We start from the raw sequence: 57671 nt of genomic DNA, 5'->3' as shown, positions 1-57671 counted from the left end.
ATATCCATCGCGGCGGCTCCGGGCCTGTTGGCCTGCTTCATATCCATGTGATCCATGTCCATGCCGCCGCTGGCAGGGGCATCACCGGGCTTCCCCGGCGGACTCCCCATCTCCATGCCTGCCATGCCGCCCTTCATGTCCATATTCCCCATGCCCATGTCGGTCATGGTGCGCAGCGGGCGCGGGTCCATGGGGGGAACCGGCCCGGCAAGGCCCGGACGGGTGGCGAGTGTGCCGCGCGCGTATCCGGTGCGATCCTCGGCCTGCGCAAAGACCGTGTACGGTCCATCGGCGGTGGGCTCGACAATCACATCGTAGGTTTCTGCAGGTCCGATGCGGAATTCATCGACAGGGATGGGCTCCACGTCATTGCCGTCGGCCTGAACGACGGTCATCGTCAGGCCGGGAACCCGCACGTCGAACAGCGTCATCGCCGACGCATTGATGAAGCGCAGGCGTATGCGCTCGCCCGGTCGGAACAGGCCAGTCCAGTTTGCCCCGGGAGACTGGCCGTTGATCAGGTAGGTGTAGATGATGCCCGACACATCCAGAATGTCGGTCGGTGCCATGTTCATGGCACCCCATTGCAGGCGATCCCGGATCGTCGCACCCAGCCCTTGCCGATGCGCGTCACGGAAGAACGTGCCCACCGTACGCTGGCGGAAATTGTAGTAATCGCTCTGGAATTTGAGATTTGAGACGATGTCCTCGGGATCGACGTCGGTCCAGTCGGACAATACCATCACATAATCGCGGTCGAAATGCTGCGCGTAACCGTCTCTCGGGTCGATGATCAGAGCCCCATACAGGCCCGTCTGCTCCTGGAAGCCGGAATGGCTGTGATACCAGTAAGTGCCGCTCTGATGCAGCGGGAAGCGATAGGTGAACGTGTCACCCGGCGCGATCCCGCCAAAGCTCAGACCGGGCACGCCATCCATGTGGGCCGGCACCCGGAGGCCGTGCCAGTGGATCGAACTGGGCTCATCCAACCGGTTGGTGACGTTCAGTTCGACCGTGTCATCCTGACGCCAGCGCAGGATCGGCGCGGGCGTGGAGCCGTTCACACCCACCGCGTGCATGCGCGCACCGGTGATATTGATCGGTACAGAACCGATCGTAAGGTCGAAACGGGTACCAGGCAGCGGGTCGGGCCGCCCCGACGCCGGTGTATAGACCGAAGCGTAGGCGCTCGCGCTGCCCTGCGGGAGGGCCAGCGCCGCTCCCCACAGGCCCGTCCCGACGACGAAACGGCGGCGCGTGATCGCGCTCCGTCCCGCAAGGGATCGTATTGACATGAATAATAGTCCGCAAAAGAGAGAAGGCGGAGCCGGTCATAGGTCCATGACCAGCCCTGAGACTGTCAGAACAGAATCAGGCCATCTCTCTGGGCGGTGGCAGGGCCGGCGCGAACCCATGACCGACGATGCGATCCGAACGAGACAGGCCGAAAGGTGCCGTAACACCTGAGTAATCAAACGCCCTGGTCACGGAGGGCGGCATCAGCCAATTGGCGACGCAGGCACCCTGGGCGCAGCAATCGCCGCAATGATGACATGGATGATGGTCGTGGCACGGTTCATGATTGCAATGTGCGGTCGTCGCATCCGTATGGGATGGCATCTGCATCCCTGGCATGTCAACCATCGGTTGGGTAACCAAAGCAACTGTAGAAGACAACGTGGCGGCATGACCCGGCATGACGGACGCCAGCATCAGTCCCACCTGCAGAAGCAGGCAGGCCAGCAACCGTCCCAACCGTGTCGCGCCGATTTCTTGCACATCTACCCCGTCATCTTGCTGACCGTTTCGATCAGTTCCCCGATCTTTTCCTGACGTTCCACCGGATCGCCGGATTCGATCGCCTCCACGACGCAGCCCGCGATATGTTCGCGCAGAACAAGCCCCTCGAGCCGATGCAACGCCGCCTTGGCGGCCCGAAGCTGAAGCAGAACATCCACGCAATAGCGGTCTTCGTCCACCATTTTCTGGATGCCACGCACCTGACCTTCGACCCGTTTCAGGCCCTGCGAAATCTTTACCCGTGACTGCCTCATTGCACTATACCCTACAGGGGCATACCATGGAGCGCAAGCGATTATGGCATGTCTGGCGCCGCGTGGCGGCCACAAACAAGGGGACCTCATGACGAACGACAATACAGCAGCTTGCGCGTCCCATCTCCATGGAGAGGGTCCCACCCCGGCAGCGACCGGAGTTAAGACGCGCCCGGTCAAGGATCCCGTGTGTGGCATGACAGTCGACCCCGCGACGGCGACGCATCATGCCGACCATGATGGCCAGACCTGGTATTTCTGCAGCGCGCACTGTCAGACAAAGTTCGAAGCCGACCCCTGTCATTACCTGCACAAGGCGGACACGACGCCCATCAAGTCTCAGCCCAAACGGGTCGGGGTGATCTGGACCTGCCCGATGCACCCTCAGATCCGACAGGATCACCCCGGCTCCTGCCCCATCTGCGGCATGGCGCTGGAACCGGAGGAGCCATCCGACGCCGACACGCCTAACCCGGAACTCGTGGATTTCAGCAAGCGCCTGTGGGGGGCGAGCATATTGGCGGTCCCGCTCGTTATCATCGCCATGGCGGCGGATATGGGAGGGCTGGCATTTCTCGATGGCGGCCTGACGAACTGGATTCAGTTGGCGCTCACGGCGCCAATCGTGCTGTGGGCCGGCTGGCCGTTCCTCGAACGCGGCTGGATGTCGCTCCGCACCCGGCATCTGAACATGTTTACGTTGATTATGCTGGGCGTCGGCGCAGGCTTTCTCTATAGCATCGCCGCGACAGTGGCCCCTGGCCTGTTCCCTGCTGCCTTCCGCATGCATGACGGGTCGGTCCCGGTCTATTACGAAGCCGCCGGTGTTATCGTGGCCCTGGTGTTGGCCGGGCAAGTCCTGGAACTGCGCGCCCGCGCCCGTACCAGTCGCGCCATTCGCGCGCTGCTGGATCTCGCACCGAAAATCGCACACCGGGTCGGCGCGCTGGATCGGGAGGACGACGTACCGCTGGCCCAGATCGTGCCCGGCAATCGGCTCCGCATCCGGCCGGGGGAAAGCATCCCGGTGGACGGCACCGTCATGGACGGGCGCTCCAGCGTGGACGAAGCCATGCTGACAGGAGAGCCAGCACCTGTCGCCAAGGGACCGGGTGACAAGGTGACGGGTGGAACCATCAACGGCACCGGCAGCCTGCTGATGACAGCCGAGGCCGTTGGCTCGGACACGATGCTGGCCCGGATCGTCAGCATGGTGGCGGCTGCCCAGCGTACGCGCGCACCGATCCAGGCGGTGGCGGACCGGGTCTCCGGCTGGTTCGTGCCGCTGGTCGTGCTTGTGTCCCTTCTGACCTTCGTCGTCTGGCTTCTGGTCGGTCCGCAACCGCGCTTCGGACACGCACTGCTGAACGCCATTGCGGTCCTGGTGATCGCCTGCCCGTGCGCGCTGGGCCTGGCCACTCCGATGTCGATCATGGTGGGCATGGGGCGCGGGGCGCGGGCCGGCGTGCTGGTTCGCAACGCCGAAGCCCTGCAGGCGCTGGATACGGTCGATACGCTGGTGATCGACAAGACCGGCACCGTAACCGAAGGCAAGCCCCGGCTGATCGCGACCGAAACATCAGGTGCATGGGATTCCAACGTCGTCCTGCGGCTGGCGGCATCACTGGAAACACAATCTGAGCATCCGCTGGCCCAGGCACTGGTCGCCGCGATGACGGCGCAGGGCCTTCAGGCCGCGCCGGTCGGGGATTTCGCGTCTCAGACCGGCCTGGGCGTGACCGGCACCGTCGACGGCCATGCCGTCGTCGTCGGAAACCAAGCCCAGATGCGGCAGCAGGGCATCGATGCGTCGGCATTGATCCCTGTCGCGGATTCCCACCGGGCGGAGGGCGCGGGCGTCATGTTCGTCGGCGTCGACGGACAGGCCGCTGGGCTGCTGGTCGTGGCCGATCCGCTGAAGACCGACGCGAAGGAGACCATCGCGGCACTGCACGCAGCCGGCATGCGGATCGTGATGCTGACGGGCGACAATGCCCGGACTGCGGAAGTCGTCGCCCGGCAGGCGGGAATCGACGAGGTACATGCCGACCTCAAGCCTGAGGACAAGGCCGCGATCATTCGTGACATGCAACAGAAGGGAGCCCGTGTCGCCATGGCGGGCGACGGAGTCAACGACGCGCCGGCCCTGGCCACCGCCGATATCGGAATCGCCATGGGCACAGGCACCGATGTCGCAATCGAAAGCGCCGGGATGACACTGGCACAAGGCAGCCTCGCCGGATTGGTACGCGCCCGCCGCCTGGCACAGGCGACGATGCGCAACATCCGGCAGAATCTGGCATTTTCTTTCCTGTTCAATGGGATCGGCATCCCACTTGCCGCAGGCGTACTGTATCCTGTCTTTGGCCTTACGCTGTCGCCCATGTTCGCGGGAGGCGCGATGGCCCTGTCCTCCCTGGCCGTCGTGACAAACGCACTGCGGCTCAATGCCCTGAGACTTCGGTGAAAGCAGATTGCCTATTTCGTTCGGAAGGTATGCCTATCCGCGACAGGAACCCACACGAAGCGAAGACCCGTTCATTACAGGAGCATAGATTTTCATGCAGGAGTCGCCAGATGGGATATAGCTTGAATTGGTTTTATACCCTGCCCAAAGCGCTCAATGGCCTTACGATCCTTCTCAAGCGCCCGTAAGGCAGATACCGGACTTTCAGGTCAGCAATCCTACTGAAAGCCGGCCGCCACAGTTGTTCCCGTACATCGGCTTCCCGCTTATCCGGCGCGACAAGGAGCAGTCCCTCCAAAGCCTGCGCCTCTGACCCGCGAGCAAGATCCAGCATCCGCACGATGCCGGAATAGATGGTCGTTGAATGCTCAACCTCGAAGGCTGCGACAACCCTGTGGCTTTCCCGATCAAGCCACAGAACATCGATCAGACGCACGGATTCCGCTCCCTGCGTTTCCGTCGTGAACCCAGGCAACACCGACAGGCAGCCACCCAGATCATTGGAAAGCCGCGAACGATAGGTCGCATTCAGTTTCAGGATGCCCTGCCGCATGGCAAGATATTCCTCCCATCGCCCCAGCTTCACCTTTGATCCGGTCAGGGCATTATATGGATGTTCGCGACGGCGGCCATTGCGCTGAACAACTCGCTCCGTTTTTCCTCAAGACGAAAGCAGGGCAGCAGGTGCGCCACGATACGTTTGAGCTTTGCATTAACGGGGACGCGAATCATCGCCGGCCGGTGGCCGCGTGCAATCTCATTGGGGATGACAAGGCGTCGTCCGACAAGGAGAGCCACCCGTAAAGAAAGACATCGGGAGAGACTGTCTAATCACCATTCAATGACTGGTCTGCTTTCTATTCTTGTAAACTCAAAGCCGATGCAATCTGCAACAGCCATGAATACGATGTCGTGCAGGAAGCCGTCACAGGATGGATAGACGATCGCACAGAGTGCATCGTGAATGATCGAAGCCCACGACGTGCGAGCACATATCGCGACCAATATGACATTTATTGAATTTCACCTCCCGGTCCTAATCAGGGTAACCGTCGACAGACCGCGACGCTGAATCTCATTATTTGGGCGGATAAGCTCTCGAACAGTCTAATTCGCGCGTCAATTAATTAGTTCACCTAATGAGAGTATTCACATTATAGCATCTAATCAATGTCGAGACGCGTGATGTAGGCTCCCGGGAGCTTAAAATTCTGTTTCGGCGCGGTGCTCGGAAGCCTGGCCATACAAGTCGGCTGTTTTCAGGATGATGAGACGCCCCATTGCGGTGCGGACTTCGGCGATGTCGATATGAAAATAGCCGACCGGATAAGTCTTGAACTTCGAGCGCCTGGGCTTGTCGCCCTTGGTGTCGGGCAGACGGCTGATTCCATGGCGCTGAAGACAACGATGCAATGAAGAGCGCGTCAGATGCGGGATCGTCGCCTGTAGCGCGTAAAGGCAGTCGTCCAGGGGCAATAATGTATGGCGGCGGAACGCCACGACGATGCCCTCCTCCTCGATCGACAGGACCGTCGAAAGAGGAGCCTTCGGGCCAGTGCGTCGATCCGCTGTATCGGGCCGTCCCTTCGATTTGGCGACTGTCTTCGGGTTGACCCCGTGGCGTTCCGCCAGAGCTCTCAGGCTCTCTTGACTATGCTGTATCGCTCGACGGACTGCCGTTGTCGTCGTGGCGCATCCGTGGTGAACCTGGCCCATAGCGCATCCTTCCACTCTCGTGAAAATAATGCACCATCAAAACCCGGGACTAAACATCTAGGAAACCGCCTGCCCTGTTCCCCCATCCGTCGGCTGCGCGTATGCTGGGTGTGTCCGCCCCTACCGTGTTGAAAGCCTGACGCTCATGAGCGGCCCTCTCCCTTTTCCCTCGCGCCAACCTAGCCAGAAAGCTCACCCCACCCGCGCCCGCGCGGGCAGGAGATGGCAGGGCGCGCTGGGCAAGGGGCTGGCAGGGCTGCTGGCGTGCGCGGGGCTCCCTCCCCTTGCTGCCGCCTGGGGGGCGGAAAGCGCGCCCGCCATCAGCGCGCACAGCACGGCCAGCCTGATAAGCGCGTCCGATACCGCCAGCCCCGGCTCGTCCCTCCATGTGGCCCTGCGCCTGCGGCTCAAGCCCGGCTGGCACACATACTGGCTCAACCCCGGTGATGCGGGAGACCCCGCGACCCTGCGCATAACCGCAACGGGCGCGTTAAGGGGCGAGGCGCAAACCATTGTCTGGCCCACGCCGCAGCGGATCAGGGACGCCTCCCTGATGTCCTATGCCTATACGGGCGATGTGGTGCTGCCAGTGGTGCTCCCAATGGTGCGCCCTGTGGAACCTTCAGCGGGACGTCCACCGGCGGCCCAGCCGGGGCAAACGCCCGACGGCCTGGGCGCGCAAGGGCTGACAACCCTTAGCGCCCACGCCAACTGGCTGGTGTGCGCACAGAGCTGTATTCCCGAGGAAGGAACATTCACGCTTACCCTGCCCGTGGGCGCGCCTCGCCCGTCCGCGCAGGTGGGGCTGTTTACACAGGCGGAGCAGCATACGCCCGTGCCCTCGCCCTACCCGGTGAGCATCAGCCCCACAGGGGTACTTGGCGTTCAGGGCAGGGAGTTGAACCGCCAGTCCGTCGCGCAAGCCTGGTTCATGCCGCAAGAGCGCGGGCGGATTGGGGAAGCCGCACCGCAAGCCCTGCTCTTTGGCCCCGAGGGCCTTGCCCTGCGCCTTGACCCCACGGCTGACTTTACGCCTGCAAAGCCGTTGTCGGGTATTCTGGTGCTCAAGGCCCCCGATGGGACGGAGCGCGCGCTGAGCGTGCGGGCCACCCCGCTGCCCCCCCCAATGGCCAGTGAGCCCTCCATTGCGCCATCGGCCCGGCCTGCCACCGAGCCCAACACAGGAACCACCTCCGGGACCGCTGCCGAAGCCGCCGCTGGAACCGCCACAGGAGGGACCACAGCGGGGACCGCAACGGGAACCGCCATGGGGGCGACCAGCCCAGACCCGGCAGGGGACTATCCGGCAGGGGAGCAGCCGATGGCGGGCCATCTGGCAGCGCTCGGCAATGGCGTGCCGGGGCCGCCCCATGGCGGGGGGGAAAGTGCGTCTGGCCTGTTCCGCCTTGTTGTACTGGGGTTCCTGGGTGGGCTGGTGCTGAACCTGATGCCCTGTGTTTTTCCCATTCTGGCCATGAAGGCGCTGGCCGTCGCCCGCATGGGCCAGAGTGAGCGCCTGCACCAAAAGCAAAGCGCCATCAGCTATGCCGCAGGGGTTATTCTGGGCTTTACCGCCCTTGGCGCGCTGGTCATGGCGCTGCGCCTGGGCGGGGCCGCCACTGGCTGGGGGTTCCAGTTCCAGTCCACGATGTTCGTGGGCATGATCACATGGCTGATCTTCGCCATGGCGCTTAACCTGCTGGGGGTGTTTGTCTTCCTGCCGCCCGCCTTCGCCCTATCCTCCTCCCCCCGGCACGGGCTGGTGCATGACCTGCTGACCGGGCTGCTGGCCGTGGCCGTGGCCTCGCCCTGCACCGCGCCGTTCATGGGGGTGGCCATTGCCGGGGCGCTGGCCGGTCCCCCGGCAACCGGACTGGTCATTTTCGCAGCACTTGGCATCGGGCTTGCCGCCCCTTACGTGCTGCTGGCCTTTTGCCCCGCGCTGGCCAAAAGCCTGCCCCGCCCCGGCGCATGGATGGACTACCTGCGCCAGTTTCTGGCTTTTCCGTTACTGGGCACCTGCGTGTGGCTGCTGTGGGTCGCAGCGGTGGAGGGTGGGGCCACAACGGTTTTGCTTGTATCATCGGGCATGGTGTTCCTGGCCTTTGCGGCATGGGTTTACGGCATTACCCAAAGGCGCCAGCTCCATGCGGGCCATGACCGGGACTGCACGGCCCTGTATGGCGTGGCCCTGCTGGGGCTTTTGGCGGCCATGGCGCTGCTGCCCGCCCTGCTAGAGCAGGCGCCGCAGGCTGGCGCCAACCCGCCCTCCGCCTCGGGTCCGGGCCTTTCAGCCCTCCCCTCCGGCACGGAGGCTTTTTCCGAGGAGCGACTGCGCGCCCTGCACAATGCGGGCAAACCCGTGTTTGTGGACATGACGGCGGCATGGTGCATCACCTGCCTTGTCAATGAGCGCATGGCGCTCAACACACAGGCGACACAGGCAGCCATGGCACGCTATGGCGTAATAACGCTCCGGGGGGACTGGACACAGCGCAACCCCGCCATAACCGCGTTTTTGCGCAAACATGGGCGCGATGGCGTGCCATTCTACCTGTTTGTGCCCGCACATGGCGCGGCAGTGGTGTTGCCACAGATACTGACGCCCGGACTGGTCATAGGCACCATAACGCCCCACGACAAATAACCGGGCGCTGGCTGTACCAGCCCCGGCTCGGCCCGGGCAGGGTGTAAACGGCCCCAAAAGCTCCGGGGCAGTTCAACCTGCTGCCCGTTAACGCGGATCAGCCCGTCCGGCTCGATCACGTCGAGCGGCGCAAATGCGGAGAGCGCGGGTCGGAATGGGAGGAGTGGATTTGCGTTCTGGCAAACAATTCGCGGCCCGGATAATCGGGGATGAAGGGCGCAGACCATGTGCCGGTGGCGCCGATGACCGCGCGGCTTAGGAAATCACCCACGCTGGTGCTGACATTCAGGAATTTCTGGTCAGTGCGTTCCACACGTCCGACCATTACGGGGCGGTGGATCGGCGGCGCATAGCGCGCCTCGTAGAGGCGCCATCAAGCAACCCCCGTGGGTGGAGCAATCGCTATTAGCGCTCCGTCCGGCAATGCCTGCTGCACCTGCAAGGCCTCAGGTGCCGGCGCTGTCATCCACAGATCCATATCTTCCTGCTGCGTCAGGATAACTGGCATGGCCCAAGGATGAATAGCACCGACCTCCCGGTTGGCTTCAGTGGTCAGGAATCCATACAGGTTATTTGTCGTCTCGCCGTCAGCCAGTTTCCTGACCGACGTCCACCGGCACCACAGACCGGCGAAGAAGGCCAGCGGCTCGCCATCCGCTCTGGCGAACCAGACCTGACGACTTCCACCTTCGGGCAGATGTTCGGGCTCGGCAAACGCCGTCAGCGGCACCAGGCAGCGATGTTCCACGCCTTCCCATCGCCGCCACCAGGACGATTCCATATGCCGGATATTGGTTATGCCCCGATCCACCTTCCTGCCCTTGAGCATGCCGGGTGGCGTCGGCATTCCCCAGCGGGCCATGACCAGTTCCCTGCCGCCCTCGGCATTGCGGATGATTGGGGCCATTGTATTCGGCCACACCTCGGGCAACGGTTGCAGGTTGCCGATATGATCGATCATGACCCTGGCGATCATCCTGATCGCCTCCTGGTTCGTCATTACGGAGTAGAGGTTGCACATCGGTGCCGTCCTTCCGTCGTCGGCCAGAAAAAATCCCTGAGACTCAAAGCTTTACAGATATCAGAGACATAGCTGGGCCTCAGCTATTCCCTGCACTGTGTCACACCTCCGGTAATCGTGCCTTGACTCTTATCGCGCGTTAGGAACAAACCATGAACATATAGCTACTGACGCCGCCAGCATCGGACGGATTCGAGATGACCACGAAAGGGAGCCCAGCCCGGAAGAAGCCCGCCCTGGAAGCGCTTCAGGCGACCATTGCCCGGCTCGAAGGACACAAAAGCCATAAACGCGCCGTCCTGCCATTCGGCGTGAAGGAGATCGACGCGAGGTTACCGGGTGGCGGCCTGGTCCTGGGCGCGCTTCATGAGGTGGCCGGTGGCGGGACTGACGCCCTCAACGCCACGGCTGCGGCCCTGTTCGCCGCAGGGATTGCCGGCCGGACCAGAGGCAAGGTGCTGTGGATCGTCACCCGGCAGGACATCTTCGCGCCGGCTCTCGATCAGGCCGGACTGGCCGCTCGCCGGGTCATCCACGTTGAAGCATCCTCGGACAACGACGCCCTGGCCTGCTTCGAGGAAGGTCTGCGACATGGCGGGCTGGGGTCCGTGGTCGCCGAGGTCGGGCGACTGACGATGACGGCCTCGCGGCGCTTGCAGATCGCGGCCGAGGGAACCGGGACCATCGGCCTGGCTGTCCGGAGATGGCGCCGCCAGACGGAAGCCGCCGATTTCGGACAGCCGACAGCCAGCACCACACGCTGGCGGGTCTCTGTCCTGCCATCCGCGCCGCTTCCCGTGCCCGGCGTGGAGCGGCCCCGGTGGATGCTGGAATTGCTGCGCGCGCGATCGGGGGAATGCGCGGATTTCGAGGTGGAGGGGTGCGATGCCAACGGGAGGATCGAATCGTGTGGTGTCGCTCTACCTGCCTCTGTGGCCGACGGAGCGCATCAGGAAGAAGCTGGGCAACGCCGCGCCTGAGACACCGCTGGCCCTGGCCGGCCGGGAAGGCAGCCGTCGCGTCGTCATGTCCGCCGACCTTGCCGCCCGCAAGATCGGGGTGACGCCCGGCATTCCGGTTGCCAAGGCCCAGGCGCTCTATCCCGATCTGACCATCATGGATGCCGACCCCGACGGCGACCGAGCCGGGCTGGAGGCTCTGGCTCTCTGGTTCCAGCGGCGGATCGCGCCGATCGTGGCCGTGGACGCATCCGGCGGACTGCCTGATGGCATCGTAATGGACACGACCGGCACGGATCATCTCCATGGTGGCGAGCCGGCGATGCTGGACGCCGTGGTCCGTCGCCTGGCTGACTCAGGCTTTACCGCCAAGGTCACGATCGCCGGAACCTGGGGTGCCGCTCATGCCCTGGCCAGATATGGACGTGGCCGGATCATCATCGTGCCCGACGGAGGCATCCCCGACACGCTCTCCAACCTGCCGATCGAGGCATTGCGGCTTCCGGCTGCCGTCATCGAAGGATTGCGGACGCTGGGTATCTCCCGGATCGGCAAGCTGGCCGCCATGCCGCGCGCGCCGCTGACCTTGCGGTTCGGGCCGGAACTGGAACGCCGTCTGGACCAGGCTTATGGGCGCATCGCCGAACCGATCCTGGCCGTGCGCCCGGTCGATCCGGTTTCTGTGGCGCGCAACTTCGCCGAACCCATCGGCGCGGCCGAGACCATTGCCCGCTATATCGGCAAGCTGGTTCCCGTCCTGTGTGAAGGGCTGGATGCCAGGGGCGACGGCATACGGCTGCTCGACCTCCTGTTGCACCGGTTGGACAGCCAAACCCAGACGATCCGGATCGCCACGGCCCGGCCGGCAAGGGACGCGAAGCATCTGACGCGCCTGCTGTGCGAGAAGATCGAGACGATCGATCCGGGCTATGGCATTGAGCGCATGGAACTGGTCGCCGTCCTGGCCGAGCCGATGGAGGTCAGGCAGCGGGTTTCCTCGCTGATCGAAGAGGAAGAAGCCGACATCTCCGGCCTGATCGACACGCTGGCCAATCGCGTCGGTGGGGAATCGCTCTACCGGTTTGCCCCTGTGGAGAGCGACATTCCCGAGCGGTCGGTCTGCCGGGTGCCGGCACTGGCTCCGGATGACGGCGCCACCTGGCCGGTCGGATGGCCACGACCGACCCGGCTGCTTTCCCGGCCGGAACCTGTCCAGGCCATGGCCGAATTGCCGGACCAGCCGCCGATCTTCTTTATCTGGCGCGGTATCCGGCATCGCGTGCGCTGCGCCGACGGGCCTGAGCGCGTCTTCGGCGAATGGTGGAAGGGTGATACGGAACTGACGATCGCGCGGGATTATTTCCGGATCGAGGACACGGCCGGCGACCGATTCTGGGTCTTCCGCGAGGGTGATGGCGAACATGGAGAAACCGGCTCGCAGAGATGGTTCATGCACGGGCTGTTCGCATGACCCGCTATGCCGAGCTTCAGGTCACCAGCTATTTCTCGTTCCTGCGGGGCGTGTCTGCGCCTGCCGAACTGTTTGCCCAGGCCAAACGTCTCGGACTTTCCGCCATCGGGATCACCGACCGCAACACACTGGCCGGCATCGTCCAGGCCCACATCGCCGCGAAAGATACCGGCATGCGGCTGGTGGTCGGATGCCGGCTCGACCTCGCCGACTTTCCGCCGGTCCTGGTCTATCCGATGGACCGCGCCGCCTATGGCCGCTTATGTCGGCTGCTGTCGATCGGCAAGGCGCGCGCCGGCAAGGGGAAATGCCTGCTGAACTGGGCCGATCTGGCCGAGTGGGGCGACGGACTTCAGGCCGTGCTGGTGCCGGATGTCGCCGGCGAGGACTGCGCCCTGCATCTGCGGAAGCTGCGGGATGCCTTCGGGGACCGGGCCTATATGGCACTGACCCTGCGCCGCCGGCCGAATGATCAGATGCGGCTCTATGAATTGGCGAATATGGCCCATGCGCGCCGGGTGAAGACCGTCGTCACCAATGACGTGCTGTTCGATATCCATGACCGCCGCATTCTCCAGGATGTCGTCACCTGTGTTCGGCATAATACGACCATAGACCGGGCTGGCTTCGTCCGTGAGCGTCATGCCGATCGCTATCTCAAGCCGCCCCAGGAAATCGCGCGCCTGTTCTCGCGATATCCCGAAGCGATCGACCGGAGCATGGAGATCGTCGAACGCTGCCGGTTCAGCCTCGACGATCTAGCGTATCAATATCCCGATGAAATCACGACGCCGGGCCAGACACCCCAGGAAGCACTGGAAGCCCTGACGTGGGAAGGTGCGAGAGCCTTCTATACGGATGGCATCCCCGAGGACGTGGCTGAAATTCTCCGCCATGAACTGGCGCTGATCGGGCGCATGTCCTACGCGCCCTACTTCCTGACGGTGAACAGCATCGTTCGCGAGTCGAGGCGGCGGGGCATTCTGTGCCAGGGTCGCGGATCGGCGGCCAATAGCGCTGTCTGTTTCGTGCTGGGCATCACGGCGATCGACCCGTCGCGGACGACATTGCTGTTCGAGCGGTTCATCTCGGAAGAGCGGGGCGAGCCGCCGGACATCGACGTGGATTTCGAGCATGCCCGTCGCGAGGAAATCATCCAGTGGATCTATGACCATTACGGTCGCACCCGCGCGGCACTGACCGCCGTGGTCACCCGGTATCGGGCCAAGGGGGCTCTCCGTGATGTGGGCAAGGTGATGGGGCTGCCGGAAGACCTGATCACCCTGCTGTCGAAACAGATATGGGGCTGGTCGCGCGAGGTCGATGCGGAGAAATTCGCCGAGACCGGAATCGACCTGACTGACCGGCGTATCCGTCTGACGCTCGATCTGGCGCGTGCCCTGATTGGCGTGCCGCGTCATCTGTCCCAGCATCCGGGCGGCTTCGTGCTGACCCATGACCGGCTGGACGAACTGGTGCCGATCGAACCGGCGGCGATGGAGAATCGCCAGACCATCGAGTGGGACAAGGACGACATCGACGCGCTGAAATTCATGAAGGTTGATGTGCTGGCGCTTGGCATGCTGACCTGCATGAAGAAGGGACTGGACCTGCTCGCCGAACACAAGGGGCAGCGCTTCACGCTCCAGACCATTCCGGCCGAAGACCCGCGGACCTACGCCATGATCCGCAAGGCAGACACGATCGGCGTGTTCCAGATCGAGAGCCGGGCGCAAATGTCGATGCTGCCGCGCCTGAAGCCCCGGACCTATTATGACCTGGTGATCGAGGTCGCCATCGTCCGTCCCGGACCGATCCAGGGCGATATGGTTCATCCGTATCTGCGCCGGCGGGAGGGCCTGGAGCAGCCCGATTACCCGACCCCGGAACTGGAGGAAGTCCTGAAGCGGACCCTCGGCGTGCCGCTTTTTCAGGAACAGGTCATGCAGGTGGCCATGGTATGTGCCGGGTTCACGGCGGCCGAGGCCGATCAACTCAGGCGTGCGATGGCGACCTTCAAGAACACCGGGACGGTCTCGAAATTCCAGACCCGCCTGCTCGAAGGCATGAGGGAGAACGGATATCCGGAGGAATTCGCCGAGCGTATCTACCAGCAGCTTGAGGGCTTCGGCTCCTATGGCTTCCCGGAGAGCCATGCCGCGTCATTCGCCATCCTGGCCTATTCGTCATCGTGGATGAAATGCCGCCATCCGGACGTGTTCCTGGCCTCATTGCTGAACAGCCAGCCGATGGGCTTCTACGCGCCGGCCCAACTCGTCCGCGACGCCCAGGCGCATGGGGTGGAAGTCCGGCCTATCTGTGTGAACCGGTCACGCTGGGAGGCCATCCTTGAAGGGCCGGAACGGGCGAACGGCCTGTTTGCGGTGCGGCTCGGGATGAACCTGGTGAAGGGACTGGCCAATGAGGATGCCGCGCGGATCGTGGCGGCCCGTGGGAATCGGCCCTTCGTGTCGATAGACGATCTGTGGCGACGATCCGGCGTGAAGGCCGCTGCCCTGACCCACCTGGCCGAGGCGGATGCGTTTCGTGCGGGGTTCGGGCTGGCACGGCGTGAGGCTCTGTGGGCGATCAAGGCGCTACGGGATGAACCGTTGCCCTTGTTCGCGGCTGCGGAGATCGTCCGGGAAGCAAAGGAACCGGATGTCCTGCTCCAGCCCATGCGGGCCGGCGCCGAGGTGGCACGGGACTATAACCGTATCGGCCTGACCCTGCGGGACCATCCGGTTGCCTTTCTGCGGGATGATCTGAGGCGCGATGACATCCTGTCGTGCCGGGACGCAATCAATGCCAGGGATGGCAAGCGGCTGACGGCAGCCGGAATCGTCCTGGTGCGTCAGCGTCCGGGTTCTTCAAAAGGCGTGGTTTTTATGACGCTGGAGGACGAGACGGCGACGCTGAATGTCATCATTTGGGCAGACACCTTCGAGAAATTCCGGCCGGTGGTCCTGTCCGCCAGCATGGTGGCTGTGAAGGGGAGGCTTCAGAAGGAGGGCGAGGTGATTCATCTGATCGCTCTGGAGATCATCGACCAGTCGGGACTACTCGCCGATGTTGGAAACCGCTCAAATGGTGGCACCCCAAGCGACAGACATCACCCGGATGACGTCATCATAGTTCGATCGCGGAATTTCCATTGATGTGCGATGTCCAGAGTGTTGTGCCGCATTTCCATGATTGTAAGAGGCGTGCATCGGTTATCGGAAATCTGCGTCATGGCCTCTCTGCTAGACCCTTGATCGCCCAGTGAAGCAGATCAAGCAGTCGTTCACCTTCCTCCTCCGAGAGATGCGTATGGCTCCGGGCGTTGATGACCGCCACGGCTGCCGCAACCTCCGGCAACCTGACAGACATTAATGGCGATAGCGATATCGTCGTGCTTCTGCGATCGTTCGGATCCGGCTTGCGTTCGATCAGCCCGTCCCGTTCCATTCGTGAAAGGGTCTTCGCCATCGTGGATTGCTCGACGGCCGCGAGGTTCACCAGTTCACGCTGGCTCCGTGTCTTGCCGTCCGCCAACGCGAAGATCACCGGTAGCTGACCGGACATGAGGCCAAAGGGCCGCAGTGCTTCATCCATCTCACGAGCAAAAAGCCGGGCGGCCCAGTTGACCATATAGCCAAGGGAGTCGGTTCGGGACGGCCATTTATATGGCTTGCTATCTTCTTTCATGGCTTGCTATGTAAAAGACCTTCTCTTCAGGAAGCAAGGATCATATCATGCCAACGCTTCTCCGCCGTCTCCATCGTGTGACAGGAAAGCCTGTCGATCCTTTGTATTGGCAGTTTCATGACTGCCTCGGTCGTCGCAGAACTCTATGGCGACGCCTCGATTATCAGCACAGTCAAGCGTGCGATCCTCTGGGGATTATTGGTCCTGGTCCCATGTCTCGCCACAACGGGGCTTTCGGGCTATCGCGCGACAAGTGGGGCTCCGCGTGGTCTGGCACTCGTGAAACTCCGCCGTATGCGGATCATCGGCCTCAACGGGATTTGCGTTCTCGTACCGTGTGCGCTGTTTCTGGCCGCCCGCGCGGCGGCATCACGATTCGGTTGGCCATTCTACAGTATACAGGCGCTCGAACTTCTGGCCGGCTCTATCAATCTTACTCTTCTGGTCCTGAATTTCAGGGATGGTCTGCGCCTTGCTCGACGGCAATAAGCGCAGAGTACCGATGTGAGCCGCGCACACCGACAATAACGATTGATACGAATTGACGGCGCGATCAGGACCGCAAAACAAGTGTGTGTCTCCGCTAAGGCCATCACAGATTCAGCCTCGCGGTGGACACCATGTGGACACCACACCCCAAAACGACGAAAGCCGCCTTGCGGCGGCTTCCTCGTATCCGTCTGATTTTCCTTGGAAAATCTGGAGCGGGCGATGGGATTCGAACCCACGACCCCAACCTTGGCAAGGTTGTGCTCTACCCCTGAGCTACGCCCGCATCCTCTGCGATGGACGTTCGTTTAGATTAGTCTTTCCGCCGACGCAAGGTACAAAATGTATTTTATCGCATGAAAAACATTAAGCCTCATCACGCGACTACGGTTTATGCTAACGAGCCTACCAAGCTCTCAGATTCCCGGCAATTCATTCACAGTTACAACACGCCACGCAACATTGTGGCATTCCAGAATCGTGAGTGAAAGATTCTGGATGGAGAAATGCAGTGCTGTATCTGGCAGAATTTTCAGTGCATGAGCCAGTGCAGCGCGTATCGCTCCGCCATGACTGATAAGGATCATGTCACGAGAAGTATTTTCTTTGGCCATTTTGTCCAGCGTCGCTCCGACCCGCGCACAGACATCCGCCATGCTTTCCCCTCCCGGAGGAGATTCATTCCCCGAAAGGGGCCAGAACTGATGCGGAGGCAACTGCAGTTTGTCAGGCAACTCTCCATGCCGCAGGCCCTGCCACTCGCCCAGACCCTGCTCGATCATACCAGCTTCTACGACTAGGCCACGCGCACCATAGCCGGCGCTCTGGATTGCCTCCGCAGTCCGTCGGGTGCGGCTAAGAGGCGTGATGAACCACCTGGCGTCTGACGGCAGACGGCGTGCCAGCGCTTCATACATCGGCTGCTGGACGATCAGGCTTTCCGGGCAAAGCGGCACGTCCATGGTTCCGTACAGCAAGGCACGGGCATTTTGCTCTACCAGTGCATGGCGAATAAGCCAGAACCGGGTGATGCCTGGCTGTAGTTTCGGTGCATCCAGAAAATTGCCATGATTCTGCTGTTCTTCCGGAGTCAGGGTCGGCGCCGCAGCCGTCATTCGAGTTCTCCGTTTTATTTCGTGATTACGCTTCGACCTCGTTTGATTCCGGGTGCGGCGCATAGGTTGGCAGCGGATTGACGACGAGAATTCTGTTCCAGTGCCGTCGAATAAGACTGATTTTGGCGATCACATCATGCGCGTCAGCAATTTCGCGTTCGAGACGCAATTCAGTGTTCATACCCTCATGGGACGGCTCACCTGAGACAAGGCGGGCTCCGGCGGAAATCCTTAACGCGCCAGCAGAAGCTCCGTCGAGAGCTGCAGACGGCATGGCAACAGGCTGTCCGATATGACACAGCCGCCGCACCAATCGACTGGAATACTCTGGTTCTTCCGGCGAAAATACAGCACTGAGATCGGCATTCAGCCAGCGATAAAGTCGACGCGCATCCTCAAGTCCGATGGGCAGGAAACTTTCATCACTACTTTGCACCCCAGCCGAAGCAGATTTCGGTGCCCTTACGAGAAAACAGAGAATTGTCGCTATATCGTCCCAGGCATCAGGTAATTCAGGCCTTGAAGGACTCGGTGTTTCCAGCAAGAGAATGTCGTTGCTATCCGCTAATGCCACCTTTACCGCGCTGAGAAACCTTTCAAGGCAAGCACGTGTTTCACTACTGGGAACGGCTCTCAGCGCCTTCATTTCGGCTATGGCCGCATGCCACCTGAGAATCAGACCATAATTCGCATTATCAGGCAGATGCCGGGTCGCAACGCAATCCGGCCATTCACTCCGGCCAGCGTAATCGCGCAGACCTTCCGGCAGGTGCCCCTGATTTAAGCGTTCACGCCACTGAACAGGAAGAAGCAATGCACCACAAAAAGGCGGACCGGTAATAAATTTAGATCCGGTAATCATTACGGCACGTCCATGCGCAATCCAGTTTTCAATACGTTCCGGTATTACACGATCCTGACAGGCATCGACGACAACGTCGACCTTCTGCTCAAAATCGGAAGCAAAATCTGCCAATGTTGTCTCGCCGGGCGCGAGAAGACCGGTTTTCGAAAGATCGAGTTGATGCAATAGCACATGCCGCCCCCTGGAAATCGCCTTAACAATTCTCTCCCGACACTGTCTCGCGATGCTTTCGGGAGGAATGGCCGTCCCGTCTGCATCGCGTATACTGACATAATCAACATCGATATCTGAATTCTGATCGTTCTTACCGCATCTTCCAAAACCATTAATTGGCTCACCACGAACAACCGCGGATCGGCGCGCAGTATCAGCAGAGAAGTGACGTCCCCCGGCAGCAAGAGGCACACCACTCCCGGTTTCATCAGGAGCAATGAGAATGTTGGTTAACCCTCTCCCACCACATCTGAGTAATGAGATAGCAAGAGCAGCAAGTTCACAATCTGTGCCTGATGGTGCAAGAACGACTCTGTCCTCATCCGGCAAACCGAAATACGATGCCAGAAACGCCCGGACTTCACGCGCCAGTATCGTAAGAACAGCTTTGCCGTCGTCAGAAATTACGGCCTGCTGTAATCGTTGGCGTGCCTTCTCAGCACCCGCGAACCCGCGTTCTGAGACAGAGGAGGCAGTTGAAGAAGCAAATGTCACAGCCCATGGTCGGGGACGGTGCGAGCATCCGTAATGATTGAGCCCCGTCTGGGGATCGAGTAAGAGTCGCGCGTCACCTCCCGCAGCCATCAGTGTCTCCGCCGGTCCAATGAAAGCCCAGGACCGATTCAGCCAGGCTACGAGCTCGTCAAGCTCGGCATCAGAAAGATGGAGAGGCAGATCGTCAGCCATCAGTAACGGAGCTCTCAGCTCAGGCCAGAGCTTCCTGATTTCTTTCCGGTCAGGTATCGTTTCACCACTCATGAGTGAGACACGGTCTGGCCGATTCTCCTTTCTTCCTGATGGCACTGCATCCAGATCATAAAACAGGGCCGCCGTCCGTGCCGCAGCAAAGCAAGCCCTTATATTATATTGTTGCGAAGCCTCAGCAGGCATTCCGTCAAGAAGAATCGCAAGCTCAAGGGCGTGTCTGACGACAAAAGCCTGATACCGCAGATTTTTTTCACACAGAGCATCTGCGTTTAGGTTTATCACACCATCAGCGGAGATATGGAACGAACTGGCGGCTTTTGACGCATTACGGACAATGCGCTGTTCTGCGATAACACGCAGATCCGGTCGTCTGGACCATTGTAAAAATGTTTCAACCGAAGCGCCTGCCAACATAAAAATTTCCGTCCGCCATTAAATAAACATCAACGCTACACTAGCTACGGGTAATCAGATCGCGGCTTGTCTCTCCTGTTTTAGTCAATACGAAAGTGCTTGCTAGTGATTGAACCCGCACTCCGCTATACACGAAGCGTAGACCCCTCCAGGCCTTTGAACGGGATGGTTTGATGCGTATTCTTTTGACCGGCGGATGTGGATTTATTGGCTCCGCTGTGGTGCGTCACCTGATTGGTGCCACTGAACATTCGGTAATGAACGTAGACTGCATGACTTATGCAGCGTCTCCTGAAACTGTGCAAAATGCTGCTTCTTCGAACCGCTATCAGTTTGCAAAAGTGAATGTCACTGACGGCCCTGCTCTGGCAAAACTTTTTACATCGTTCCGTCCGGATGCAGTGATGCATCTTGCAGCAGAAAGCCATGTAGACCGCTCTATTGATGGTCCAGATGTTTTTATCCAGACTAATGTTGTTGGAACATACACTCTGCTCGAAGCGGCGCGGGCTTACTGGCAGACACTCGACGAAGTGGCACGTACAGATTTCCGCTTTCATCATATCTCCACCGACGAAGTGTTCGGGGCACTTGAGCCAAATGATCCGCCGTTTACAGAAAGCACGCCATACGACCCGCGCAGCCCATACTCAGCTTCCAAAGCATCATCCGACCATCTTGTCCGGGCTTGGTATCACACTTACGGCCTGCCAGCTTTCGTTACCAACACCACAAACAACTATGGAATCTGGCATTTCCCTGAAAAACTGATTCCGCTGGTAACGATCAATGCCATCGAAGGCAAGGAATTGCCCGTCTATGGAAAGGGTGAAAACATTCGTGACTGGCTATTTGTCGAGGACCATGCGGAAGCCCTCGTCAAGGCCGTTGAGGTCGGAAAACCGGGGGAAACTTACGCGATCGGCGCCCGCCAGCCTCGCACGAACCTTGAGGTCGTCAGGACCATCTGTCAGGTTCTTGATGAACTCTGTCCTGATCCGAAAGGTCCGCGTGAACGCCTGATCCGCTTTGTGGCCGATCGGCCGGGACATGACTTTAAATATGAAATCGACCCTACCCATGCCGAGATGGCACTTAACTGGAAGGCCAGGCATAATTTCGAGGCGGGCATCCGTCGCACTGTTCAGTGGTATCTCGATAACCGGACATGGTGGGAAGCCATCCGGGCACGCCGGTATACCGGTGAACGCCTCGGTCAGACAACAAACACATCAGCCGGAACCACCGCGAAATGAGTAAAACTCCACCCGTCCAGACGAATATGAAGGGCATACTGCTGGCAGGAGGGTCCGGAACCCGCCTCTATCCGATGACACTGGCAGCAAGCAAGCAACTCCTGCCTGTCTATGACAAGCCGATGATCTATTATCCGCTGACAACTCTGATGCTCGCGGGCATCCGGGATATCATGATCATCTCTACCCCGGCAGATTTGCCGCAGTTTAAACGATTGCTCGGCGACGGCTCCCAGTTTGGTGTCAGATTTGAATATCGTGAACAACCCAGTCCGGATGGGATTGCTCAGGCATTTCTTATTGCAGATGACTGGATCAGCGGTTGTCCGTGCGCACTGGTGCTGGGCGACAATCTCATCTTTGCCGATCATCTGTCGGTATTGCTGCGAGCAGCAGCTACACGCCCAAAAGGTGCTACAGTCTTTGCCTATCAGGTACGTGACCCGGAGCGTTACGGCGTTGTCAGCTTCGACGAAACAGGAAAAGCCCTTTCTGTCGAAGAAAAACCGACTACTCCTGTTTCAAACTGGGCGGTTACGGGCCTTTATTTCTATGATAACCGGGTTCTCGAATTTGCCCGGAAAGTCAAGCCCTCTCCCCGCGGGGAACTGGAAATTACAGATCTCAACCGATTCTACCTTGAAGAAGGCAGCCTCCATGTTGACCGACTGAGCCGCGGATGTGCCTGGCTGGATGCGGGGCTTCCCGAAAGTCTGATGCAGGCGGGACAGTTCGTGCATACCATTCAGGCCCGTCAGGGCATGCTCGTAGGCTCTCCCGCGGAAGTCGCGTTCCGCATGGGATACATCGATGCAAATGACCTGCGTGCACATGCCTCAAAAATGGGAAAAACCGAATTGGGCCGTATGCTCAGGGATCTCGCTGATCAAGGCTGAAGTGTCATCTCTCCTGCGACCTTATCGTCGGTCAGACGAGGTGGCAGGAGAGATCAAAACTGCCTGAAAGTGACATCCCTAACGACAGCGTACATTATTTTATTCAATGGAGTCGACTTATGAAGGCGGAACGTCTGGCTATTCCCGACGTCATTCTCATCACACCACCTCGTTTTTCAGACAATCGCGGTTTTTTTTCTGAGACCTATAATATTCAGCGTATGACTGAGGTGGGGATATCGCTGCCTTTTGTGCAGGATAATCAGAGTCTGTCACGCCAGAAAGGCGTTGTCAGAGGACTTCATTGTCAGCTCGATCCGCACGCCCAAGGAAAACTTGTGCGCTGCACCAAAGGTGCAATCTGGGATGTAGCGGTTGATGCGCGTAGCGGGTCTCCGACTTATGGTAAATGGGTTGCCGCTGAACTATCTGAACAAAACTGGTCGCAGCTCTGGATTCCTCCTGGTTTTCTTCACGGGTTCTGCACACTCGCCGATGATTCAGAAGTGCAGTACAAATGTACCGGTTTATATGATAAAACTTCTGAACGCGCTGTGATCTGGAATAGTAATGAGCTGGCAATCACCTGGCCAGTTGAAGAAGGTTCCGCTGTACTGTCTGGAAAAGACCTTGAGGCACCTGAATTCTCTGCAGCAAAGAACTGGTTTCACTACTGATGGTCAAAATCGATTCTGATAGACGCCCGATTCTCGTTACAGGCGGAAACGGGCAACTTGCCACATCTCTCTCCAATCTGGGTGGCGAGAGAGTCTGCCGCGTCGGACGTCCTGAATTTGACTTCGATCGTCCTGAGACGATTAAGACAGTCGTCGAGAGTCATAATCCTTCAGCTATAATCAATGCTGCAGCATGGACGGCCGTAGATCTTGCTGAAAAAGAAATTGCCTGTGCTGATGCGGCAAACCGTGATGGCCCGGCAGTTCTTGCCGCTATATGTGCAGAACGAAATATTCCTTTCATTCATATTTCGACGGATTATGTTTTTTCCGGGGAAAAAGGTTCTCCTTACACAGAGACAGATACCGTTTCGCCTGAAACCGTTTATGGTCGAACTAAGGCTGAAGGTGAACAGCGAGTAATTAAAGCTGACCCAAAAGCGATCATTCTTCGGACGTCTTGGGTTTATTCTGCTCATGGTAAGAATTTTGTACGCACAATGATAAATGCCGGCGCTAAGAATCCTGCCTTAAAAGTTGTTGGGGACCAGTGTGGAAATCCAACATGTTCGGACGATCTGGCAGAAGCGATTCTCGCTATATTAGCCATGATCTGGCGTGATGGCTGGAAGGACGAATATGCGGGTATCTATCATGCCTGCGGGACTGGTGAAGCGACCTGGCATGAACTGGCGGTTTTCGCACTCGAATGCGCATCAAAATACGGTCAGCCTATGCCGGAAATTACGGCGATCCACACTGAAGACTGGCCTACACCTGCAAAACGTCCCCCCGACTCCCGTATGGATAACAGAAAGCTGGCACGGATATTCGGCATTCATATGCCAGACTGGCATGACAGTGTCTCTGCTACTGTTGATACTATATTTGCGAACAAAGCATCCTGACCAGCGCAGCACTGCAATGGGACAATGTGTCCGATGAGTGCTGGTTCAGTCTCGTCCATTTCAGAGACGCCACATTTCGTCAGAAGTGGGCCGCCGGTTGCCATCCTGCTTTCACTTTATAACGGTGAGGCTTTTCTTAGCCGCCAGCTCGATTCATTCCTTGAGCAGGAGCACCATAACTGGCTGCTTCTATGGCGGGATGACGGCTCATCAGATTCTTCTCGTGCAATTCTAAAGGCTTTTCAGGCCAATCGAGGCGCTGGTCGTTGCGTTGAAGCCGATAGCGAATCAGGCATCAATATCGGAATTGCAGCCTCTTACTGGCAACTTCTAACGCAGGTACCCGATGGATATCTGGTTGCTTTTGCGGATCAGGATGATGTCTGGCTGCCGGATAAAATTTCACGCGGTGTTACTGCACTTAAAGACGTGCCTGAAAGCAAGCCAGCTCTCTATTTTGGTCGTCAGATTCTGACGGATCGCTTTCTGAATCCTCTGATGATCTCGCCTGCTGTTAAAAATCTGCAAGGAATTTTCTCAGCCCTCGCACAAAATGTCGCGACTGGGTGCACCGTGATGCTAAATAAAAGAGCCTTGCATCTTCTAAAAATTATGGGACCATTCCCACCATCTATTCTTCACGACTGGGCTGCGTATCTGGCTGTCATAGCGGCCGGGGGCGTAGTGTACATTGATAGCCGTCCAGTCGTACTTTATCGACAGCACGCAACCAATGCCGTTGGTGCTCGCCCATCATGGTTTCGACGAGGTTACGCTGCCGTCAGGCGTGGTCCTGAAGTATTTATGACTATTTTTCGCTCTAATATTGCATGGCTTCTTAATAACCGTGAATTTCTTGATCCGTCAGTTGTCTCTATACTAAAAATTATGCAGAAGAACCTTACGGGAACACGTTTGGATCGTCTGCGATTACTGACCCAATATCCGGAACTATCACGCACAGGTCTAAGTGAAAACTTTCTGTTTCGTCTGTGGTTCATTTCGGCTAAGGCTCAGGCCTCATTCTTTGAGCCAGAAGATGAAGGCGGCCATGATATGGATTGCTGACATGAAGGTACGGGCACAGCGGTTATATCTGGTGGCGACGCGCCGCCAGTCTTTCAGCTTTACGAACATGTTTTCAATCAGGTGACGCTTTTTATACAGATGCCAGTCGTAAGGCGGCTTTGATTTCCGGTTCTTCTTCGGCGGAATGCAGGCGGTGATATTCCGGTCTGCGAGAGACAGCCTGATCCGGTTGCTGTCGTATCCCCGGTCGCCAATGACTTCTTCGGTCTCATCCGGCAGGTCTGCCAGCAGAACGTCCGCGCCTTTGAAGTCACCCACCTGACCCGCTGTCAGATGAAGACGAACAGAAAAAACGGCCTGATCCTCTCCATCTGCCGCTCAGACAGCAAAAATATCTCACTCACAGCCTCACCTCCAACGGTAAGACTGTGAATCACAACAGCCAGCTCAGTTCAATAAATTAACAGGTCCTGAGCCTAGCGCATACCGTAGCGCAACCGTTACAGGTTTGGAAATTGATGGTAGACCCGCACGCGCGTCAGGATATTTCCTCTTCAATGACGCAGATTGGGTTATCGCAGGAGCGCGCTCATGTTTCTGGCTCACAGAACCGGCCAGGCCGCACGCGCCGTGGAGACTGAGGCGGACGCGGTCGGTGCGGCATGGCTGGATCTCATGAATCCGACGGATGCAGAACATGATCTGGCGGCACGAATTGTCGGCGAAGATATTCCGCACCGTGCCAATCTTGATGAGATCGAAAGCTCGTCCCGCCTCTTTACCCAGAACGACGCAGTTTATCTCTCGACTCCGCTTGTACGTCGCACGGAAACGGAGCTTGTCTGCCCGCCAATCGGTCTTGTTCTTACTCCGAAATTCTTGGTCAGTGTCCGCTTCTCCGAATACGCGTCATTTGATATTGCTGCTCGTCAGGTCGCCGACACCATGGCAACTTTGAATAGTGACGATATACTAATCCTGTTACTTGAAGCGATCGTAGATCGCCTTGCTGATGTGCTTGAACATGTTGGACTGGCATTAAACCAGCTCTCACGTGATGTCTTTGCGGGCTACAGTCCGCGTGCCGGACGGATAGCTGCGTGGCAGCGCGCAATTCTGCGACGAGTTGGCCATGCTGAGGATTTTTCCTCGCTTGTTCGTGACAGTCTGCTTGGCTTGGATCGTATCGCCATTTTCGTCAGTGAGACAACAAAACATAATCTGCCACATGCACTGGCGACCCGTCTGGCAACGGTGAGCCGTGATATTTCATCACTCAATGACTTTGTGTCGCAGCTTTCCAACAAGGTCCAGTTTCTGCTTGATGCAGCCCTTGGCTTTATCAGCATTGAACAAAATGATGGTATGAAAGTTCTGACAGTCGTCAGCTTTATCGGAGTGGCCCCCACTCTGATTGCTGGTATCTATGGAATGAATTTTAAAGATATTCCTGAACTCACATGGAGTTTTGGATATTGGTACGCTTTGACAGCAATGGCGCTGTCGATAATCCTGCCACTTTTGTGGTTCTGGCGCCGCGGCTGGCTTGGGGGGGTACGATGAGCAGGATATCAAATGGGCTACAAAAGCAAATGCTGCGCCCAGCCATAACAGCCACCATTGTCGGATTCAGTTTTTTGCTGTTTTCCCAGCCAGCAAGAGCTGAAGCGATTCGGCCAACAATACCCTTACAGATTTTGTCATCTGCCCAGATCCTTATCAACCATATGGGAGCGGAACCGTGGCGTTATGGTGGAGCATCTCCTGACGGAAAGAACAGCGTAGTCGTCGGACTCCGACGGAACGGCGAACATGGCATAATGGGTGAATACGCACTTCTCGATCATGATCTTCGACCGCTTGCCTTCGGTTCCCTTAACGGCACGTTCGACATGCCCACAGCAGCAGGTACATCTGTTCATTGTCAGATGACGGTCCCTTTGATGGATCGTACACTGACACTGGAGGGTACCTGCAGTTCGGTTACTCTCGGCGGCACGATTACCACACGTCGGACACCGATTCAGCTTACGGCGCAGCTCAACAATTTCCTGTCTCCCGATATGTCGACAAGTCAGTACTGGCTGACCGCTGCAGGCTTCTCAGAAGCATTCCACAAAGAATAACTGACTTGCACCGGCGCTGTAATGAGGATGCATGCTTTAACTTGACAAGACGAAATACTGTCACTAGTGGACAGTCTCACCGCTGACAGCCTTCATCTGTTCAGCGCGCTCCCTGCACAGGGTTCTCGCCATGTTAATCACGGCACATCAGGTTCCGTGTATGCTGTTTCGTTCCGAAACAGAGCTGCGAAAACCCTGATCCTTTCCCGGTACCCGCTTGCCATACCAAGGCGCATTTTACATGCATCTCGCTGAACTCAAGGCCAAAACCCCGGCCGATCTTCTTTCTTACGCTGAAAATCTCAATATCGAGAACGCTTCTTCCCTCCGCAAACAGGAGCTGATGTTCGCGATTCTGAAGACTCTGGCAGATAACGACCAGGCGATTTACGGCGAAGGCACACTGGAAATTCTATCAGATGGCTTCGGTTATCTGCGTTCTCCCGAAGCAAATTATCTTCCAGGTCCAGATGATATTTATATCTCTCCGGTGCAGGTTCGTCGCTTCGGTCTGAGGACGGGCGACACCGTAGAGGGTCAGATCCGGGCTCCCCGGGACGGGGAGCGTTACTTCTCCCTTCTAAAAGTTAATACGATCAATTTCGAACCCCCCGATGCGGTTCGTCATCGGATTAATTTTGACAACCTGACACCACTCTATCCTGAACGTCGTCTTCAGATGGAAGTTGAAGGTCAGACCCCTCCGGAACCTGAGGCAACCGCCAAAGGCAAAAAAGGTTCACCGCGTGATTTCACATCGCGCGTTATTGACCTCGTTGCGCCAATTGGCATGGGACAGCGTGCCCTGATCGTGGCACCGCCGCGCACCGGTAAAACCGTGATGCTGCAGAGTATAGCTTCGTCAATCAGCGCCAACCATCCTGAAGTCTTCCTGATTGTTCTTCTGATTGATGAACGGCCCGAAGAAGTCACCGACATGGCCCGCTCCGTACGTGGGGAAGTCGTCGCGTCGACCTTTGATGAACCGGCTCAGCGACATGTTCAGGTCACAGAAATGGTGCTTGAGAAGGCCAAACGTCTCGTCGAGCATAAGCGGGATGTCGTAATTCTGCTTGACTCGATTACGCGCCTTGCCCGGGCTTATAACACGGTCGTCCCGTCTTCAGGCAAGGTGCTGACGGGTGGCGTAGACGCTAATGCCCTGCAACGTCCGAAGCGTTTCTTTGGTGCTGCACGTAATATCGAGGAAGGCGGTTCGCTGACGATTATCGCTACAGCCCTGATCGACACAGGGTCGCGTATGGATGAAGTCATCTTCGAGGAGTTCAAGGGAACGGGTAACTCCGAGCTGATTCTCGACCGAAAACTCGCCGACAAGCGTACATTTCCTGCTATCGACATCACCAAAAGTGGAACACGCAAGGAAGAACTTCTGGTCGATCGTGCCACACTGTCGAAGATGTGGGTGCTTCGACGGATTCTTGCTCCGATGGGCACTATGGATGCCATGGAATTCCTGCTGGACAAGCTGAAATACAGCAAATCCAATCACGACTTCTTCGAGGCAATGAACAACTGACACTAAGCCCCGAAACTGTTGGACAGTTTTGGGGCTTATTTCAGATATAGCCTGGAAAAGTATAGTTTCTGAGAAACACTTCCCAGTGAGGTCCCGGGATCAGATTCTGATTATCTGTCTGTTTCTGACATATCAGACTGGTTTTTCCTGACACAATTTCTCTTCAGAAACAGACACCGGGTTTCAGTCAAACACTATCCCAGTCAGGCGTTCGGATACATCCCACAATCGTTTTGCAATGCCTGGATGGCGAGCCGAGGGTGGAATAGCAGCCAGCCCTGGCGGCCCCGTGCGTTCACCCGCGCCCGTCGGCCCGTAATAATTCCCGTCCTCAGCCTTTCCTGAAGCTGCAGCATAGACAAAAGGCTCAGCTCCTTCCGCGGCTGACTGTCCCATCAGGCGAAACGCAACATTCGCACCCAGTTCGGTTACGCGTGTCAGCAGGCTACCTGTCCCGCTGCCGAGCCCGTTAATGATAAGTTGTGTTCTGGCCCAGCCTGGATGAGCGATACGAACATGAAGCTTCCAGCCCTCCGTCATTGCACGTCGGCACAGTTCCATACCGAACATCAGATTGGCCAGTTTGCTTTGGTTATAAGCGTGAAAAGGCACATAGCGATATCGGGACTGCAGATCGTCGAACTGTATCCGGCCTTTCCACGCAGCCAGGCTGGCTACAGGAATGACAATACCCCGATCCGGTGACGCCTCAAGAAGAGGCTTCAGCCATCCGGTCAGCGCGAAATGGCCCAGATGATTGACGCCAAACTGCAGTTCAAAACCGTCTTGTGTTTCAAGACGATCCGGAGGCGCCATAACGCCGGCATTATTAATCAGTACATCGACAGATGACACGCGTTCCGCGAGTCTGTCAGAAAACTTCTTCACCGAGGCAAGGGATGCGAGATCAAGTGATGCAGATTCAGCCTGGGCGGACGGAATGCGACTCAATAGCTTCCTGACCGCAGCTTCATTCCGCTCTGTATTCCGGGACGCAAGAATAACGCGTGCGCCGAGCATCGCCAGATCGCAGGCTGCCTCAAATCCAAGGCCGCTATTAGCACCCGTCACTACTGCAACCCGGCCATCAAGACGTTCCAGACTGCTCAGAAAAGATCGGCGATCATTCATCACTGTTTCAGCTCCGCTTCCATTCCATGGACAAGAGTCGGGTCGTTTTCAGCGGCTTTCAGAGCTTCTCTGGTCAGCCGTTTCTCGTTCTTCTTCAGGAAAAGAAGAACCCCTGTAATGACAGCCACTCCTGCTGGTATCACCACCCAGGCGACTGGCCCCGACAGTTGCAGCGCTTCGTGACCAAGATAGTAGGTGATAAGTGCATAACCTCCGGCCCAGCAGATACCGCCCATTGCGTTGAACAACAGGAAATTACGCCAGTGCATATGGTTTGCGCCTGCAAGCAACGCGACGAAAACACGCAGGATGGCGATAAAGCGCCCGAAAAATACCACCACACCGCCATGCTGGCGAAAAGCATACCGCCCCAGCAGGAGACGTTCTGGTGTCAGCCCCACTTTACGACCATGACGGAGAAGGAGGCGAAATCCCAGAGCCCTGCCGATCAGATATCCAAAATTGTCACCCATGATGGCACCGATCACGCCTGCGGAAGCGACGCCGTAAATATTCAGCCTGTGCGTGCCTGCTGCATACAATGCGGCAGTGATGAGCAGGCTTTCCGCCGGAAGAGGCAATCCCATACTCTCAAACATCACGACGACGCCGATAACGCCGTATCCGTATTCTGAGAGAAGTGTATCCAGATAATGTAACAGGGCAGAAGTTCCCGGGCGCACAGTCAACGAGCATCTGCAGGAACCGTCTGGACACCAGCCTGTCAAGTCTGCAAACCAGCTTTACAATTTCATAAGCCACACCCCTGCGGATGCTGATATCGGAGGTTTTATGACGCAACACGCCAGACCGTGCGGTTCGTGGCCATCTCCCGTGACAGCAGATCTGGCCGCAGGGAAGACCATAACCCTGTCATCCGTGTCCGCGACAGAAAATGCAATATTCTGGCTGGAGCGACGTCCTGTGGACTGCGGGCGTACGACTCTGGTTTGCAACCGGGCAGGCGAACGACCCTATGACGTGACATCGCCTGGAATGGATGTCGCTACAAAAGTCCATGAGTACGGCGGCAAGGCATATGTCGTGCAGGGTGAAAATCTGGCGTTCAGCAACCACCTGGATGATGCCGTATGTCTTCTCACTGCCATTGGCTCCTCTTCACCACAGCTCCGCCGGATCGCCGCCGGCGAAGATCTGCGTTACGCCAGTCTGGCCTTTGATCCTTCCGGACGTATTCTCTTTGCCGTCCGTGAAGACCACAGGGGTGAAGGTGAGCCTGAAACGACGCTGGTCGCCCTGCCTCTTGCTCCCGACTGCTGTGGTGGCGAGGGGACCGTTCTGGTCCGCGAGGCGGATTTCTATTCAACGCCCGCCGTATCGCCTGACGGTTTGTTGCTTGCCTGGATCGAATGGGACCATCCGGCGATGCCATGGACGGCAACCCGGCTCTGTGTGGCACCGATCCTGTCTGATGGAGAGTGCGTAATACTTGGTACGCCTCGCATTCTGGCAGGGAACGAAATAAACGAGTCCATCATTGAGCCCCAATGGGCTGATAATGGTACCCTTATTGCCATATCAGATCGCAGTGGCTGGTGGAATCTGTATCGATTCGATGTGACACGCCCCACCCCGGAAGCAGAACCACTCTGTCCTCTGAGCGCCGAAATCGGACAACCGCACTGGGTGTTCGGCCAGAGCAGTTACACACTGCTTCCCGGCGGACGGATTCTTGCTCTTAGTGTTCATGAGGGGCGGACGCAGACGCTTATGCTTACCCCGAAAGGCAGTACCTTTTCGGCTGAGCCGGTTGCCTTCGGCCAGCCAGATCAGTGCCCGGTCCTGATTACAGGTCAAAGCAGCACAAACAGAACAGATGATGAATTATATGCCTGGCTTGATCAGCCGGCCGACAATGCGTCCGCGGTTGTTACCGGCCGCGCGGGCGCCACGCCGCGTATTCTGAGAAGTTCTGCCACGCTTCCTTTTGGTCCGCGTGATATTTCACTTCCGCAAAATATCCGTTTTCCGCTTCCGGATGGGGACGAAGGCTACGCTTTTTTCTATGCACCGACAAATGCGCGGTACACGGTGCCTCAGAATGAGCGGCCACCGATGATTGTTACCGCTCACGGCGGCCCTACCGCCCGGGCGAGTGAAGCATTTTCCTTCAAAATTCAATGGTGGACCAGCCGCGGCTTTGCTGTGCTGGACGTCAATTACAGTGGTTCAACCGGCTTTGGTCGCGCATGGCGCGAACGTCTGGACGGGGAATGGGGAGTACGCGACGTCGCTGACTGTATCGCTGCCGCACGTCATATGGCAGGTACCGGGATGATTGATCCGGAACGGATCGCCATCCGCGGATCGAGCGCGGGAGGCCTGACCGTTCTGGCCGGACTGGCAACGTCGGATATTTTTGCCGCTGGTGTCAGCCTCTACGGCGTGACAGACCTCAGAGCTCTGGCGCAGGAAACTCATAAATTCGAAGCACGTTATCTCGATAGTCTGGTTGGCCCATGGCCGGAGGCCGAGACCGTTTACCGTGAACGCTCACCTCTTTTTATGGCTGACCGGATCAGAACACCCGTCCTGTTTCTTCAGGGGCTCGATGACCGGATCGTACCTCCGGATCAGGCGCGGACCATGGTTATCGCACTACGCAAAAATCACATCCCATGTGCTTTGTATGAGTTCCCCGGTGAAGGTCACGGGTTCAGATCCGAAACGACGATCAGACGTGCCTTTCTGTCTGAACTGGACTTTTACGGACAGGTTTTTAGTTTCACACCGGCCGCCCAGGACCGGACGCCTGAAAGTCACGTTCATCTTGAACCATAAGGTCAGTATTATTTCGAAAACAGGTTACATAATCATCAGGAAACAGGAGGGACCTGTTTCGGAGACAGGACCGTCAGGGAGAAACTTCGACTTCTGCCGATATTTCAGGTATTAGCAGGCAGGCACACCGTCCTGCTGAACGGAAAAAAAACAACAAACTCCACTGTCAGTGCATGCAGGGAAGAGGCGGAATAATACTGGATGAGCGATAGTTTCATCGTCGGCATCATTGCCGTCGTTGCTGCCATGGGCGGCCTTCTTTTTGGTTACGATACAGGGATCATTTCGGCTGCGCTGCTGCAGATCACACATGATTTCTCTCTTTCCATCATGGGACAGCAGATCGTTACCTCCGCTATTATCGCCGGAGCGCTTGCCGGGTGCCTTGGCTCCGCTCCGGTTTCCGACCGTTTCGGGCGACGACGCACGATCATGATCGCTGCGGCCATCTTTATCGTCGGCACTTTTGGAGCCACGTTGTCGGAAACGGTCCCGGTTCTGACATTCTCGCGCTTTATCCTTGGCCTTGCCGTCGGCGCGTCATCTCAGATTGTACCTGTCTACATCGCGGAAATCGTTCCGGCGAACCGGCGCGGGCAGCTTGTCGTGCTGTTTCAGATGGCAGTCGTCGGTGGCATTACGGTCTCCTTCATCACCGGCTATCTCCTGCGTGAACACTCATGGCGGCTGATGTTTGGACTTGGTGCCATTCCGGCCATTCTTCTGCTGGCGGGAATGACTTTCCTGCCCAACAGTCCGCGATGGATGACGATGCAGGGAGATGTGCCCGGTGCCCGCAAAGTTCTGCGTCTTGTCCGGAGCTCCGAGCACGGGGCGGAACTGGAACTGGACAGCATCCTCTCGGCGCTCGGGAGTCAGGCCGGCTGGTCCGAGGTGTTCAGACCCTGGCTGCGTCCCGCCGTGGTCGCTGCGGTCGGCGTGGCACTGCTGACGCAGATTACGGGAATCAACGCGGTGCTTTATTACGCACCGACCATCTTTGCCAGTGTCGGGTTTGGTGAAGGATCGGCGATCCTGGCGTCCATTCCGATCGGAGTTGCCATGATTCTGGCGACGGTATTCGGCAGCTGGGCAGTGGATGCCTGGGGACGGCGCGCGCTCATGCTTCGACTGCTTCCCTTCTCGGCGCTGTCACTGGCTGTTCTCGCCGTGGTGTTCATGCTTGGCGCGACCCAGGGGGCTAACCCGTGGATCGCTGTCGGAGCGCTGGTATCTTATGCCATTTTCAACGCAGGCAGCCTGTCGGTCGCGATCTGGCTGATCGGGGCGGAGGTTTTTCCGCTGCCGGTTCGCAGTAAGGGAATGAGTCTGGTAGCCGGAAGTCACTGGGCGGCGGACCTGCTCGTCTCGCTTGTGACACTCTCTCTGATCGAGGCGATCGGCGCGGCAGGGACGTTCTGGCTGTTTGCCGGCGTCAATCTGGCGGCAGCGGCCTTCGTCTATAAATATGTGCCGGAGACCAAGGGCCGGTCGCTGGAGGAAATCGAGACGAGTCTGCGGGAACATCGCTTTAACGAGGCTTGAGGTGAATGGAGATCCTGCCCCTCCACCCGGTCCGGGTCAGGGAGAGGTTTCCTGGAGCAGGCCCTGCCGCTACGAGATCCGCTACACCGTCAGCGGGGAGCTTTCCTGTCAGGACGCCAGTTGTCCGTGAGGGTTTTGAGAAAAGCGACGATCGCGTCGATTTCGTCGTCGGTCAGTGAAGGATTTTTCTGCCCGATTCCGCCGAAAGGCTGGTCGGTATTAATGTTGCTCCAGTATTTTTCCGGCAGATCGTCATAGCGCCTGGCTCCGTGTGGTCCCCGGCCATACCAGCGCTCCGGATCGCTGTCGCGGCTGGCGTAGAACGCGACGGCGTCACGCAGATTGTGCATGACGCCGTTATGAAAAAATGTTTTCCGCAGGGCGACATTGCGTAGCGAGGGAGTGCGGAACAGCCCGCAGTAATCCTGCCTGTCTCTGAAATCGGTTCGCAAGGGACCACACAGACCGAGATCGTAGAATTTCGGGTCATTGTTGGCCGGAATGGCATTATTGCGCGGTACGGCGAGAGCGATCATGCCGTAATCGCTCAGTTGCGGCGGGGTGCCGTCTTTGGCCGGGGCGCTTATGTGGCAGGAAGCGCAGTTGCCTTTCTCCGGGTCGTTGAAAAGAGCCAGTCCCCGGGCTTCTTCGCGTGTGAGCCGTACTTTACCGGCGAGAAACCGGTCATATTTGCTGTTATAAGGATAGAATGTCTTCCAGTCCTGCTGGTAGGCCTCAAGCGCATCCAGTGCGACGGAGAGCCGGGACTGGAAAGGCGCACCGGATGTGTTGCTCCGCGAGACAGGCAGACGCAGGGCATTGAGTTCCTTGCTGTAACCAGCCGCGATCAGGCGCTGTTCGGCCTCATCTTCCGTCCGGTTCGCCATCTCGACGGGAGACAGAAGCGGGATCAGGGCCTGAGCGGCGCCTGTGTCGACGCGCCCGTCCCATGTCAGGCCGCCGGTCGGGCCGTTATCGATGCTTTCGTCGGCTTCCTCGTCAGAATCGAAGGAGTGTTCGGTGAAGCGGGGCACAGCTTCCAGGTAGGTCAGCGAGGGGGGCGCCCTGAAACCAAGTCCGGTCATGGCGGGGCCGCCGGGTTCGACCGGGCGGGTATCGGGCGGGCCGTAAGCATAGCGCGGATCATGGCAGGAGGAGCAGGCCTGACGGCCGGAGGCTGACAAACGGGGATCACGAAAAAGGCGGGCGCCAAGAGCTGTCAGAGCCTGCGCGTGACGGAACGCGGCTTCGCGGGAGAGCGCCGCCTGTGCCGGAACGGCGGTCCGGACGGCCGTTGCCGCTAAAAGCAGGGCGCAGGCTGCCGCGGCGATGGCCCTCTGACTGCGCAGGCGTGCCCGATCTTGCGACTTCTTCCGCTTTCGATACAACATGACCCATCATTCCGGAACGGGCTCCGGCCTGCTTCCGCAGCTGACACGGGAGACTGACGCAATGCCACGCAGCCTGCAAGCCGCGCTGTCCTGTGCGGGACTGTGCGTGCTGTCGCTTTATCCGGCGGGTGCCGGGACCGCGGCGTCCGCGCCCCGCGCAGGCGGCCTGTCAGAGATTCAGACCGTGGTCGTGATCTATGACGAGAACCGCTCTTTCGACAGTCTCTATGGCCGTTTTCCTGGCGCCGAAGGGCTCGATCAGGCGCCGGACAGCGCGAAGATCCAGCGCGACCGCGATGGCAGCGTGCTGCCGGAGCTTCCGCCGGTCTGGGGCGGGATCACGGCCTGGGGCGTGACGCCGGCTGTCACCCAGGCGATGAGCGCGCATCTGCCGAATGGTCCGTTCTCGGTCGATGCGAAGGACGGGTTCAACGTGTCGGACGGGGTGCCGACGACGGATCTGTGGCACCGGTATTATCAGAACCAGATGCAGATCAATGGCGGGAAGAACGACCAGTTCGTGGCCTGGACGAATGTCGGCGCGATGGTGATGGCCAACTGGGACGGCTCGCGCATGAAGATGTGGAAGGTTGCGCAGCGCTACACGCTGGCGGACCATTTCTTCATGGGCGGGTTTGGCGGCTCGTTCTTTAATCATCAATGGCTGATTTGCGCCTGCGCACCCTATTATCCTCATGCGGACAAGAGCCCGGCGGCGTCGCTGATCGCTGAGGCCACCGCGGACGGGACGGCGCTGCTGCTGGCGGCGAACGCGCCGAAATCGGCTCTGGACGGACCACCGAAGTTCAAGCATGACGGCGATCTCACCCCCGATTTCTATGCGGTGAACACGATGCAGCCGCCGTATCAGCCGAGTGGCAGCCGGCCCGTAAAGGGGGGTGATCCGACGCTGGCCGATCCGGAGCGGCCGACGACACTGGTGCCGCAGACGGCGGCCACGATCGGGGATCGTCTCTCGGACCGGAAGGTCAGCTGGGCGTGGTACAGCGGGGCGTGGGAAGACGTGCTGACGCATGGGTTTCACAGCCCGGTTCCGGACTTCCAGACGCATCATCAGCCGTTCAACTATTACAAGGCCTATGCGCCGGGGACCGACGCCCGGCGGGAGCATCTTCGGGATGGCGGGCTGGCCGGGAGCGCGTTTATTGCCGACATCGACGCCGGGCGGCTGCCGCAGGTGGCGTTTTACAAGCCTCAGGGCAATCTGAACGAGCATTCGGGTTATGCGGATATTACGTCGGGTGACGCCCATCTGGCCGACGTGATCGACCATCTCGAACACAGCCCGCAATGGCCGCATATGCTGGTCGTGGTGACGTATGACGAGAATGGCGGGCTGTGGGACCATGTGGCGCCGCCGAAGGCGGATCGCTGGGGGCCGGGCTCGCGGATTCCGGCGATCATCATTTCGCCGTTCGCGAAGAAAGGGTTCGTGGATCATACGCCGTATGACACGACGTCGATTCAGCGGTTTCTGAACCGGCGTTTCGGGCTGAAACCCCTGCCCGGCCTTGTGGTTCGCGATGAGTCGGTGAAGCGGCGCAGCGGGATCGCGCTGGGCGATCTGACCGGGGCGCTGGCGCTGAAACCATAATTTTCCGGCGTTTGTTTTCCAGAAGGGTCGGACATTCACAAGCAGGCCAGGCTGGGGTAGAGCAGCGGCATGATATTTTTTTCCGCCCCCCCTTCCGGCACCCGGTTTTTTCGTCTTCGCGGCCGTATCGCGTCTCTCTCCCTGGCTGCCTTTGCGGCTTCCGGGTTGCTGACTCTGGCGCCGGCGCGGGCGGATGAGACGTTCACGGCGGCGCAGCGGCAGGAGATCGTCTCCATCGTGCGTCAGGCCCTGAAGACCGATCCGACGATCCTGGCCGATGCGATCAGTTCCCTGCGGACGCAGAGCGAGGCGGCGAAGCAGGCGGACGCGCTGAAGGTCGTTCGCGAGAACCGGGCGCAGCTTGCCGGGAGTTCTGCGGATGTGGTGCTCGGCAATCCGCGGGGGACGCAGACGATCGTGGAGTTTTACGATCCGCGCTGTCCGTATTGCCGGAAGGTTCTGCCGGATCTCGACAGGCTGGTGGCCGGGGAGCCGGGGCTGAAGCTGGTCGAGAAAGTGATTCCGGTGCTTGGGCCGAACAGTCAGCTTGAGGCGCAGGCGCTGCTCGCGGCGAATCTGCAGGGCGGGTACATGAAGCTTCAGCATGTGATGATGAACGACAGCGAGACGCCGTCCATGGCGCGTATCCGTACGCTGGCGGGGTCTGTCGGTCTCGATGCGGACCGGCTGGAGCGGGATATGAAGAGTACGGCTGTCGCCAGTGCGGTGCAGGACAATCTGACGCTTGCGCAGAAGGTTGGCGTGGACGGCACGCCGACCTTCGTGATCGACGAGAAGATGATTATTCCGGGCGCGGCGTCCGCGGACGATCTGAAAAACGCACTGAAGGCGGCGCATTCGGGTCGCTGAGACCGGATGGCGGCGCGGACGGATGTTCTGAGCGCCGGGCCGGAATGTCCGTGCCGGCCTGTCCGGTGTTCATGAGAGAGAATCTGGTCTTTTTTCCGTGCGGCGCCGGCAGGCCGGGGCGGTGGTTTGCGATGATGTGGCAGAAGACCTGTCCCTGCGGTGCGGGAACAGGTCTTTTTCTTTTCGCCGGTGTGTGTGGGGGTATTGGCTGGTTTCGGGGACGGGATGATCGGGAAGCGGGATTCCAGAATGTTCCGGACATTTTCGGTTTGATATCGAAACGTATCCGCGATTTTTACGTTGCGCCGGCGGCCGGGGACAGTCTGAGTGATTTACACCCCCGGAACCAGGCGGCGATTTAACAGACCGGGATCAAAGGGGCCGCGTCCCTTTGTGGGGTCCGGGGCAAAGCCCTGGAAAACACTCCGCTCGGTCAGTTCCATCATGTCCGGGGACAGCCGTTCTCATTCTCAGGCCGTAACATCTTAAATTAATTCAATTTATTTACGGTGCTGCGGTTCATCCGTTCTGTGTCCGCAGTCTCTCAGACGCATGATCAAGACGGCGTGATATCGTGAGTCTGTTTCCTCTCTGCCTGCAAACCTTCCGCGCAACGCCGCGTTCAACGGACAGGCCGCCTGTCTGCTCTGCATTCCTTTGCGGCAAAAGGAGCTGTCCAATGGCTAATACTCTTCGAGACAATTTCGGTGGTACTCTCAATACAATCGCTGACACGCTGACGCGGGCGCATGGTGATCATTCGGGTCTTTCCACTGCGGTCGTTGAGTATCTGGGCAAGGAGGGGAGCCCTGGCATTCCGGTTGTGCGTGCCCGCGCGAAAGAAACGGGGCTGGAAGGGCTTCTCGAATTCTGGCGCAGCGCCCAGACGCAGAAATCTCTGGTCGATCATCTGATCACGACTCTGATCTCCGAGGAGCAGATCCGGATTTTTGCGGAGGAGACGGGGCTTTCCCGTGACGCGACGGTGAGAGGGCTGGCCGATATTCTTCCCGGTCTTGTCTATAAGAACGCGCAGAGAGAACGGAACAGGGCTTCGCAGGAGCCGCCTGTTTCCGGCTGACGGCCTGGCCGGGTTGAACTGGCTGTAACTTCCGGGGATGACAGGGCAGGTTCGGTCTGAGTGCCGGATCTGCTTTTCATCGTCCCTCCCCGGCTTTGCTCATCTGTATTTGCTTCTCACTGCAGGACGTTTTGTTGCGAGGGCCGGTCGGTTTTCTGGCTGGGCTGGTGCGGGCGGTATCGGGTCTTCCTGCTGACAATGCATTTCTCCCGTCAGGATCGGCGATGCGGCGTCGGGCTGTATGCGTTACAGTCGGGACGGAAAAGCAGGGAGAGCGACGATGAATGGTCCTGGTGGGAAACAATGGATGGTGTTTGTGGCCCTTGGGCTTGCAAGCGTCATTCTCGGTGCGGTCGCGTGGGTCGACGCCGTTTCGGTCACGCTGGCGAGTGCCATGGTTCTTGGCGTTCTGGTCATGATCGCGGGCGTTGTGCAGATTTTTCATGCCTTCGCGGTGAGGGAGACGGGAGGGCTGCTCCTCTCTCTTCTGCTCGGCATTGCGTATCTGATCTGCGGGGGGCTTCTGATAGAGGAGCCGGCGACCGGATCGGTCATCATCACGATCTTCATTGCGATGTGCATGGTTGTCGCCGGAATGGTCCGGGTTATCGTGGCCTTTCAGAACCGGGCGATATCCGGCTGGTGGATGGTGCTGCTCGGGGGTCTTGTCAGCGTTGTGGTGGGCACCATGCTCTATGCGACGCTTCCCTGGTCCGGGCTGTGGCTGGTCGGCACTCTGATCGCTATTGAACTGATTGTTGCCGGTGTCGGCTGGATTCAGTTTGGCCTGGCCTTGCGGCGGGGCATGATCGGAACCGGGTTCTGAATGGCGGCGGGACTGAGAAACTGTTTCAGAAGCCGCTGTAAATCATAAAGAAGTTTCTGGTGAAGCTTTTTTCAAAAAGCTTCGGAAGAAGCCGCCTTTTTGAAAAAAGGCGGCACCCGGAAACTTCTGTTTTTTTATCGGAAGTGTATCGTGGGATGGACTTTGGTTTCATCAGGTGGGTTTTCAGGGCTTTGCCCCGAACCCCACAAAGGGACGCAGTCCCTTTGATCCCGGCTTGTTAAAATAAAGGGGTTAATGGGCAGAGCCCTTGTTTTGTCTTCTGTTTGCAAAATACATAAACGCCTTTGAGACAGTCTCTGGATGGTATCCGCGGTGTCTGTGGATACAGGCAGAGTGATTTTCGGGGCTTTCTCGTGGACTCCTCTGCAGGAAATGCGGACCTTCTGATCCTGAAGCGGTAATTCGGACAGGGTGAACGGGTGCGCCTTCGCGTGATGGCCCTTTGCGGGCGTGGGGCAGAATGTGAGAGTGCTTTCTGCCTGGAAAAGGCAGAAGCATGCTCTGGCTTGCCGTTTCTGGTGCATTTCCATTGCGGGCTGAAGGAAAATCTGCCGCCGGGAAGTCCGGGCAGCGAAAAAATCTGACTGATGGTAAAATCCGGCCGACGGAAAGCAGTTTTCAGGGTCACTGTTTTCCGTTGCGAAGAAGTGCAGTCTGTTTCAGTTCTTATTCCGGCTCAGTTCTTATCACGAACCAGCGCTCTGGCATCACACTTGCGGGAGAGCGGGGGCGCGCTGCGTCGGAAAGACCTATCTTCCGTGCACGCCCACTGTCTCAGTGATTCTCTGTTCACGGAGTCTGATATGACTGAAAACCAAACATTGCGTGATATTCCGGTCGGCATCGATGCGACGGGCAGCCGCGTCGAGAGTGATTCGATGGGGAAGATCGAGGTCCCCGCGAATCATTACTGGGGGGCTCAGACACAGCGGAGCCTTGTCCATTTTTCCATCGGGCGCGATGTCATGCCGATCGAGCTTTGCCGGGCTTATGGCATTGTGAAGAAAGCGGCGGCGCTGGTGAATGCCGCTGACGGGCGGCTGCCGCAATGGAAGGCGGACGCTATCATCAGAGCGGCCGATGAGGTCACCGAAGGCAGGCTGGACGCGGAATTTCCGCTTTTTGTCTGGCAGACCGGCTCCGGCACGCAGACGAACATGAACGTGAATGAGGTCATCGCCAACCGGGCCATTCAGCTCCTGGGCGGCAAGATCGGGTCAAAAACGCCGATCCATCCGAATGATGACGTCAATATGGGTCAGTCGAGCAACGATTCCTTTCCGACCACGATGCATGTCGTCTCTCTGCTTGAGATCGAAAACACGCTGATTCCGCAGGTGGAGGCTCTGATCGCCGGTATCCGCGACAAGGCCGCTGCGTGGAAGAACGTGGTCAAGATCGGTCGTACTCATCTTCAGGACGCTGTTCCGCTGACGGTCTGGCAGGAATGGTCTGGCTGGGCGCAGCAGCTTGAGGATGCGCTTGATGCGCTGCGTTCGGCGCGGGGCGGTCTGGCGCAGCTTGCGGCCGGGGGCACGGCGGTTGGCACGGGGCTGAACGCGCCTCCTGGGTTCGGGAAAGCCATTGCCGCGCGGATCGCGGAGCTGACAGGCAAGCCTTTCATTACCGCGCCCAACAAGTTCGCGGCGCTGGGCGGCCTGGACGCCATGGTGCGGGCTTCCGCCGGGCTGCGCGGTGTGGCGGTCGCTCTGATGAAGATCGCCAACGACATGCGCTGGCTCGGTTCGGGGCCGCGCTGTGGTCTTGGCGAGCTGCATCTGCCGGAAAACGAGCCTGGTTCGTCCATCATGCCGGGCAAGGTCAATCCGACCCAGTGCGAGGCGATGGTCATGATCGCCACGCAGGTCATGGGCAATGACGCGGCGGTGGCGTTTGCCGGAGCGCAGGGCAATTTCGAACTCAATGTGATGCGTCCGGTCATCGTTGCCAATGTGCTGCATGCGGTTCGTATTCTGGCTGATGGCTGCCACAATTTCCGCGTCTTCTCGGTTGAGGGCACGACGCTGAACGAGGAGCGGATTAAGCAGTATGTCGAGGAATCCGTGATGCTGGTCACGGCGCTGAGTCCGGCCATCGGGTATGACAAGGCGTCGGCGATTGCTCATCGCGCCATGGAGCGGAACGAAACGCTGCGGCAGGCGGCGCTTGCTTCCGGGGTCGATGAGGCGACGTTCAATAAATACGTCAATCCGCTTGAAATGGTCGGGCATGGGCTTGCCGGGGCATAAGGCGGGATGGTCCCTGCCGGGTATGGGGGCCGGGGCGTTCTCCGGTTTTCCGGGCCGGGATTTTTCTTTGTGCGGTGCTGCTGAGGGTGTTGCGCGGGGGTGGATCTCGCGCCGGGTGATCGGCTGGGCTTGCGGGACCGGGAGGGGGAAGCTTCTAATCTCCTGTCGGTTACAGCGATGTTTCTTCTGAGGCTGTTTCGGAACGCTTCGGGATGACCCGCCGGGGCCAGAAAGGCCGAATAGTCATCTCGTAGTTCCGCGTCCTCGTCATCAGGCAGACTCTTTCCCATCAGAAGCGTCAGAGCCGGGGTCATGCCTCACTCACACAGGTCAGTAGCTGTGTTCTGTGGTATAAGAGGTTATGATTTTCCTGCGGCGTGTTGTGATTCACAGGCTGACCGCTGGAAATGAGGCGTATTTTCTGTCTGAGTGCCAGATGGAGCGGATCGGGCCGTTTTTTCCTCTGGCACGTAGTGCGCGCCCCGGGTCGATGACTGTCGCGTTCTGAGCGGGATCGTCTGTGTGATCCGTAACGGCCTTCAGTGGAAAGACACCCTTCAAGCCTGTGATCCTCATAAGTCCTTGCATAATGCTTCATCTGCCGGAGCCGTCCGGGGTGTCTTCGACCGGATTTTTACAGCCCTGACAGAACGCGCTGGCCGTTCAAAACGTCTGATGACCGATGCGACACATCTCAGGGCACCCGGAATACAGCGGCCTCTCTGCTCAGAAAGGGAGTTTTCCCACCATCCCGGACGAACAAAAGGCGGTCTGAACTCAAAGCTTCATGCCATGTATGATGGTCAGGGTCGTGCCTGTATTCCTCCGGGGAAAAACTAGAAAGCAAAGCCGCCTTACAGCTGGCGTCTGTATAAAAAACCACATCCCATCAAAAACATGTTCGCTAACTCAAAGACCGGCGGCGGATGACAACACGATACGACCGGTGCGCTCATCCATTCATGGCCGCCATCCACATCGTTGCATACTTCATCTTCAGCCTCAGAAAATAAGGCCTGAATATGCAGGTGGCCTGCGTAATGTAAAACGGACGTTGAATGCCTCCCCCTGACGCCCGGAAAGAAATAGTCAGGACGTCTCTGGCGCATGAACCTGCGACGTGCCGTCGAAGGAATTCTCTTATTGTCACAGCCGGGTGCCAATGTGGCAACCGCTCACGCCATTCCCGCTTTTCAAAACCTGCAGGGATATTTCTACAGATGAATTCGTGAACGATGACGGGAAGGTCATGAACCGTATCTCCTCGTCATATTGTCACGTAAGCAGGATGGCCGCGAGGTAACGCTTCAGTCGGACTCATCGATAGCACACCTGTAAAAACAGCAGAACATGGTAACCCACCTGATTGCGGCGCTGGTACAAAGATCAAGAGTTTCAAACATTGTATCGCGACTTAGACGCTGGAACACGCTATCGGGCCTCTCTTCACCCTGCTGACGTGCAGAACTGAAATGATGCGCCGCTGGTGGTCACCCCGATCAGAAAGCTCCTTCTAGGTTACGGCATCTGATTGGCGATGACGGTTATGCCGGGGAAAAGATTTACATCGCACTCACGTAATTCAGGCGATGGGCATCAAAATCGCCAGGCGATCAAACCGGATGGTATGTTTTGTCATCAGGCCAGAACACTGGATCGTGGAGTGCAGCTTTGTCTGCCTCAGGCGCTACCGGCGTTCAGCAGAGGTGTCGAGGTCACAATTTCATCCTCATGCCTGGCTGATCATTGTCCATATCTGCAAAGTTACAGGAAAATTCATTCAATGCGTTTTGAATCATGCAGTTAGTGATTTATTGATTTTGTATATTTACACAAATTAAAACAGGAAGGAACACTTATGAAATACATTGTTATAAATCGCGATTGTGATGAACAAAGAATGAACGAATTTACGCGGCATAATGAACATGTAAGCGATATAAGGAGATTTTCTGCTATTGATGGAAACTCTCTCAATATGGAAGAACTGATTGAGAGTAATGTGATTGCTCCGGATATCTCTTATAAAAAGGGGGCTCTTGGTTCAGCAATGTCTCATGTTCTATTATGGAATTCCGTTGCCGATTATGGAGAAACAGCTTGTATATTTGAAGACGACGCCATTTTGTGCAGGAATTTCGTTGATGAATCTCAGAAAGTTCTGTCCCAGTTAGAAAACAACTGGGATATTGTTCTGTGGGGTAATAATTACGATACCTCGGTCCTGTTTGGAATGGGAGAAGGACGGGGCGTTGCGTTGGCGACATTTTCTCAGGACAGTGTTGTAAAAAATTCAGATAAATTTAAAAAAATTGATGTTTCAACACATCCTTTTCGTCTTTTCAGAACCCTCGGCATCTGCGGATATGCAATTTCGCCACAGGGCGCCAGAAAACTAACTTCTTTCTGTATTCCCTTACAGAATTCTGTATTTTTTCACTCGCAGTTAAATAGATTTTTACAAAACACATCAATTGATCATGTAATGACGGAAAAATACAAGGATATGGATTCATATATATGCATACCACCTCTCTGCATAACAGAAAACAGCATTGAATCATCAACTATATTAAACTCATAGTATACAAGGATAATTTCTATGAAAACAGATAACATTTCAAGATTCATAGAGTCGGAATTAAAAAAAAGTAATATTATTTCAAACGATGAGCGTCTTGATAATTATTTTTTACTATCTTTATACAATATAATGGATATTTGTTCAGATATTATAAATAAAAACTTAAAATTTAAATTAAATGATGAAAAATATACAGGTATAGTTGAAAAACTTATATACGAAAATTTCGAAAAAAAAGAAGTTGATTGGGATTTTCTTGTATTTGGCATCAACGATCACTCATATATTGGAGTAAACGTTGCAGGAATAACAAATTCTGACATATTTATTGTAGGAAATAAAAGCATAGAAAACATTTATAATGGAGAGTTTGCCGTTTTTAAACTTCTTACGGCTACAGGAATAAGAAAATATGCTATATCTCAATCTGGGGCAAAAAAAATACTTAATATGTGCAATCCTCTTCCAAGAGTTTCAAACAGAGATGAATATAAAACAAAAAGTAATGTTATAAATATTATAACAAAAAACGATCTAAATTCAATGATGTCTTTTATCTGCCTGCCCCCAGTTGTCTTTTTATAAGGTTGAAATATGCCAGACTTAGTTATAGCCCGATATAACGAGGATATAAATTGGGTTCATAATGTTCCCTCAGAATATAACATAATTGTTTACAACAAGGGAGAACGCATAAAAAATATCAGCATTTTAAATAGGATTCAGTATATTGAAATACCAAATATAGGTCGAGAATCAGATTCTTATTTGTATCATATTATAAATAATATGAAAAAAAACCACTCATTTACTATATTCACACAAGGTGATCCGTTTGAACATGCCCCCGATTTCCTCAAATTACTGTCATTGCCCTTTGAAAATGACGTTTGGGGATGTTCGCTGAGATGGAAAGACAATTTCCCTCCGGAATATATTTTAAATAAATACAAAGAAAAAACTGGGAGATTGATAAGAAATGAATTGTTCTCATTATTTAATTGGGCGCCTGTGAACTGGTGCGATATCGGCGCTTATAAAAGCGGATGCTTTTATTTATCTGACTACAAAGTAGAAAATGGCACAAATATAGCCAGTGATTTTTTTCGAAGAATAGGTTTTTATTCAATGTCATTGGATGCTTCCCAAGCTATGTTTGGAGAGTTTTCATATGGCGCTATCTTTGGCGTCAAAAACAACGTAGTAAACAAAATTGACAAAGAAATATTTGTTAATGCTCTGCGGGAGGTTCGGTCTTATCCTGTCACAGGCTATATTATGGAACGGCTGTGGCTCCATATGTTTGGACAGCCGTTTATAGGTTTACGTGATAATATTTTTGACAATTACTTTCCAATTTAGATTTTTTTAAAAATTTCCTATTCTGAATTCGCTCTTATGTTTTCGCTGTTTCTGATTTACACGAAGGAAAAGCAAGGTGACGGTAGATAAGATCGCTGATAATATGGACTGCTTTCTCTTTTTGATGAAAATCAGGATACCTACTCAATCAGCAAAGAAGGCAGATTAAAGGCTACAAACATCAACATTCATTAATATACGCCTCATCGTTTTCGTAAGTTTTACGCTAAACGTTTGAATCCCGTTTGTGCAAAGTGCATAAATATCTATAACAGTTTTAGTACTTTAGGTTTGAATAATGGTTCATGATCCGTTAGAAATTAAGAATGATTTTCCGAATTTAATTTTTGTTGACGACCTGCTCCGTGAGGCTTTTTGGCCTGCAAAAGAATTTTTTTATGATCTTCTTCGAGAACCTATCCGGCAGGCTCTGGGCATTAATGTTCCGCCAAGTTTAAGGCAGAAATTTATGGCTGCCAACGGTATGCCTTCATGGGATCACACAACAAACAATATCATGGACCATAATTATTTATGGATAGATAATTATAAGAATTTAAGTGTAGAATTAGAAAAATATTTTGTTGAAAATATACCAGAGCGTAGCGTTATAATAGGTTACGAGCTATCTCCTGGTTTGATTAAATTTTTTGAAAAAAACAATCATCATTGGATAGATTTCCGAATTTCTCCAATTCGTTTTCTGTCAGATCTTTTGATAGCATTACGTACATCCATACCAGGTCTGCAAAAGCGCCTGCCTTCTCTGGCTGTCCGATATTCAGAAATAAGGCTTGAAGCTAATAAGCTGAAAGCATCTTATATACATAAAGAACGCTATAAAAAAGAATACGATTTATTCAGAAGCTCCAAAGATATAGTTTATGTTGTTGGACAGACAGAAGCTGATGCTAGCCTGGTAAACGGAAAATCCCTTATCACGCTTTCCTGTTACGAAAAAAGATTAAAAGAGATTTTTTTTGGTAAAAAAGTTGCTTATCTTCCTCATCCATCTGCCGCCAAGTGGCATATTGAAAAAGAAAAATCTTATTTGACTAGCCTTAATTGTAGTTTTTTTACAGACAACATACATCTATACAATGCTTTTTTTGAGGAAAAACCCGGTACGTTTGTAGGTATATCGTCTGGTTCTTTGCAAGAAGCGCCATTTTTTAATTGCTCTTCAGTCATACTCTACAAGGCGATCTGCCCTCTTTATTATCCGGATATTCAAGATAACAGGAGCGATACGTCTGATTATGATCAATACTGGCAAATTCCATTTGAAACTTTCCTGGACCCGGAATTTATAAAATTTATTTTTGAGCAATCTTCAAAAATACAACGCATTCCTTTGAGAGATATTAAAAGCAATGAATTGCGTCAATTACATGATACATGGTGGGGATATGCTGATATATTTTCTCATTCCAATGGGTTAATAAAAGCTCAGCAAAAGGAATTGGTAAAAAAACTTGAAACAATAGATAAAAAACAGTCAGTTATTACTTCTATGATACTATCATTCCCAGACATTTTAGATATAAAATATAAAAATTTATTCGTTCGCACATATAAATGGATAGATGGATCCAAACTTACTATAAATAATGATGGTAATTTTTATCGTAATGGCGTTATTTCAGGCTCTTGGATGTCTGAGCCAGCAAAAAAAGAATATAGTATTATTCTAATATGGTCAGAAAATTCATGGATTGATAAAATAATTAGCAATGACGAATGGAATATTCTAATTGTGTGTAACTCAGAAGGAAATATATTTCGATGCGATGCTATAATTTAGTTTTTCTATTTCTTTAATTTTTAAAGCTATAGAACCAGAGCGGTTACATTAAACATTGAATTGCCTGAGTGACACTGAAGGTGACTTGTGATTCACCGTTTCCATTGATGAAGACGGTGATGGAGCGGGCATTTAGTGATGATCTTCGGGTACATGTTCTGGGAGCTGGCGCCATGGGCGTGTCAGCGCGTTCATTAGCGGCGCAGTTCGGTGTTGGGATTTCGACGGCGATCCGCTGGTTGCGCCGTCTGCCCTGACGGCGTCGGTCACAGCTGGATGGGCATGAAATATTTATCGTCGGTATGATCGAAATGCAGCCAGCAGAACATACGCTCCTTTGAAATCACTGGCCTGCGATCAGGTGAACACGGACAGGACGGCCCTGACAGTCACAGATAGCATGAAGATTTGAGTTCAGGCCGCCTTTTGTTCGCCCGATATGGCGGGGAAAAGCCCTTTTTTGTAGAGAGACTGCTGTCCGGTGTACTTTGAAATGAATCGCGTCGGTCATCATGTATTCATTGTCGTGATCAGCCGCCAGATGCCGGAAAATCCGTTCGGTCACACCGCTTTCGTACCAGCGACGCAGCCGCCGATGCACGTTCTTCCAGTCGCCAGAGCGGGCAGGCAGATCACGTCAGGGGATGCCTGTGCGATAACGATACAGCACAGCTTCTGCAAACAGGCGATTATCCGCGGCCGTGCCGCCGACATGACTTTCACGACCTGGGAGAAGATCCTTTATCCGTTCTCACTGGTTGTCACTCAGGCCATCCCATCGCATTTCCATCTCTTCCCGCTCCAGCAACAGGAAGAAAACATCACAGATCAAACGGGAGTACAAGCCTCGTAGCACCCGGTGCTAACCGACGACACGCCCTGATCTCTGCTGCCGCGCATGGAACCGGTTCGTCGAGTAGTTCTGGGGCATCATGTCAATCGGCATACGCGACCGGGTTCGCGGGTTCTGACAAAACAGAATTGATATCAGGCATCAGTTTGTTCGGGGGCTTCTGTTGTATTTCCGGAGGTCGTCAGGTGGTTTTCCGGGCAGCCTGGCGTTGTTGCGGGGTGGTCTGGGCGTGCGCCTCGTTTTACAAGCATTATCGGGTTTTCACCCGCATACTGCCACTCAGACGCTGTCTGTTCCCGGATGTTCTTATGACCGTTCCTGACATCGATCCGTTTCATGCCATCGCCATCAGCGCCCTGGCGCACAGGCTGGCGGCGGGAGGTAGGGACATCATCCATATGGAGTTCGGTCAGCCTTCGACAGGTGCGCCCGGAAAAGCGATCGAGCGGGCTCAGCATATTCTGGCGACGGACCCGATGGGATACTGGGAGAGCCATGATCTCAAAGAGCGTATCGCGCGGCATTATGCTGAGACGTATGGCGTTTCCATCGTGGCGGATCAGGTGATTCTGACCGGTGGCGCCTCCCCTGCCCTCGTGCTGGCTCTGACGAGCTGCTTTGTGCCGGGGGATCGTGTCGCGCTCGCCAGGCCGGGCTATGTCGCCTATCGCAACACGCTCAAAGCCCTGCATATGACGCCGGTGGAAATTGCCTGCGGGGAAGCGGAGCGATTTCAGCTGACCGCTGATGCGATTGCAAAACTGGAGCCGGCGCCGCGGGGACTCATTATCGCGAGTCCGGCCAATCCTACGGGCACTGTGCTTCCGGACGCCGAGCTGCGCGTGATCGTTTCGGTCTGTCGCGACCGTGGAATCCGCATTATCTCCGACGAGATCTATCACGGTCTGAGCTACGGCGATCCGGCGCACAGCCTGCTGGAATATGATGAGACCGCGCTCATCGTAAACAGCTTCTCCAAGTATTTCAGTATGGCGCCGTGGCGTCTTGGCTGGCTGATCGTGCCGCCGGATCTGATCGGTGTCGCCCGCGCGCGGATGGGGAATCTGTTTCTGACGCCGGCGGCGCTGAGTCAGCATGCCGGTCTTGTCGCGTTTGATTGTTTCGAGGAACTCGAAGGGCATGTCGCGACCTATCGCCGCAATCGCGATCTGCTGCTGCAGGCGCTTCCGGAGCTGGGCCTGACCCGTATCGCGCCGCCTGATGGTGCGTTCTATATTTATGCTGATATCGGGCATCTGACTGATGACAGCCTGACTTTTTGCGAAGAGCTTCTGCGTGAGACGGGCGTGGCGACTGCGCCGGGCGTTGATTTCGATCCGGTCGATGGCAACCGGTTCATGCGGTTCAGTTTTGCGGTTTCGACGGACAGGATCAGGGAAGCTGTCAGGCGGATGCGGCCGTGGTTTGCGGCGCGGGCGGCGGCGGTGGCGGGGGAGAGTCTGGCGGGGGTATAGATGGTGGAGGCGATTCTGGCGGGGAGCAGCCGGTCCGGGCGTAATGCAGCGATAAAGCGGGCATGTTCGGCAGGGTATGGCGCGAGATTGTCATGACCTTAAGTTGCTTCATCCGCCGGTTCGCGACGTTTGTTAAGTCGTCGCATACGCAGAAAGATACCTTCGCTTTTCGCACCCTGTCTCTGGAGGGACGTCTTCAGAAACGGCCTGATTTCAGGTCCCATGCGGTTCTGGACAGGAACCTGATCATCGGTCAGCATCCGGAAAATGCCGTTCGTTGCAAGGCGATGCTGCACGAGCCATCCACTGCACGGAAAGGATGACGGTCATATTGCGCGGTATCGCTCTCACATTGCTGCTTGCTGTCACCCTCTGTGGATTCAGCCTTCAGGCCGGGGCACAGAGCCACAACAGGGGTCGCGTGCTGGTCGTTCTTTCCAGCGCGCACGAACTCACATTGCGCGACGGCCGGCACTATCCCACCGGATTCTTTCTCAATGAATTCGCGGTCCCGGTGGAAGCGCTGATCCAGGCTGGCTACGAGCCGGTATTTGCCGACCCGCAAGGCAATGCCGTGACCTGGGACGCGCACTCCGCATCCGCCCGGTATTTCGGAGGCAGCGGAAAAGCCCTTAAGGACACGATACAGTTCGTGGAAGGACTTGATGCGCTCAGACATCCGCGTACACTCGCCTCGGTCCGGGCGGAAGGGATTGGTTCTTATGTCGTCGTAACGGCCGCGCGTGCTGAAGCTCCAGTCATCGTTGAAGCGATGGTTGAAGATGTAGGTGATCGCGCCCTGTCTGCGGTTGAATTTTTCGGAAGGCACGTCGCCGTCATAGAAATTTCGCGGCAGGAAGCCATAGGAGGCCCGTCTGAGAGAGCCGACCAGCGGGACGCCGCCATAGGAGCCGCTTTCCGGGTCGTACTGATAATTGCCCAGCAGGGTCAGGGTGGTCGGTCCGTCGCCGCCGAAGGTGAAGGCGGGGCTTATGCTGAACCGTCTGCTTCCTGTTTTGCTGAGCTGGGTGTGCTGTCCGTTTACCGTGCCGTATATCCGGTAGCGGACAAGGCCGTCATCGGTTGCGAAGCCGCCGACATCGGCGTCGACGCGATAGAGATCGAACATGCCGCCGGTTGTGGTCACGCCACCGTAAAACCGCTGGTCGGTCGGCAGTTTGCTGGACAGGGCGGTCAGGCCGCCCGGGCTGGACTGGCCGTAAAGCGCGGAAGCCGGTCCCTTGAGGAGTTCGACGCGCTCAAGGCGGGAGGTATCGGTCTGGGCGACGGCGAACCCTGTGGGGCTGTCCTGAAATTTCAGCCCGTCCAGGAAGGTTGGCACGGTGAAGCCGCGCAGATCGAAGAGGTCGTAACGCGTGCCCTCCCCTCCCCGCGTATCGGCGGTGATGCCCGCGGCGTAACGCACGGCCTGGTTGAGGGTCAGGACGCCGCGCACGTCCATCTCGTCGCGGGTGATGACGGTGACGGACTGGGCCGTTTCGACCAGAGGCGTGTTTGTCTTTGTGGCGGACGATGCGATGGTCGAGGCCTTCCGGCCACGCACTTCGATCTGCTCGATTTTCGTGGCGCCTGTTCCGGTGGTCTTTCCGCCGGCAGTCCGGGCGGTGGTGGTCTGGCCGGTGGCGGTCTGGTGCGGTGTGACCGTTCCGGACTGTCCGGGTTTTTCGGTTTTTTTCTCCTGATCGGCGGCGAACGCCATGTCACTCAGGAGGAGTGAGAGAAGAACAGTGTAGATAATCCCGCTGCGCTGCATACCTGACTCATTTCGTAACCGGCTGCTCCTGCGGGAGGAGAGCGGGTCGATGTCTGTAATTAAGAATGAGACTTAGTTGCGCGCATAACCGTGTCCGGAAGCTGCATCAAGCGATGCGCAGTCCTCCGGGCTTTCTCTGGCCCGAACGCGGGCAAATTCTGCCTGATCGCCGATATCGTGCTGGTCGGGACAGAGTGTGGGAGGCAGATTCTTTAGGCCGGGCTGTGATCGTCGGGCCGGTGTTCGCGTGACTGAACGGGAAAGACGGGGCCGGGGCGTGGCGACAGAGCGCTCTTCTACGGGCGTGTGGCCGGTGACGGGCCGGATCGCAGTGTCCGGGGTGTTACGCCGGAGGTCCGGTGAAACATTGTGCTGAAGCTCCCGGCGTTCTCGTAGCCGAGGGCGAACGCGACTTCCGCGACCGACTGGCCTGCCGCGATCCGGGAGGCCGCTTCCGTGACCCGCACCCTGCGGCGCCATGCCGCGAATCCCATACCCATTTCCTGCTGAAAGAGGCGGGTGAAGGTGCGTCGCGCCATACCGGCCTCACGCGCCCAGTAATCGATGTCGTGGCAGTCTCCCGGCCGGGCGGTGACTGCCTCGCAGACGCGGCGCAGGCGATGGTCCTGGGGGAGAAGCAGCGGTTCAGCGATCCGGGAGGCGCGCCCGACCTCATCGACCAGAAGACGGGCGATGGCCGACATGCGCTCGTCCATGGTGAACTCGTAATTCATGCCTATGATCTCATCCACGAGACCCCGCATGAGGGACGAAACATCGAATGTCTTACAGGGAAGATCGTTACCGGTGAGGCATGGGTCCACATAGACGACCTGGAACATCAGATCGGTGCGGCAGGTGGCCTGATGGAGTGTGCCGGCGGGAATCCACATGCCCTGGCCGGGGCAGAGGACGAAGCTGCCGTTCTGCGTGCTGACCGTCACGGTTCCGGCGAGAAACACTGACAACTGGCCCCGGTCATGCGCGTGGAGTTCGTCCACGAAGCCGCCGACATAGCAGTCCCCGAAGCCCACGACGGGAGGCGCGCGGCCGGGAAGATCGGCGGTGCGTTTCATGGCACTGTGATCCTGTCTTCGTGTTTGCGAAAACTGTCCGGCGGGAGAAAAATGGCCTGTGCCTCGTCAGAGTTTGCGTGGATGGCGTAGCGTTTGTCGTTGTCTTCTGCCGGGGCAGATCCGTCAGGTTTCCGGGCGGTGTCCGTCGTCGGGCACCCGGTCTGCGTTTTGCGGCTGTAAGCACGCCCGCTACCGGCGAATATCGGCTTCGAGCGAGCGCCGTCAACCTGGCTGATATGGTCGCACAGGGCTGGAGGCGCCGGAAAAGGCGGTTATCTGATTGCAGGCAGGGCACTGCCCTGCACCCGGAAGGGGTCGCAGACCCCTTCACCCCCTTATGTCTGACAAACCGGGATCAAAGGGACTACATCCCTTTCTGGGGTTCGGGGCAAAGCCCCGGAGACCGGCCGGGCAATGCTCCGGCCGGCTGTTTTGCTGAGTAAGGGTCCGGGGATCAGGCTGAGGCGGCCATGGTCTCCGGGACGGAAAAGCCGATGATTCTGGCGTAATCTTTCGGCACGATCTGCCAGAAATGCGGCAGGACCTCATTCCATTTATGCAGCAGCATGGCGGCGTAGCCGGAATGTGTTTCCGCTGCGTGAGTCTCGACGAGGGATCTCAGTTTTTGCTGCCATTCCTCATCTGTCACGCGCACCCAGAAGACGTTGTCCGGGTTGACCTTCTGCTCGAAAGAGCCGTCCGCGTCGTAGACGAACGCCATGCCGCCGGTGAAGCCCGCGCCGAAATTGTCGCCGGAATCGCCGAGAATGACGACGGTTCCGCCGGTCATGTATTCGCAGGCGTTCGAGCCGCAGCCTTCCACGACGGCGGTCGCGCCCGAGTTGCGCACGGCGAAGCGTTCTCCGGCGAGGCCGGCGGCGTAGAGAGTGCCGGCGGTGGCGCCGTAGAGCACGGTATTGCCGATAATCGCGTTGGTGTTTGACGCCAGGGTGCTGGAGGCCGGCTGACGCACGACGATCGTTGCGCCTGACAGACCCTTGCCGACGTAATCGTTGGCGTCTCCCAGCACTTCGAGCTTGAGGCCCTGCACGGCGAAGGCGCCAAGCGACTGGCCGGCCGAGCCGCGCAGGCGGACGGTGAGATGGCCTGGCGCCAGGGTTTTCATGCCGAACTGCCGCACGATCAGGGACGAGATGCGCGTTCCGATGGCGCGCATCGTGTTCTGAACGTTGTATTGCAGCTGCATCTTTTCGCCGTGCTCGAAGAGCGGGCGGGCATCGGCGATCATCTGGGCGTCGAGCGTGTCGGGGACTTCGTTACGCCCGTCCAGCGTGCAGTACCGCGCATGCGGACCAGGATCGGCCTGCACGAGCAGCGGGTTCAGATCGAGATCGTCGAGATAATCGGCGCCGCGCGAGACCTGATAGAGCAGGTCGGTGCGGCCGATGATCTCGTTCAGGGTCCGGAACCCCAGCGAGGCCAGAATGTTTCTGACGTCCTCGGCGATGAACGAGAACAGATTGATGACTTTCTCGGGCGTGCCCTCGAATTTCGCCCGCATCGCGGGGTCCTGCGAGCACACGCCGACGGGACAGGTGTTCGAGTGGCACTGTCTGACCATGATGCAGCCCATCGCCACCAGGCTGGCGGTGCCGATTCCGAATTCTTCGGCGCCGAGCATGGCGGCGATGACGACGTCCCGCCCTGTCTTGATGCCGCCATCGGTGCGCAGCGTGACCCGGTGGCGCAGGCGGTTGAGCATCAGCACCTGATGCGCCTCGGCGAGGCCGAGCTCCCAGGGCAGGCCGGCATATTTCACCGATGTCTGCGGGCTGGCGCCGGTGCCGCCGGAGTGACCGGAGATCAGGATTGCGTCGGCTTTGGCCTTGGCCACGCCGGCCGCGATTGTGCCGATCCCCGACCGCGCGACGAGCTTGACCGTCACGCGGGCTTCGGGGTTGATCTGTTTGAGGTCGTAGATGAGCTGCGCCAGATCCTCGATCGAGTAAATGTCGTGATGAGGCGGCGGGGAAATCAGGGTGACGCCGGGTGTGGCGTGACGCAGCTTTGCGATCAGCTCCGTGACCTTGAAGCCGGGGAGCTGTCCGCCCTCGCCCGGCTTGGCGCCCTGGGCGACCTTGATTTCAATCTCGCGGCAGTCGTTCAGATACTGGGCTGTGACGCCGAAACGGCCTGACGCCACCTGCTTGATCGCGGAAGACGCGTTGTCGCCGTTCGCGCGTGGCTTTGCGCGTTCGGGGTCTTCGCCGCCTTCGCCGGAATCCGATTTCGCGCCGATGCGGTTCATGGCGATCGAGAGCGTTTCGTGGGCTTCCGGGCTGAGGGCGCCGAGGGAGATTGCCGGGGCGTTCAGGCGTTTTCGCAACTGGGTGATGCTCTCGACCTCCTCCACGGAGATCGGGGTTCTGCCGCCCCTGAAATCGAGCAGATCGCGCAGCGCGACGGGCTTCTGGCGCTGCACGGCGTCCGCGTAACGCCTGTAGATGGTGAAGCTGTCGCTGGACACGGCGGTCTGCAGCATGTGGATCAGCGTGCCGTCGAACGCGTGGAATTCGCCGCTGCGGCGCATCTTGTAAAGGCCGCCGACCGGGAGGACCGCTGCGGCGGTTCCCCAGGCCTCGTGGTGGAAGCTCAGGACATTGCGCGCGATGCCGGCCAGGCCGATGCCGGAGATGCGTGACGGCATGCCGGGGAAAAATTCCTCGACGAGGGCGCGCGACAGTCCGAGCGCCTCGAAATTGCAGCCGCCGCGATAGGAGGCGGTGATCGAGATGCCCATTTTGGACATGATCTTCAGCAGGCCTTTATCGACCGCCTTGCGATAACGCTCGACGGCGTCACGCAGGCTGATTTTGCCGAACAGGCCGCGACGCAGGCGGTCGGCGATGCTTTCCTGCGCGAGGTATGGATTGACCGTTGTCGCGCCGACGCCGATCGTAACGGCGACGGCGTGCACGTCCAGCACGTCGGCGGAGCGGACGTTCAGCGATGTGAAGGTCCGCAGCGAGTTCCGGACCAGATGCGTGTGGACGGCGGCGGTCGCGAGGATGGTCGGGATGGCCGCGCGTTCCGCCGACTGGTTTTCGTCGGTCAGGAAGACGTGGGCGCATCCTTCGCGGACCCGCTCCTCGGCTTCCCGGCGAATGCGCGCGATGGCGTCCCGCAATCCTTTCTCGCCGTCGGCGGCCCGGAACGTGGTGTCGATCGTGCTGCCACGGACGCCGCAGAAATTCCGCAGGGCCTCGAACTCACCGTTCGTCAGCACCGGGCTCGGCAGTTGCAGGAGGTCGCACTGTTCCTCGCTCTGGGCGAGGATGTTGCCGAGATTGCCGAGCCGCGTCACGAGGCTCATGACCCTGGTTTCGCGCAGGGAGTCGATGGGCGGGTTGGTGACCTGGCTGAAGCTCTGGCGGAAGTAATGCGCCAGGCCGCGATAGCGCTCGGAGAGAACGGCGAGCGGCGTGTCGTCGCCCATCGATCCTATGGCTTCGGCGGCGTTTTCCACCATGGGCTGGAGGATCTGCTCAAGCTCTTCCAGCGTGGAGCCGACCGAGAGCTGCCGGCGGCGCAGTTCCTCGGAGGAGTACATGACCGGCTCGACGACATCGTTCCGGACGACCGAGCCGATTTTCTGGATCTTTTTGACCCAGCGGCCGAAATCCTGACGGCCGGCCAGGAGGTCGAGCAGGGCGTCGTTGCTGTACAGCTTCGCTTCGTCGAGATCGACGGCGATGGTCTCGCCCGGACCCAGGCGGCCACGGCTCAGGATGTCGGCTTCCGGCACTTTGACCATGCCGGTTTCGGAGCCGACGATCAGCAGTCCGCCCGAGGTGCGGGTGTAGCGCAGCGGGCGGAGGCCGGAGCGGTCGAGGCCTGCGATGACCCAGCGGCCGTCGGTGGCGCAGAGCGCGGCCGGGCCGTCCCAGGGTTCCATGACGGCGTTGCAGTAGGAGAACATGTCCCGGTGCGCGGCCTTCATGGAGGAATGCGCGCCGACGCTGGCGGGCACCATGAGCGCCTTGACGGCGGGGGCGTCGCGTCCGGCATGGGTGAGCAGTTCGAAAACGTTGTCGAGCGTCGCGGTGTCGGAGCCGCCGACCTGCACGACCGGCTTGATGTCGCTCATGAACGGATCGAGCGCCGGATCGGCCAGCCGCGTTTCGTGGCTGCGCATCCAGTTGATGTTTCCGGAGATCGTGTTGATCTCGCCGTTATGGGCGACGCGGCGGAAGGGCTGGGCCAGCTTCCATGTCGGGAACGTGTTTGTCGAATAACGCTGGTGATAGATCGCGAACCGGCTGACGAAGCGCGGGTCGAGCAGGTCCGGGTAGAAGATCGTCAGGTGTTCCGCGAGGAACATGCCTTTGTAGATGACCGAGCGGCAGGACAGCGAGCAGATATAGAGATCGACCTGATTGGCGATCGCCGCTTTTTCGATACGGCGACGGATCACGTAGAGATCGCGTTCGAATTCGGCTTCCGGGCGGCCGCCTTTGTTGCGGATCAGGATCTGTTCGATTTCCGGGCGGGTCGCGTTTGCTTTTTCACCGATGCAGGAGGTGTCGATCGGCACCTGGCGCCAGCCGTAAATGCCGTATCCGAAAGCGAGGATTTCGGTTTCGATGATCTGACGGCACCGTTCCTGGGCGACCAGGTCGGTTTTGGGCAGAAACACCTGGCCGATGGCGATGATCGTTCCGACGGGCAGAGGCTCGCTTGTCGCGCGGATGGAATCCGCGAAGAAATCCTGAGGGATTTCGACGTGAATCCCGGCGCCGTCGCCGGTTTTGCCGTCGGCGTCGACGGCGCCACGGTGCCAGATCGCTTTCAGCGCCTCGATGCCGGCTTCGACGACGTCACGCCGTTTTTTGCCGTCCAGGGCGGCGACCAGGCCCACGCCGCAGGAATCGTGTTCGTCTTCGGGGCGGTACAGGCCCTGCTGCAATGCGCCGGCATTGCGCTTCCAGGT

Annotated in this window: 41 protein-coding genes, 1 tRNA gene and 8 pseudogenes (2 of these 50 cut by a window edge); 32 read left to right on the top strand and 18 right to left on the bottom strand. The window is 57.3% G+C overall.

Annotated elements, in window-relative coordinates; translation table 11 throughout:
• From GOB93_RS00470 to GOB93_RS00460, 3 genes are all read right to left on the bottom strand, one after another.
• Window positions 1-1295: the 5' portion of a copper resistance system multicopper oxidase gene (locus tag GOB93_RS00470; protein ID WP_042056440.1), read on the bottom strand. Its footprint begins 538 nt before the window's first position; the window shows 1295 of its 1833 coding nt (coding positions 1-1295); its start codon is at window positions 1293-1295; its stop codon lies beyond the left edge, outside the window.
• Between the two features lie 76 nt (window positions 1296-1371).
• Window positions 1372-1779 (bottom strand): hypothetical protein, encoded by a 408-nt coding sequence (locus GOB93_RS00465; RefSeq protein WP_023979776.1) that lies wholly within the window; start codon window positions 1777-1779, stop codon window positions 1372-1374.
• Between the two features lie 2 nt (window positions 1780-1781).
• Window positions 1782-2054 carry a metal-sensitive transcriptional regulator gene (locus GOB93_RS00460; RefSeq protein ID WP_007284529.1) on the bottom strand — a complete coding sequence of 91 codons (273 nt, stop codon included), beginning with the start codon at window positions 2052-2054 and terminating at the stop codon, window positions 1782-1784.
• Window positions 2055-2097: 43 nt separating this feature from the next.
• Here GOB93_RS00460 and GOB93_RS00455 point away from each other — a divergent pair, with 43 nt between their 5' ends.
• Window positions 2098-4521, top strand: a complete 2424-nt coding sequence (locus GOB93_RS00455; protein WP_018308144.1) for a heavy metal translocating P-type ATPase — start codon at window positions 2098-2100, stop codon at window positions 4519-4521.
• A 92-nt stretch (window positions 4522-4613) separates the two neighbouring features.
• On the opposite strand, the pseudogene GOB93_RS00450 reads toward GOB93_RS00455, so the two are convergent.
• Window positions 4614-5131 (bottom strand): annotated as a pseudogene (locus GOB93_RS00450) (type II restriction endonuclease); the annotation flags it as partial.
• On the opposite strand from GOB93_RS00450, the gene GOB93_RS00445 reads away from it, so the two are divergent.
• Complete coding sequence (locus GOB93_RS00445; protein WP_018308145.1) at window positions 5131-5325, top strand: hypothetical protein; 195 nt, start codon at window positions 5131-5133, stop codon at window positions 5323-5325. The pseudogene GOB93_RS00450 and the gene GOB93_RS00445 overlap by 1 nt on opposite strands.
• A gap of 444 nt (window positions 5326-5769) precedes the next feature.
• On the opposite strand, the pseudogene GOB93_RS00440 reads toward GOB93_RS00445, so the two are convergent.
• Window positions 5770-6237: pseudogene (locus GOB93_RS00440) on the bottom strand (IS481 family transposase); the annotation flags it as partial.
• A 145-nt stretch (window positions 6238-6382) separates the two neighbouring features.
• Here GOB93_RS00440 and GOB93_RS22180 point away from each other — a divergent pair.
• Together GOB93_RS22180 and GOB93_RS00435 are read left to right on the top strand one after the other, a co-directional pair.
• Window positions 6383-6946 (top strand): annotated as a pseudogene (locus tag GOB93_RS22180) (protein-disulfide reductase DsbD domain-containing protein); the annotation flags it as partial.
• Between the two features lie 222 nt (window positions 6947-7168).
• Window positions 7169-8884, top strand: coding sequence for a protein-disulfide reductase DsbD family protein (locus tag GOB93_RS00435; protein ID WP_242010446.1), 1716 nt, complete (start codon window positions 7169-7171; stop codon window positions 8882-8884).
• Window positions 8885-9038: 154 nt separating this feature from the next.
• Here GOB93_RS00435 and GOB93_RS22085 read toward each other — a convergent pair.
• Together GOB93_RS22085 and GOB93_RS00425 are read right to left on the bottom strand one after the other, a co-directional pair.
• A pseudogene (locus GOB93_RS22085) lies at window positions 9039-9248 on the bottom strand (pyridine nucleotide-disulfide oxidoreductase); the annotation flags it as partial.
• A gap of 9 nt (window positions 9249-9257) precedes the next feature.
• Window positions 9258-9905 (bottom strand): SOS response-associated peptidase, encoded by a 648-nt coding sequence (locus GOB93_RS00425; protein WP_010669086.1) that lies wholly within the window; start codon window positions 9903-9905, stop codon window positions 9258-9260.
• A gap of 197 nt (window positions 9906-10102) precedes the next feature.
• Here GOB93_RS00425 and GOB93_RS00420 point away from each other — a divergent pair, with 197 nt between their 5' ends.
• The 3 genes from GOB93_RS00420 to GOB93_RS00410 are packed head-to-tail and all read left to right on the top strand — an operon-like array spanning window position 10103 to window position 15493.
• Complete coding sequence (locus GOB93_RS00420) at window positions 10103-10885, top strand: ImuA family protein (RefSeq protein WP_018308150.1); 783 nt, start codon at window positions 10103-10105, stop codon at window positions 10883-10885.
• On the top strand, window positions 10791-12335 hold the full coding sequence (locus tag GOB93_RS00415) for a DNA polymerase Y family protein (RefSeq protein WP_256138674.1): 1545 nt from the start codon (window positions 10791-10793) through the stop codon (window positions 12333-12335). Before GOB93_RS00420 ends, GOB93_RS00415 begins: the two co-directional genes overlap by 95 nt.
• Window positions 12332-15493, top strand: a complete 3162-nt coding sequence (locus tag GOB93_RS00410) for an error-prone DNA polymerase (RefSeq protein WP_026200119.1) — start codon at window positions 12332-12334, stop codon at window positions 15491-15493. Before GOB93_RS00415 ends, GOB93_RS00410 begins: the two co-directional genes overlap by 4 nt.
• A gap of 73 nt (window positions 15494-15566) precedes the next feature.
• On the opposite strand, the gene GOB93_RS00405 is transcribed toward GOB93_RS00410, so the two are convergent.
• Window positions 15567-16025 carry a MarR family winged helix-turn-helix transcriptional regulator gene (locus GOB93_RS00405; RefSeq protein WP_010668704.1) on the bottom strand — a complete coding sequence of 153 codons (459 nt, stop codon included), beginning with the start codon at window positions 16023-16025 and terminating at the stop codon, window positions 15567-15569.
• A 117-nt stretch (window positions 16026-16142) separates the two neighbouring features.
• Between GOB93_RS00405 and GOB93_RS00400 the strand changes: the two genes are divergently transcribed.
• Window positions 16143-16514: a hypothetical protein gene (locus tag GOB93_RS00400; RefSeq protein WP_010668705.1), complete on the top strand. Its 372-nt coding sequence runs from the start codon at window positions 16143-16145 to the stop codon at window positions 16512-16514.
• A gap of 211 nt (window positions 16515-16725) precedes the next feature.
• Here GOB93_RS00400 and GOB93_RS00395 read toward each other — a convergent pair.
• From GOB93_RS00395 to GOB93_RS00385, 3 genes are all read right to left on the bottom strand, one after another.
• Window positions 16726-16800 (bottom strand) — tRNA-Gly (locus GOB93_RS00395).
• Window positions 16801-16930: 130 nt separating this feature from the next.
• Window positions 16931-17629: a histidine phosphatase family protein gene (locus GOB93_RS00390; RefSeq protein ID WP_173581633.1), complete on the bottom strand. Its 699-nt coding sequence runs from the start codon at window positions 17627-17629 to the stop codon at window positions 16931-16933.
• Between the two features lie 25 nt (window positions 17630-17654).
• The gene (locus GOB93_RS00385; RefSeq protein ID WP_173581632.1) at window positions 17655-19829 is read right to left on the bottom strand and encodes a hypothetical protein; all 2175 of its coding nucleotides are present in this window, start codon (window positions 19827-19829) and stop codon (window positions 17655-17657) included.
• Between the two features lie 173 nt (window positions 19830-20002).
• On the opposite strand from GOB93_RS00385, the gene rfbB reads away from it, so the two are divergent.
• The 5 genes from rfbB to GOB93_RS00360 all read left to right on the top strand — a co-directional run bounded on the left by rfbB (window position 20003) and on the right by GOB93_RS00360 (window position 24634).
• Window positions 20003-21085, top strand: coding sequence for a dTDP-glucose 4,6-dehydratase (rfbB, locus tag GOB93_RS00380; RefSeq protein ID WP_173581631.1), 1083 nt, complete (start codon window positions 20003-20005; stop codon window positions 21083-21085).
• Window positions 21086-21111: 26 nt separating this feature from the next.
• The gene (rfbA, locus tag GOB93_RS00375; protein WP_173581733.1) at window positions 21112-21981 is read left to right on the top strand and encodes a glucose-1-phosphate thymidylyltransferase RfbA; all 870 of its coding nucleotides are present in this window, start codon (window positions 21112-21114) and stop codon (window positions 21979-21981) included.
• 119 nt (window positions 21982-22100) lie between these two features.
• Entirely contained in the window at window positions 22101-22658 is a 558-nt protein-coding gene (rfbC, locus tag GOB93_RS00370; RefSeq protein WP_173581630.1) for a dTDP-4-dehydrorhamnose 3,5-epimerase, read from the top strand.
• A complete protein-coding gene (gene rfbD, locus GOB93_RS00365; protein WP_173581629.1) occupies window positions 22658-23566 on the top strand; it encodes a dTDP-4-dehydrorhamnose reductase in 909 nt (302 codons plus the stop codon). Before rfbC ends, rfbD begins: the two co-directional genes overlap by 1 nt.
• A 33-nt stretch (window positions 23567-23599) precedes the next feature.
• Window positions 23600-24634 (top strand): glycosyltransferase, encoded by a 1035-nt coding sequence (locus GOB93_RS00360; RefSeq protein ID WP_173581628.1) that lies wholly within the window; start codon window positions 23600-23602, stop codon window positions 24632-24634.
• Here the strand turns inward: GOB93_RS00360 and GOB93_RS00355 are convergent.
• Window positions 24587-24928 carry an IS5 family transposase gene (locus GOB93_RS00355; protein ID WP_198912655.1) on the bottom strand — a complete coding sequence of 114 codons (342 nt, stop codon included), beginning with the start codon at window positions 24926-24928 and terminating at the stop codon, window positions 24587-24589. The genes GOB93_RS00360 and GOB93_RS00355 overlap by 48 nt on opposite strands.
• Before the next feature lie 258 nt (window positions 24929-25186).
• Here GOB93_RS00355 and GOB93_RS00350 point away from each other — a divergent pair, with 258 nt between their 5' ends.
• From GOB93_RS00350 to rho, 3 genes are all read left to right on the top strand, one after another.
• Window positions 25187-26158, top strand: a complete 972-nt coding sequence (locus tag GOB93_RS00350) for a magnesium transporter CorA family protein (protein WP_173581627.1) — start codon at window positions 25187-25189, stop codon at window positions 26156-26158.
• Window positions 26155-26721: a hypothetical protein gene (locus GOB93_RS00345; RefSeq protein WP_173581626.1), complete on the top strand. Its 567-nt coding sequence runs from the start codon at window positions 26155-26157 to the stop codon at window positions 26719-26721. The genes GOB93_RS00350 and GOB93_RS00345 overlap by 4 nt, the downstream gene beginning before the upstream one ends.
• Before the next feature lie 241 nt (window positions 26722-26962).
• Window positions 26963-28261, top strand: a complete 1299-nt coding sequence (gene rho, locus GOB93_RS00340) for a transcription termination factor Rho (protein ID WP_173581625.1) — start codon at window positions 26963-26965, stop codon at window positions 28259-28261.
• 183 nt (window positions 28262-28444) lie between these two features.
• Here the strand turns inward: rho and GOB93_RS00335 are convergent, their stop codons facing one another.
• Together GOB93_RS00335 and GOB93_RS00330 are read right to left on the bottom strand one after the other, a co-directional pair.
• Complete coding sequence (locus GOB93_RS00335; RefSeq protein ID WP_173581624.1) at window positions 28445-29392, bottom strand: SDR family oxidoreductase; 948 nt, start codon at window positions 29390-29392, stop codon at window positions 28445-28447.
• Entirely contained in the window at window positions 29392-29991 is a 600-nt protein-coding gene (locus GOB93_RS00330; protein ID WP_173581732.1) for a DedA family protein, read from the bottom strand. Before GOB93_RS00330 ends, GOB93_RS00335 begins: the two co-directional genes overlap by 1 nt.
• A 235-nt stretch (window positions 29992-30226) precedes the next feature.
• Here GOB93_RS00330 and GOB93_RS00325 point away from each other — a divergent pair, with 235 nt between their 5' ends.
• Complete coding sequence (locus tag GOB93_RS00325) at window positions 30227-32194, top strand: S9 family peptidase (protein ID WP_338422253.1); 1968 nt, start codon at window positions 30227-30229, stop codon at window positions 32192-32194.
• A 201-nt stretch (window positions 32195-32395) separates the two neighbouring features.
• A complete protein-coding gene (locus tag GOB93_RS00320; protein ID WP_173581622.1) occupies window positions 32396-33739 on the top strand; it encodes a sugar porter family MFS transporter in 1344 nt (447 codons plus the stop codon).
• An 89-nt stretch (window positions 33740-33828) separates the two neighbouring features.
• Here GOB93_RS00320 and GOB93_RS00315 read toward each other — a convergent pair whose 3' ends face one another.
• The gene (locus tag GOB93_RS00315; RefSeq protein ID WP_173581621.1) at window positions 33829-35130 is read right to left on the bottom strand and encodes a cytochrome-c peroxidase; all 1302 of its coding nucleotides are present in this window, start codon (window positions 35128-35130) and stop codon (window positions 33829-33831) included.
• Between the two features lie 61 nt (window positions 35131-35191).
• Between GOB93_RS00315 and acpA the strand changes: the two genes are divergently transcribed.
• The 14 genes and pseudogenes from acpA to GOB93_RS00250 all read left to right on the top strand — a co-directional run bounded on the left by acpA (window position 35192) and on the right by GOB93_RS00250 (window position 49870).
• On the top strand, window positions 35192-36745 hold the full coding sequence (acpA, locus tag GOB93_RS00310; protein ID WP_173581620.1) for an acid phosphatase: 1554 nt from the start codon (window positions 35192-35194) through the stop codon (window positions 36743-36745).
• Between the two features lie 69 nt (window positions 36746-36814).
• Window positions 36815-37615: a DsbA family protein gene (locus tag GOB93_RS00305; RefSeq protein ID WP_173581619.1), complete on the top strand. Its 801-nt coding sequence runs from the start codon at window positions 36815-36817 to the stop codon at window positions 37613-37615.
• 679 nt (window positions 37616-38294) lie between these two features.
• Window positions 38295-38696: a YidB family protein gene (locus GOB93_RS00300; protein WP_173581618.1), complete on the top strand. Its 402-nt coding sequence runs from the start codon at window positions 38295-38297 to the stop codon at window positions 38694-38696.
• Window positions 38697-38976: 280 nt separating this feature from the next.
• Complete coding sequence (locus tag GOB93_RS00295) at window positions 38977-39522, top strand: HdeD family acid-resistance protein (protein ID WP_173581617.1); 546 nt, start codon at window positions 38977-38979, stop codon at window positions 39520-39522.
• An 824-nt stretch (window positions 39523-40346) separates the two neighbouring features.
• Window positions 40347-41792, top strand: a complete 1446-nt coding sequence (gene fumC / locus GOB93_RS00290; protein ID WP_173581616.1) for a class II fumarate hydratase — start codon at window positions 40347-40349, stop codon at window positions 41790-41792.
• Window positions 41793-42153: 361 nt separating this feature from the next.
• Window positions 42154-42805 (top strand): annotated as a pseudogene (locus GOB93_RS22175) (IS5/IS1182 family transposase).
• A pseudogene (locus tag GOB93_RS00285) lies at window positions 42778-43633 on the top strand (transposase). The pseudogenes GOB93_RS22175 and GOB93_RS00285 overlap by 28 nt, the downstream one beginning before the upstream one ends.
• A gap of 17 nt (window positions 43634-43650) precedes the next feature.
• The gene (locus GOB93_RS00280; protein WP_173581615.1) at window positions 43651-44376 is read left to right on the top strand and encodes a glycosyltransferase family 25 protein; all 726 of its coding nucleotides are present in this window, start codon (window positions 43651-43653) and stop codon (window positions 44374-44376) included.
• 18 nt (window positions 44377-44394) lie between these two features.
• Window positions 44395-44961: a hypothetical protein gene (locus tag GOB93_RS00275; protein ID WP_173581614.1), complete on the top strand. Its 567-nt coding sequence runs from the start codon at window positions 44395-44397 to the stop codon at window positions 44959-44961.
• Window positions 44962-44970: 9 nt separating this feature from the next.
• Window positions 44971-45738 (top strand): DUF3431 domain-containing protein, encoded by a 768-nt coding sequence (locus GOB93_RS00270; protein WP_173581613.1) that lies wholly within the window; start codon window positions 44971-44973, stop codon window positions 45736-45738.
• Window positions 45739-46036: 298 nt separating this feature from the next.
• Window positions 46037-47542 carry a hypothetical protein gene (locus tag GOB93_RS00265; protein WP_173581612.1) on the top strand — a complete coding sequence of 502 codons (1506 nt, stop codon included), beginning with the start codon at window positions 46037-46039 and terminating at the stop codon, window positions 47540-47542.
• Window positions 47543-47661: 119 nt separating this feature from the next.
• A pseudogene (locus GOB93_RS00260) lies at window positions 47662-47796 on the top strand (IS630 family transposase); the annotation flags it as partial.
• Window positions 47797-48035: 239 nt separating this feature from the next.
• Entirely contained in the window at window positions 48036-48395 is a 360-nt protein-coding gene (locus tag GOB93_RS00255; RefSeq protein WP_173581610.1) for a hypothetical protein, read from the top strand.
• A gap of 308 nt (window positions 48396-48703) precedes the next feature.
• Window positions 48704-49870, top strand: coding sequence for an aminotransferase class I/II-fold pyridoxal phosphate-dependent enzyme (locus GOB93_RS00250; protein WP_173581609.1), 1167 nt, complete (start codon window positions 48704-48706; stop codon window positions 49868-49870).
• A gap of 715 nt (window positions 49871-50585) precedes the next feature.
• Here the strand turns inward: GOB93_RS00250 and GOB93_RS00245 are convergent.
• From GOB93_RS00245 to gltB, 3 genes and pseudogenes are all read right to left on the bottom strand, one after another.
• Window positions 50586-51644, bottom strand: a pseudogene (locus GOB93_RS00245) (TonB-dependent siderophore receptor); the annotation flags it as partial.
• A gap of 296 nt (window positions 51645-51940) precedes the next feature.
• Window positions 51941-52720, bottom strand: coding sequence for an AraC family transcriptional regulator (locus tag GOB93_RS00240; protein ID WP_173581608.1), 780 nt, complete (start codon window positions 52718-52720; stop codon window positions 51941-51943).
• A gap of 454 nt (window positions 52721-53174) precedes the next feature.
• Window positions 53175-57671, bottom strand: partial view of a glutamate synthase large subunit gene (gene gltB, locus GOB93_RS00235; RefSeq protein ID WP_242010445.1) — the 3' portion only. Its footprint extends 111 nt past the window's final position; the window shows 4497 of its 4608 coding nt (coding positions 112-4608); its start codon lies off the right edge, out of view — the gene reads right to left on this strand; its stop codon occupies window positions 53175-53177.

The organism is Acetobacter musti, assembly GCF_011516835.1.
Lineage (GTDB): Bacteria > Pseudomonadota > Alphaproteobacteria > Acetobacterales > Acetobacteraceae > Acetobacter > Acetobacter musti.
Note: the sequence above shows the minus strand (reverse complement) of the source record. Positions and strands in the feature narration are given on the sequence as shown.

Excerpts from the sequence above, each read along its gene's own strand:
- GOB93_RS00265 (WP_173581612.1), top strand. The coding sequence starts at position 46,037 with ATGGTTCATGATCCGTTAGAAATTAAGAATGATTTTCCGAATTTAATT.
- rfbA (WP_173581733.1), top strand. The coding sequence starts at position 21,112 with ATGAAGGGCATACTGCTGGCAGGAGGGTCCGGAACCCGCCTCTATCCG.
- rfbD (WP_173581629.1), top strand. The coding sequence starts at position 22,658 with ATGGTCAAAATCGATTCTGATAGACGCCCGATTCTCGTTACAGGCGGA.
- GOB93_RS00345 (WP_173581626.1), top strand. The coding sequence starts at position 26,155 with ATGAGCAGGATATCAAATGGGCTACAAAAGCAAATGCTGCGCCCAGCC.
- GOB93_RS00350 (WP_173581627.1), top strand. The coding sequence starts at position 25,187 with ATGTTTCTGGCTCACAGAACCGGCCAGGCCGCACGCGCCGTGGAGACT.
- GOB93_RS00280 (WP_173581615.1), top strand. The coding sequence starts at position 43,651 with ATGAAATACATTGTTATAAATCGCGATTGTGATGAACAAAGAATGAAC.
- GOB93_RS00435 (WP_242010446.1), top strand. The coding sequence starts at position 7,169 with ATGCCGCAAGAGCGCGGGCGGATTGGGGAAGCCGCACCGCAAGCCCTG.
- GOB93_RS00390 (WP_173581633.1), bottom strand. The coding sequence starts at position 17,629 with ATGACGGCTGCGGCGCCGACCCTGACTCCGGAAGAACAGCAGAATCAT.
- acpA (WP_173581620.1), top strand. The coding sequence starts at position 35,192 with ATGCCACGCAGCCTGCAAGCCGCGCTGTCCTGTGCGGGACTGTGCGTG.
- GOB93_RS00360 (WP_173581628.1), top strand. The coding sequence starts at position 23,600 with ATGAGTGCTGGTTCAGTCTCGTCCATTTCAGAGACGCCACATTTCGTC.
- rfbB (WP_173581631.1), top strand. The coding sequence starts at position 20,003 with ATGCGTATTCTTTTGACCGGCGGATGTGGATTTATTGGCTCCGCTGTG.
- GOB93_RS00410 (WP_026200119.1), top strand. The coding sequence starts at position 12,332 with ATGACCCGCTATGCCGAGCTTCAGGTCACCAGCTATTTCTCGTTCCTG.
- GOB93_RS00305 (WP_173581619.1), top strand. The coding sequence starts at position 36,815 with ATGATATTTTTTTCCGCCCCCCCTTCCGGCACCCGGTTTTTTCGTCTT.
- GOB93_RS00335 (WP_173581624.1), bottom strand. The coding sequence starts at position 29,392 with ATGAATGATCGCCGATCTTTTCTGAGCAGTCTGGAACGTCTTGATGGC.
- GOB93_RS00420 (WP_018308150.1), top strand. The coding sequence starts at position 10,103 with ATGACCACGAAAGGGAGCCCAGCCCGGAAGAAGCCCGCCCTGGAAGCG.
- GOB93_RS00460 (WP_007284529.1), bottom strand. The coding sequence starts at position 2,054 with ATGAGGCAGTCACGGGTAAAGATTTCGCAGGGCCTGAAACGGGTCGAA.
- GOB93_RS00270 (WP_173581613.1), top strand. The coding sequence starts at position 44,971 with ATGCCAGACTTAGTTATAGCCCGATATAACGAGGATATAAATTGGGTT.
- GOB93_RS00300 (WP_173581618.1), top strand. The coding sequence starts at position 38,295 with ATGGCTAATACTCTTCGAGACAATTTCGGTGGTACTCTCAATACAATC.
- GOB93_RS00315 (WP_173581621.1), bottom strand. The coding sequence starts at position 35,130 with ATGTTGTATCGAAAGCGGAAGAAGTCGCAAGATCGGGCACGCCTGCGC.
- GOB93_RS00385 (WP_173581632.1), bottom strand. The coding sequence starts at position 19,829 with ATGTTGGCAGGCGCTTCGGTTGAAACATTTTTACAATGGTCCAGACGA.
- GOB93_RS00295 (WP_173581617.1), top strand. The coding sequence starts at position 38,977 with ATGAATGGTCCTGGTGGGAAACAATGGATGGTGTTTGTGGCCCTTGGG.
- GOB93_RS00400 (WP_010668705.1), top strand. The coding sequence starts at position 16,143 with ATGACTGCCTCGGTCGTCGCAGAACTCTATGGCGACGCCTCGATTATC.
- rho (WP_173581625.1), top strand. The coding sequence starts at position 26,963 with ATGCATCTCGCTGAACTCAAGGCCAAAACCCCGGCCGATCTTCTTTCT.
- GOB93_RS00250 (WP_173581609.1), top strand. The coding sequence starts at position 48,704 with ATGACCGTTCCTGACATCGATCCGTTTCATGCCATCGCCATCAGCGCC.
- fumC (WP_173581616.1), top strand. The coding sequence starts at position 40,347 with ATGACTGAAAACCAAACATTGCGTGATATTCCGGTCGGCATCGATGCG.
- GOB93_RS00320 (WP_173581622.1), top strand. The coding sequence starts at position 32,396 with ATGAGCGATAGTTTCATCGTCGGCATCATTGCCGTCGTTGCTGCCATG.
- GOB93_RS00240 (WP_173581608.1), bottom strand. The coding sequence starts at position 52,720 with ATGAAACGCACCGCCGATCTTCCCGGCCGCGCGCCTCCCGTCGTGGGC.
- GOB93_RS00455 (WP_018308144.1), top strand. The coding sequence starts at position 2,098 with ATGGCATGTCTGGCGCCGCGTGGCGGCCACAAACAAGGGGACCTCATG.
- GOB93_RS00445 (WP_018308145.1), top strand. The coding sequence starts at position 5,131 with ATGGATGTTCGCGACGGCGGCCATTGCGCTGAACAACTCGCTCCGTTT.
- GOB93_RS00275 (WP_173581614.1), top strand. The coding sequence starts at position 44,395 with ATGAAAACAGATAACATTTCAAGATTCATAGAGTCGGAATTAAAAAAA.
- rfbC (WP_173581630.1), top strand. The coding sequence starts at position 22,101 with ATGAAGGCGGAACGTCTGGCTATTCCCGACGTCATTCTCATCACACCA.
- GOB93_RS00425 (WP_010669086.1), bottom strand. The coding sequence starts at position 9,905 with ATGTGCAACCTCTACTCCGTAATGACGAACCAGGAGGCGATCAGGATG.
- GOB93_RS00255 (WP_173581610.1), top strand. The coding sequence starts at position 48,036 with ATGAATCGCGTCGGTCATCATGTATTCATTGTCGTGATCAGCCGCCAG.
- GOB93_RS00330 (WP_173581732.1), bottom strand. The coding sequence starts at position 29,991 with ATGTTTGAGAGTATGGGATTGCCTCTTCCGGCGGAAAGCCTGCTCATC.
- GOB93_RS00415 (WP_256138674.1), top strand. The coding sequence starts at position 10,791 with ATGCCAACGGGAGGATCGAATCGTGTGGTGTCGCTCTACCTGCCTCTG.
- GOB93_RS00405 (WP_010668704.1), bottom strand. The coding sequence starts at position 16,025 with ATGAAAGAAGATAGCAAGCCATATAAATGGCCGTCCCGAACCGACTCC.